Here is a 56,443-nt window from a genome sequence, read left to right as displayed (position 1 = left end):
CAGTACTGCAACAACGCCGGCGAGGAGCACGACTACCTGCATGACATCCAACCCATCCGCGCGTATGCCTTAACCACGCTGACGGCGCTGCTTGAGGCGCGCTTTCCCGGCAAGGGGCTCAACCCCGATGACATCCTGATCCCCACCCATGCGGTGCTCGATGTGAATGTCGACAACCTGACCGACTTTGCCTTGCGGCACTGGCCAAACCTGACGGCGCAACACATCCGCCCGCGCTCACGCACCGCCAAGCCATTACCAAAAGCCCTGGACGCCAGTGCGGTGATACAAATGGTGCGACAGCTGGACCTCAAAAGTGCTTATCAACAACGGGTGCGAAGCCAGCTTGAAACAAAAACCGACGATGCGCGCCAACGCAGACGCCTGTTTTGCCGCCAATTGCCTTGGCAAGCGTTGCAGTGCGCCCACGAACACAGCTTGCAGGAACGCCTTTCCACCCAGGCGTTAAGCCTGGTGCAACAGATTTTCGATATGCCGGACGCCATGGCCCGCGCCTCACTCAGTGGCGCCACGGCGATGATTCGACCGCTGGAACTGATCGCCACCGAAGGCGCCAGTACCGCCAAAGTGCTGGGCGTGTACCTGATCGGCCCGCAGAGTCCCGGCGATGGACCATGGGTGCTTTACGCGCCGTACAGCGAACAACATGTGTTCAAGGAATATACGGATGAAACGGCCCTGCTCGATGAGATACAAAGGCCGGGCGCACTGCAGGACTGGGTGCTTATGCACCTGGAAGATCCGCACCAGGCCACTTACCGCCACTTGCTCAAAGACAGTCGCCATCGCCCCTCCGATATCAGCCTGGCCGCATCGCCAGTGGCGGGCAATGTGCTGCATTACCTGTTCAGTGAAAATACATTGATGTTGCTCAAGTTGCTGGGAAGCCAATTCGAAGAAGGCGCCAAGACCTTGTGGGACCATGCGACCCGCTTGTTCGGCAAGGAAATCCCCACGGCGGTACAGTTCATGGCGGGCAAACTCGCCTACCCGCTGGTGGTATGGCGCAGCTACACCTTATTCAAGCGCTCGGCCGACGCCTTGCAACTGCACCAGTGGAAGGCTGCGCTCAAGGATTTCGTCAGGGGCGTGGCGCAGATGGCCGCCCTGCGCAGTGCGCTGGACGGCACCGCCCTTGCACCGCCCACCGAAAAGGAGCGCTCGCTGGCCGAGCTGACAGACACGTCACTGCCCGCCGCCACCACCCTCGACACCTGGCATATCACCAGCCCTTCGCGCACCCGGCTGCAGCCGTTCGAGGCACAGGATGTGGCATTGCAAGACCTGAAAAAAAGCAGGCTCAGCCAGGTGTATGAAGACCGCAAAGCCTCGAAATACTACGTGCCGCTGGCCGGCAAGGTGTATAGCGTCAAGAAAGCCGCACAACGCTGGCGCCTCGCCAACGATGAGCAGGTTGGGCCGTACATCGGTCGCAATACGCAGGGCATATGGGTACTGGAGCTGGGCGACCAAGAGCCGCGCTTCGGCAGGGCTCAGTCATACCTCAAGACATGGCGAAACGAAGCACGGGATATCAATATTGAAGCGGTGGGCATCCGCGATATCGGTGCGTTGACCTACTGGAAAGCCCAAGCCATCACCGAAGCGCTGAACTTTGCGACTTATTACGCGCTGAACTGCCGCCGCAACGTCGCGCAATTCGCCACACAACGCGACCCGAACAGCCGGGTTGGGCGCTTTTTGGGAGAAATGTTCGGTGTCGTCACCCTGACGCCGGACCAGGTTTCGAAAGTCACCAAAATAATCGACGAGATAATCAATGAGCTCACCGACCCCAGCTTGACCGGTCCAAATTCCATGCGTTTTGTGGTGGGCACCAGCCGACAGGATCCCGCATCGGATTATGCGTTCATGATTCCCGCCGACAGAGAGCGAAAACTGTATCTGCTGAGCCGCTTCTTCGACCCCAATCTGGACGTTTATCAGAACCGCTTGCTGGAAAATGTGGCCTTCAACATATCGACGCACGCCAGGGCCAGTACGCTGATTCACGAATTGACGCACTTGAAGCTGGACACCGTAGACATCGCCTACCTGGACAGCATGCGGCCCTTCCCGGACTTGATCAATATCCAAAGGCCCGGCGCCGCAGTGCTTAAAACCACCCTGGAAGATCTGCGCAGCACGGCGTTATCGACGATGACGCCTGCAACCATGCTGTTCAAGACTCAAGACAGTCTCACCGAGCTGTGGGAGGATTTCCAGCCAGGCTCGGCAATTGAAAAGAAAATTTTCAAGGCGACGGGCGCCAAGACCTTGCAGGACGCCAGGGTCATCTTCATGTCGGTACCTGACAAACGCATTGATACCATCCTGGCCAACGCAGACTCAGTGACATACCTGATCACCCACCTTGGGCGCTACCTGGAGCCGGGAGCCTGAGCGGCCCCCGGCAGGAACATCAGTCTTTCTGGTCACGCAGCACATTGCCAGAAGCGCCATCGATGCGGGCTTCATATACGGTGCCATCGGATTTGCGGCCTTTGACTTCCCAATAGCCATTGTCATCGGCTTCAGCGGCGTAGACTTCAACGTAGCCGGCCTTGGTTTTCGCCACCTCGATGGCTTTTTCAATGGTGATCCAGCCTGCACCCGGCTTGTCGGCCATGGCGGCGCCAGCGCTCAACAGCGCGGAAGTAGCACACAGGGCGATCAAGGTTTTCTTCAACATTTTCGTACTCCATAGTGGACGACAGGTTAATTCCTGATTTTTTAGGCGCACGCAAACAAGAATAAGTTCCAATTGATGTGCAATCGCCATGATGCGGTTCTCGCCGTCTACCTTGGGAGGTTAGAATGTGGGAAATCAGGATGAGTTAATGAGCGAAAAGCCCCTTTCAGAAACCGAATATGACGCCATCACCGACGCCGCCGCGCATTGGTGCATGCGCCTGCATGCTGTAGATTGCACAGCGGGCGAACGTCAGGCTTTTACCCAGTGGCACGATGCTCATCCGCTGCACGCCTTCGAATATGCGGCCATGCTCGAGATCTGGGACGTGGCCGATCTTCTGCCTCGCGAAAAGCCTGACGCGGTGGTGGTGCCCCTCAAGAAGCCGCGCAGCCGCCTGCGTACCTACGCGGTAGCCGCAGCGGTGTGCCTGGCGGCATTGCCGCTTGCCGCCTTCACCGGCTGGGAAGCGGGCTGGTTGCCCAGTTCCTATGAACGCTTCGAAGCCGCCAATGGCTTGAAAAAAGTCACCTTGGGCGATGGCAGCCAAGTGGAGTTGAACCTGGGCACCGAGTTGGTCTACAGCCACTACAAGGACCAGCGCCGGGTCACCTTGAAAAAGGGCGAAGCGTTCTTCAAGGTCGCCCACGACAGTAACCACCCGTTTATCGTACGGGCCGGCGAAGGCCAGGTGCGAGTGACCGGCACGCAGTTCAATGTCTGGGAATATGAAGACCAGGTGCGGGTGCTGTTACTGGAGGGCTCAGTGCAGATTTCCAGCGACGGCGAGCATGCCAGTGTGCCGCTGAGCCCTGGCATGCAAGCCAGTTTCCGCCAGGGTGACGCCACCCCGCAGGTCGCCGCTATTAATCCCGATGACACTGCGCTGGCATGGCGCCAGGGCAAACTGGTGCTCGACAACCTGACCCTGACGGACGCCCTGCCCCTGATCAACCGCTACCTGAAAAAGCCGGTGATGCTCGCCGACGCCAGTACTGGCGCGATTCGCATCGGCGGTATCTACAACATCAACGAGGTCAACAACCTCGTGCCCTCCCTGCCCAAGGTGTTGCCGGTCTACCTGACCCAAAACCAGGACGGCAACCCGGTGCTCAATTCCATTCCGCGTAAAACTCCCAAGGGCTGAGCCCGCTCGCACGAACGGGTACGTTTGGGCCGCGGGTGTCCATTTTTGAAACACCTGCCTCGCCTGCATCGCACGCCGTGTGCGGATTCATGGTTCTGTCACAGGCAGTGTTACATCGCTGAGACAGCGTGAGGTGAGTACAGGCATATCTCAAGCGCTCAGGGCTGTTTCAAAGCTGAAACAGAGTTGCCATCACTTTGCCTCGACTTAAGCCCAACCCCTTGAATAACAACATCTAATAAAAAGCGGCACGCCTCCTGCTCCTTCCCTGATAACGCTGTTTAGGGTCAGCGTGAAGAATAAGGACTGCCGCCGTGAACACACTCACACACGCCTCGTCGATAAACGTACTGCTGATCAGCTGTGTGCTCAGTGCCGGTGTCAGCCTGACGAGCCAGGCAGGTGACGGCGTGATCGTGACCGGGCGCACCGTGCAAGGCCATATGTATGGGCGTACCTCGCTGCCCGACCCCTACCCCAACACTGCCAATGCCAACCCCAGCAAAGAGATCAACAGCGCCCTGACCGGCGAACTCAGCGACAGGGACATTGGCGGCATCAGCAGTGGTTCCAGCCTTGCCCGCACCCTTCAGCCCAATGGCAGCTTGTCGGGCCTGGGCGCCACCCAAAACAGCATGTCGACAATTGGCGCTGGCGCAGCGGCCGGCCACGGTGCGGGCAGCGGCAGCAGCATGGGCGGGCAGATCAGCGACTCGATCCAGCGTGGCATGGCGCCGCTCAACAATCTCGGCAGCATGATGGGGGGCAAGTGATGAAGCGCGCCCTGTTGATAGTCGCCCTGCTGGGCAGCGCCACGGCCATGGCCGACAACACTGCCGTGATCAACAACAGCGGCCAGCAGTACGACGGTGTGCTGTCGGTCAACCAGGCCGCCGGCAACCAGCAACAAATGTCCAACAGTCGCGCCATCGCGCTCGGTGGTCAGGCCACCAACGTCGACATTCAGCGCGTCGACGGCAAGGTCGACCCGTCCCTGAACGCCAAGGCAGCGATCCAGGGCAACTCATTCAGCAGTGGCAACGGTGTGCTGGGCATCAACCAGGCGGCCGGGGCCAATAACCAATCCATCAACGCTGTGCGGATCAGCCTCAACCCTGGCCCGCAGAGCATCGATGACAGCGTCCTGTTGCAACAGAACACGACGACGCTGGCAACCGACTCAGGGCTCACCCCCACCACTGGCAGCCGCCAGGTCGTGACCAGCGACCAGGCCTTCACCGGCAGCCGAGGAGTGACACAGGTGAACCAGAGTGCCGGGGTGGGGAACCGAGTGGCTAACACCCTGGGCATCACTATCAAGTAACCGCTTGGTAGACGTTCGTTAGACCGTACCAACACTTAACCAACTAATTAGAAGCAAGGAGAAACACCATGAAACCTCAAATGGCTCTGAAACCAATGGTTTTCGCTCTCGCCGCACTCATGGCTGCTGCTGCTCAAGCGGGTGGCTGGCATCCAACCCCACAACCCACCGGTACCGTGGCCGCTGTCGTCACCGATGTGCAAAAAAGCGAACACAACAAATTCGACGACACCAACACCGAGAACAACGCATCAGCCGACAACTCGGTAAATAGCAACAGCGGTAATGTCGGGGTCAACGCACAATCAGGTTCCGGCAACCAGGCTGACAACGCCGGCGCCATCTCCAGTGCCAAAGGCGACTTCGCCACCGTGTTTGCCGTGATTGATGTCGACCAAGGCAGCTCGCATAACAACTTCGTCAATAAAGGCACGCAAAACAACGCCTCCCTGGACGGCTCCATCACCGGCAACTCCGGCAACGTGGGTTACAACGGCCAGGCCGGCCAGGGCAACCAGGGTAAAAACAACCTGGCCATCACCACCGCTGACGGCAAGAACATCGCAGCGGCCTCCAACACCGAGCAGAACTCTCTCAACAACAGCTACCTGAACACGGCCGCCAGCAGCCATGGTTATGGCAAGCCTCAATACGTGTCCAACAACGCAAGCCTCGACAACTCGGTTAACCGCAACTCCGGCAACGTAGGTGTCAACCTGCAATCGGGTGCGGGCAACCAAGGCAGCAACAGCCTGTCGATCGGCCAAGGTTGCAGCGTCTGCGCCAGCGGCGTGCGCTTCTGATCCAACGGGGCCTTGGCGACAAGGCCCTTTTTTTTCCAGTGTCCAACAGGTCATTCGATCATGCGTATCGCGACCCTCACCCTCTTGATGTTGCTCACCGGCACGACCTGGGCAGGCACCATGGCGGTTTCCGCCATGCCCGGTGGTGCGGTGATTTTCAAGAAGGTCGAGAGCATCCGTGAACGCAGGTTCGCCAACCTGGTGGAACAGAAAACCGATTTCAGCTGCGGTGCCGCGGCACTCGCCACCATCCTGCGCCAGGCCTATTGGCTGGACGTCGACGAAGCACACATCATCAAAGGCATGCTGGTCACCGCCGACCAGGACCTGGTACGAACCCAGGGTTTTTCCATGCTGGACATGAAGCGCTACCTCGAAAGCATCGGCATGCGTGCCCGGGGCTACAAGATCGCGCCCGAGACCCTGCTGACCGTGAAAATCCCCGTGGTGGTGCTGCTGGAAATCCGCGGCTACAAGCACTTCGTGGTGTTGCAACGGGCCGACAAGGACTGGGTGTACATCGGCGACCCCGTATTGGGCCACAAGCGCTATTCCCATGACGATTTCGTCAAAGGCTGGAATGGCATTGTCTTCGCCGTACTGGGCGAGGGTTACGACAAGGCCAACGTGTTGCTCGACCCGCCCCTGCCGCTGACCGCCAAGAGCCAGATGAATGAGTTCCGGCCCGTGGGCGATGCCGAGCTGATGGATTTCGGTTTTATCCAGAGCGACTTCTTCTAGAAGCGCAATAAGGGGCAGGACGCCCCAGGAGCAGCAGATGAACACTTCCCGTTGGCTGACGGTCTTGTGTCTGGCCGCCTCAATGCCTGCTTATGCGTCCTCGGGGTTCAAGCCCATCGAACTCAAGGACGCCGAAATGGCCGAGCTGCGTGGCCGTTACGTGATGCCGGGGCGCATCATCAGCTTTGGCATTGTCATGAGCAGCACCTGGACCAATGCCGAAGGTAGCAACATCACCGGCACGGCCAACATGCAGATCGACAAGACCACCATTACGCCACAGTTCTACGTGCAAACTACCGGCTCGACCGGTACCGGCACGCGCCCCAACACAGGCACCGGAAATGTGGTCGGTGGTGCCGGCCTCGGCAGCGGCCAGGGCGTGACCCAAAGTGTACGCACCGCCGGCGATGGCAACGCCGCCTACAACAATGTGGGCATCAACGTCGAGAATGGGGTTACCCCCGCCAATAACCTGCAGTCCGGCCAGGTGCTGGTGGCTGGCGGCACAGTGACCGGCGCCAGCGCCGCGGGCCGTGTCAGCGTTTCGGCAAACAATGCCGGCGTGCAGATGGCCATCCAGGCCAATCACAACCAGGGCAACAGCCTGCAACAGATCGGCGCGGGGAACGTGCTGCAGGGCACGGTTTTGACCGGCGATAGCAACCTTGTCAGAAACATCACCCAGATCAATGTTGTGATGAACAATAACGGGCTGAACAACGCCGCGTTGAACTGCAACCTGGATCAACTTAAAGGCCTACGCACGCTCGGTTATTGAACTACGCTGACCCTCGACACTTACGCATTAGAAAAGGACGGCTTATTTCATGCATCGATCGTTATCGCTACGTGCGGTGGTTTGTTTGAGTACGCTCTTGCCCGCATCCGTACTGTATGCCGCGCCAGACGCTGACATCGAAACCCTGAAGAAGGAACTGCTGGAACTCAAGCAACGTTACGACGTGCAGCAAAAAGCTCTGGCGGTGCTGGAGCAACGTGTGCGCCAGGTCGAGGACCAACCGGCAACGCCTGCCCCCAGGCGCCTGGCTAAATCACCTGCCGACTTCAAGAACGGCGCTAACGCTGTCGCGGCCAGCGGTACGGGCGCAGCCGCGGCGTCCGGAGGCGCTGGCGGAGGTGGCAGCTCCTACGGCCAGGCCCTCAAGGACGACTCGGCCCCTGCGCAAAGTGTGAGCAACCTGTACAACGAAGCCAGCGGCTTTTTCGGCAACGGCAAGTTCAGCGTGGAAACCGGCATCACGTATGCCCGTTATGACGCGCGCCAGTTGACGCTCAATGGTTTCCTGGCGCTGGACTCGATCTTCCTGGGCAACATCAACCTGGACCGGATCAAGTCCGACAGCTGGACCCTGGACCTCACCGGGCGCTACAACGTCGACAACCGCTGGCAGTTCGACCTGAACGTGCCGGTGGTGTACCGCGAGTCCACCTACCAGTCGGGCGGCGCCGGCAACGACGCCACGGCCACCTCCGAAGGCTCCGTGACCCGCGACCCGACCATCGGCGATGTCAACTTTGGCGTGGCCTACAAGTTCCTCGACGAAACCCCGACCTTGCCGGATGCGGTGGTGTCCGTGCGCGTCAAGGCACCGACGGGCAAGGAGCCTTTCGGCATCAAACTGGTCAAGCAACCGAACAACGACAACCTCTACGTGCCCGAAAGCCTGCCGACGGGCAACGGGGTCTGGTCTGTTACGCCGGGCATTTCCCTGGTCAAGACCTTCGACCCGGCCGTGTTGTTCGGTTCGTTGTCGTACACCCACAACTTTGAAGACTCTTTCGATGACATCAGCAGTGAAGTCAATCAGAAGGTGGGAGGCAAGGTGCGCCTGGGCGACAGCTTCCAGTTCGGGGTCGGCGTAGCGTTTGCCTTGAACGAGAAGATGAGCATGTCGTTCTCGGTGTCCGACCTGGTGCAACGCAAGAGCAAGCTCAAGCCGGATGGCGGCGACTGGCAATCGGTGGTGTCCAGCGATGCCAACGCCGGCTATTTCAACGTGGGCATGACCATTGCCGCCTCGGATAACCTGACCATCGTGCCGAACCTGGCGATCGGCATGACCGATGATGCGCCGGACTTTACGTTCAGCCTGAAATTCCCGTATTACTTCTGATTGGCTTGCCCGCAGGCGTTGTGTCAGTTGCTGCATCTGTGACTGCACTACCGCTTTCGCAGGCAAGCCAGCTCCCACATTGGCCATGCATTGCCCACAGAATCAGCGCCTGGCACAGATCCCCTGTGGGAGCGGGCTTGCTCGCGAAGGCGGTATGTCAGCCACTGAAGCTTTAACTGAACCACCGCTTTCGCAGGCAAGCCAGCTCCCACATTGGCCATGCATTGCCCACAGAATCGGCGCCTGGCGAAGATCCCCCTGTGGGAGCGGGCTTGCTCGCGAGAGCGGCGTGTCAGTCACTGAAGCTTTAACTGAACCACCGCTTTCGCAGGCCTGCTCCCACGTTGGGTCTACCCGCCCTAGCGGATCTGGTGTTTGTGCAGCAACCGGTAGAATGTCGGCCGGGAAATCCCCAGCACGCGGGCTGCGACACTGAGGTTGTCGCTGTGCCGGTTGAGCACATCGCACAGCGCTTGGCGTTCGGCGCGGTGTTTGTAGTCTTCCAGTGTTGCCATCGGTGCCGAAATAACCTGCTGGCCTTGCAGCCCCAGGTCAACCGCTTCGATCTGCCGCCCTTCGGCCAACACCAGGCCGCGGCGCACGCGGTTGGCCAGTTCACGCACATTGCCCGGCCACGGGTGTTGCCCCATCGCCACCAAGGCCTCTTCGCTGAAACTGCGCGGGCGCCGCCCGGTTTCCTGGCTATAGAAACGTGAAAAATGGTTGGCCAGCATCGCCACATCGCCATGGCGTTCACGCAACGGCGCGGTGACCACTTGCAGGACATTCAGGCGGTAATACAGGTCTTCGCGAAACGCGCCCTTCTCCACCGCGGCCTCAAGGTTGACGTGAGTGGCGGCCAACACGCGTACATCCACCGGTATCGGCTGGCTTCCGCCGACGCGTTCGATGTGCTTTTCCTGAAGAAAGCGCAACAAGTTGGCTTGCAGCTCCATCGGCAGATCGCCAATTTCATCGAGGAACAGCGTGCCGCCGTTGGCCGCTTCAATACGCCCGATTTTGCGCTGATGAGCGCCGGTAAACGCGCCTTTTTCGTGGCCGAACAGCTCGGACTGGATCAGGTGTTCAGGGATGGCGCCGCAGTTGATCGCGACAAACGGCTTGGCGTGCCGTTGGGATTGGCGGTGCAAAGTCTTGGCCACCAACTCTTTACCCGTGCCACTGTCACCGCGGATCAACACCGGGGATTCCGTCGGCGCCAGCTTGGACAACAACTTGCGCAACTCACGAATGGGGCGGCTCTCGCCCAGCAATTCGTGGGGCTCATCCACCGGCGCGTAGCCCTTGCCACGCAGGCGCGCCATGCCGAACGCACGGCCCAGGGTCACCTGCACCCGGGACACATCGAAGGGCAAGGTGTGGAAGTCGAAGAACCATTCGCAGACAAAATCGCCGACGTTCTGCAAACGCAGTACATCCTGGCTGAGCACGGCGATCCACTCGGTGCCGCTGCGACCAATCAACTCCTTGACCGCTTCGGGGCGTTCCAGGTGGTCACGTTGCAAACGCAGCAGGCCCACATCGCAGGAGCGCTCACCCACCGCCTCCAGGGCACAGCTGTCCACTTCCCAGCCGGCGGTGCGTAAACCGGGCAAGAGCCCGTGGCAGTCGTCACAGGGGTCGACCACCAGTAAGCGGCGTTGGGGGGGCGTCGCAATCATGACTATTCCTTGGCGCCAAGATTGTTAAAGTTATTTAGAAACAACAGTTTGTGGCGACTGCTGGTAACCCTAGCAAGATCTTGACGCTGACCTTGTACCATTTCGCTATAAGTGTGGGCAAAAAGCCATGCCTGTTTCGTAGCGCGCCCGAAGTTGCCCGCCAGTGAAAGGCTTATTGCGCTTTCAAAACAGCCGCTTACATGACGTCAATCAGGGAAAGTTAAAATTTCTTGCCCTAGCATGTGACCCGCACCCCACCATCGTGCATCAGTACAAGTAACCCACCGCACGGTCAGCCCAACCGCCGGTACTCACTTGAATGGGCATACAGAGAGAAGACCCAAATGAACGCTCCGCTGCGCATCAACGAAGCTCTTTTGATTGCAGACCGTGCTTTCCAGCCCTTTCAGTGCGTGGCCTGGCACGATGGCGTTGGCGCCCTCAGCCTGAGCGTCATCGACCGTACCAACACCCGCATCGGCAGCAAACAGCTGTCCTCCACTGCGTATACCGACCCGGCTCAACTTGAAAACCTATTGTTGCAGGCCCGTGCCGAGCTCGATAAAGAGGGCCACCAGTTGCAACAGTGGGCAATGCCGAAGTAATTGCATGCAGCAACTTCCAGCCCAAGTAAAACTTGAGCTGGAAGTTGTGCAGTCATACGTCAGTCATTAACGTGCGGTGAGAATAAAACGCTCGAACGCCTCGGCAGCGCCGTCCTCGACATTACTGCCGGTGACCACATTGGCTTGGCGCTTGACGGTTTCTTCGGCCTGGCCCATGGCAATCGACAACCCCGCCACATGAAACATCGCCGGGTCATTGCCACCGTCGCCAATCGCGGCCGTTTGCGCAAGCGGTACGCCCAGGTGCTCGGCCAGGGTTTTCAAGGCTTCGCCTTTGTTGGCCAGCATCGCGGTCACGTCCAGGTACACCGGTTGCGAACGCGACACCTGGGCCAACCCCTGCACTTTGGGCTGCAATTGCGCTTCAAGCTCCACCAACAACTGGGTGTTGTTGCTGGCGGCGACGATCTTGTCGACCCGGTCCAGGTACGGCTCAAAACTCTCTACCACCACCGGCCCATAGCCCAAGCCATCAGCTTCGCGCTGCACCATGGGCCCGGGCGGATCACGGCGCAGCCAGTCACCATCGGCAAACACCCAGACTTCCACGTCCGACTCGGCCGAAAACAGCGCCAGGGTGATCAGTGCCGCTTCCGCCGGCAGATGGTGGGCAACCAGGATGCTGCCATCCGGGTTGACCAACGTGCCGCCATTGAAGCCCGCCACCGGCACATCAATACCGAAGGTTTCGATCAAATGCCGCATGGCCTTGGGCGGACGCCCGCTGGCCAGACTGAAAAGCACCCCGGCCTCGCGCATCGCGCGAATGGCATCGGCGGTGCGTTGGCTGAGGCTGTGGTCGGGATGCAATAGCGTCCCGTCCACATCACTGAGGACAAACCGGATGGGTTGAATCGTGGCGTCACTCATCCGAGGCTATGCCAGGCACGGCCATCGCGGGCCAGCAAGGCATCGGCCGCCGCCGGGCCATCTTCACCCGCCTTGTAGGCCTGGATACCGTCATCTTGCTTCCACGCATCCAGGAACGGCTGCACCGCACGCCAACCGTTCTCGATGTTGTCGGCACGCTGGAACAAGGTCTGGTCGCCGGTCATGCAGTCATAGATCAGGGTTTCGTAACCCGTCGACGGCTGCATTTCGAAGAAGTCCTTGTAGTCAAAGCCCAATTCGATATTGGCCATCTCCAGGGTCGGCCCGGGCTGCTTGGCCAACAGGTCGAACCACATGCCTTCGTTCGGCTGGATCTGAATCTTCAGGTAAGTGGGCTTGAGCTCATCGACTTCGGTATCGCGAAATTGCGCATACGGCGCCTGCTTGAAGCAGATCACAATCTCGGTGTCGCGGATGCTCATGCGCTTGCCGGTCCGCAGGTAAAACGGCACACCGACCCAACGCCAGTTATCAATCATCACTTTCAGCGCGACGAAGGTCTCGGTGCTGCTGTCGGGCGCGACGTTGGCTTCTTCGCGATAACCGGGCAATGGCTTGCCGGCAATTTCTCCGGCGGTGTATTGGCCGCGCACCGAGTTGGCCCGCGCATCTTCCAGCGACCAGGGGCGGATCGCACCGACCACTTTGGCCTTCTCACCCCGCACCGCGTCGGCACCAAAGGCTGCCGGCGGTTCCATGGCAACCATCGCCAGCAACTGGAACAGGTGGTTGGGCACCATGTCCCGCAGCGTGCCGGTCTTCTCGAAGAAGTTGCCCCGGGTTTCAACGCCGACGGTTTCAGCGGCAGTAATTTGCACGTGATCGATGTAGTGGTTGTTCCAGAACGCTTCGAACAGCACGTTGGAGAAACGGCTGACCAGGATGTTCTGCACCGTCTCCTTGCCCAGGTAATGGTCGATGCGGTAGATCTGCTTCTCGCTCATCACCTTGAGCAGGCAGGCGTTGAGCGCCTCGGCGGTGGCCAGGTCGGAGCCGAACGGCTTCTCGATGACCACGCGGCGAAAGCCATCGTCGGTTTCATTCAACAAGCCGGCACTGCCCAGGCGCTGCACCACTTCACTGAAGAAGCGCGGTGCAGTGGCGAGATAGAACACCGCATTACCGGTGCCGCTGTCAGCGATCTTGCTGGCGATATCGGCATAGGTGCTGTCGTCGAGGAAATCGCCCTCGACGTAGCTGATGCCCTTGGCCAATTGCGCCCACAACGCAGGGTCGAGGGCGTTTTCGGCATTGCCCCGGACCTTGCTGGAGGCTTCGGTACGAATGAAGTCTTCGAGTTTCTTGGCAAAGTCCGCATCGCTGATGGCGTTGTGATCAACGCCGACAATACGCAGGCCATCGCCCAGCAACCCGTCGCGGCTCAGGTTGTACAGCGCCGGCATGAGCAGGCGCTTGACCAGGTCGCCATGGGCGCCAAACAGAAACAACGTGGTGGGTGGAGCAGGTTCGGCCTTAGGTTTTTTGCCGTTGGCGGTCATTTTTTGGAAGTCTCCACATGGCCGCCAAAGCCGAAGCGCATGGCAGACAGCATTTTGTCACCGTAGGTGCTCTGCTGGCGGGAACGGAAACGCGCGAACAGCGAGGTCGACAACACCGGAACCGGCACCGCCTGCTCCATGGCTGCTTCGATGGTCCAACGGCCTTCACCGCTGTCGGCCACGGAGCCTGAGTAGCCGTCCAGTTTCGGGTCGGTGGCCAGGGCGTCGGCGGTCAGGTCCAGCAGCCAGGACGACACCACGCTGCCACGACGCCAGACTTCGGCGATGTCGCCAACGTTGAGGTCAAAGCGTTGGTCTTCCGGCAGGTTTTCCGAGTTCTTGGTCTTGAGGATGTCAAAACCTTCGGCAAACGCCTGCATCATCCCGTACTCGATGCCGTTGTGGATCATCTTGACGAAGTGGCCCGAACCCGCTGGGCCGGCGTGGATGTAACCCTGCTCGGCACGTGGGTCGGCAGAGGCCGAACGGTCCTTGGTGCGCGGGATGTTACCCAGGCCCGGCGCCAGGCTTTTGAAGATCGGGTCGAGGCGATTCACGGTCTCGGTGTCGCCACCGATCATCATGCAATAGCCACGCTCCAGGCCCCAGACGCCGCCCGAGGTGCCCACGTCCACATAGTGCAGGCCCTTTTCAGCCAGGGCCTTGCCGCGACGCACGTCGTCCTTGTAGTTGGTGTTGCCGCCGTCGATGATCACATCGCCGTCTTCCAGCAGTTCGCTCAGCACGTTGATGGTGTCTTCGGTGGGCGCGCCCGCCGGCAACATCACCCAGACAGCGCGAGGCTTTTGCAGGCCGGCCACCAGCGCTTTCAAGTCGGCGACGCCGGTGGCGCCCTCCTCGCTCAGAGCTTTGACGAAGGCTTCGTTACGGTCGTATACAACGGTGGTATGCCCATTGAGCATCAGGCGCCGCGCAATGTTACCGCCCATGCGGCCTAGTCCGATAATCCCCAGTTGCATGTGCTGATGCTCCTAACTTCTAAAAAATGTGTGACATAGTTTATAGCGCAATGAGGCTAATGAGGGTTAGTCCAGAGCGGATCCGTGTAGTTTCATGACAAAAAAGTTGCCATCGTTTCACCATCACCCCGGCAAAAGTCACACGACCACCAAAAATAAAAAAGTTCCCTTGCAGCGAAAAAGAATTCAAACTTGCTTCCGACTGTTGCCAAAAACCTGTTTTGGCACCGCGATCTACCGGCTATTTGCGAGGTAAGCAATGAGCACAGCACAGATGACCCGTCCGCCACAGACCCTCTACGTCACTATCCGTCGCGATGAACTGCGCCAGTTGAAAGACGAGCGTGATCAGTTGCAACAGGAAGTCCTGCGCCTGCGTTCACACCTTCAAGCCCATCTCGATCAGCCGTCGGATGCCAAGCCTGCGCTGTGCTGAAGCCCGCGCCAGTAGCCTTGTAAGGCAATACCTACAGAAAACTCACAAAGTTTTCACACTCCCCTCTTGATACTCCCGTTCCGCGATGCCGCTCACTTCCTGGGCGGCCCGATGTTGCGCGCCTGTGCGCGACAATCTTTTTCTGATGGGGCGCTGGATGGCGATGTTCAAACGCAGCACGACGACTGCGAAAGGCTTTGATTGGGCCGGCCTTGGCTGGTTATTCCTGTTTTTCTGGTATTTCTCGGGTATTACCCAACTTCTTATCCAACTGACCGGCACCTCCGGCTTCAGTGGCTTCCGCCAGGCCTTCTTCATGAGTGCGCTGTGGCTGGCGCCGATGTTGCTATTCCCGCGTCGTACGCGCCTGCTCGCCGCCTTGATCGGCGTGGTGCTGTGGGCTTGCTCTATGGCGAGCCTGGGTTATTTCTTCATTTACCAGCAGGAGTTCTCCCAGAGCGTCATCTTCATCATGTTCGAGTCGAACATCTCTGAAGCCGGCGAATACGCCACCCAATACTTTGCCTGGTGGATCGTGCTGGCGTTCATTGCCCACACCGCCTTCGCCATCTTTCTGTGGACGCGCTTGCGCCCGGTGTACCTGCCGCGCGGCCAGTCGATCGTGGCAGCCATTGCCATCGTCCTGGCAGTGGTGGGCTACCCACTGGTCAAGCAGATCGCCACCAGCGAAACCATGGAATTGGCCATCGACCGTTTCGAAACCCGCATCGAGCCTGCCGTGCCTTGGCAGATGATCGTCGCCTACCGTCGCTACACCGAGCAGTTGGACAACATGCAAGGCATGCTCACCAGTGCGAGCAAGATCCCACCCTTGAACAACCTCAAGGACAGCATGGCCGGCCAGCCGTCCACACTCGTATTGGTGATCGGCGAGTCCACCAACCGCCAGCGCATGAGCCTCTACGGCTACCCGCGCAACACCACGCCGGAACTGGACAAGCTGCGCGACCAGTTGGCCGTGTTCGATAACGTCATCACCCCGCGCCCGTACACCATTGAAGCACTGCAACAGGTGCTGACCTTCGCCGACGAAGAAAACCCGGACCTGTACCTCAAGACGCCGTCGATTGTCAGCGTGATGAAACAGGCTGGCTACAAGACCTTCTGGATCACCAACCAGCAGACCATGACCAAACGCAACACCATGCTCACGACCTTTTCCGAACAGGCCGACGAGCAGGTGTACCTCAACAACAACCGCAACCAGAACGCCCGTCAGTACGACGGCGATGTACTGGCGCCGTTTTCCAAGGCCCTGGCCGATACCGCCGAGCGCAAGTTCATCGTGGTGCACCTGCTGGGCACCCACATGAGCTACCAGTACCGCTACCCGCCAACCTTCGACAAGTTCACCGACCGCCAGGGCGTGCCGGCGGGTGTCAGCGATGCGCAGTTGCCGACCTACAACAGCTATGACAACGCCGTGCTGTACAACGACTTCGTGGTCTCCAGCCTGATCAAGGACTACGCCAAGACCGACCCCAACGGCTTTTTGCTGTACCTGTCGGATCACGGCGAAGACGTGTTCGACTCCGCCGGCCATGACACCTTGGGCCGTAACGAAGGCAAGCCGACTGCGCCGATGTACACCATCCCGTTCATGGCCTACGCCTCGCCAAAATGGCGCGCAAGCCACGACTGGAGCTTTGCCGGCGACTTGCAGCGGCCTTACAGCAGTTCGCAGTTGATCCACACCTGGGCCGACATGGCAGGCTTGAGTTTCGACGAACTGGACCACAGCAAGAGCCTGGTGAGCGACAGCTTCAAGCCACGCCCGCTGTTGATCGGCAACCCTTACGAGACCAAGCAGAAGGCGCTTATCGACTTCAGCCTGATCAAGCCCAAGAAGGCCGACGGCGCCGAAGTGGTGGTCAAGTAAGCCAGGGCCTTGTAACAGAAAGATAACAATCATTCTCGTTTGAGCCTAAAGTTCCGCAGCTCCTTTCGTCTTTGAACCATGCCCTCCCTGCCTGGGGAGGTATCAAAGACGACAAGGAGTCTGCAGTGATGTTCGCGCCCTTCACCCGTTCCATGACCTTCACCCTCGGCCTGTTCAGCCTGGCGCTGAGCCCGGATTCGCTGGCCGACACCACCCCCGAAACAGCCCCTACCCAAGCCTTGGAACTGGGCGCGACCACTATCAGCGCCGACGGCCTGGGCTCCACCACCGAGCATACCGGCGCCTACACCACCGGTTCGATGAGCACCGCCACGCGGCTGAACCTCTCCGTCAAGGAAACCCCGCAATCGATCTCGGTGGTCACACGCCAGCAGATGGACGACTTCAATCTTAATACCCTGACGGAGGTGTTGCGCCAGACCACGGGCGTCAACGTTCAGCATTACGACTCCGATCGTGTCTACTACTCCGCCCGAGGCTATGGCATCAACAACTTCCAGGTTGACGGCATGCTCAACACCTTCGGCTACATGAAGACCGACGCCGACACCATCATCTACGACCGCATCGAAGTAGTGCGCGGCGCGACGGGCCTGACCACGGGCGCAGGCGACCCTTCGGCCACCGTCAACATGGTGCGCAAGCGCCCTACCGCGCAGTGGCAGGCCAAGACCGGCATCAGTGGCGCCAGCCATGACAACTACTACAGCTACGTTGATGTGGGCGGCCCGCTGGCGTTCGACGGCAAGCTGCGCGGGCGCAGCGTGCTGGCCTACCGCGACAGTCGGTCCTTTCGTGACAACTATGGGCTGCAGCGGGCAGTGGGCTACGGCATCCTCGAGGCTGATCTTTCCGACGATACCGTGCTGGCCGTCGGCTTTGATTACCAGGACAAACAGGTACAGGGCACCTCCTGGGGCACCGTGCCCTACTGGAACAGCCAGGGCGGCAAGGCCAGGCTACCCCGCTCCACCAACATGGCGGCGCACTGGAGCTCCTGGCCACTGACCGACAAGACCACCTTCGCCACCCTCGACCATCGGCTCGGCGGCGACTGGCACTTGAAGGCCGCCTACACCCATCGCCAAAGCGACACCGATGGCAAGGTGTATTACGGCGGCGCCGGCTTCCCCAACCCCGACCGCAGCGGCATGACGGCCTGGGCCAGCCATATGCGCGGTACCTCGCGCATGGAGGCCATCGACCTCAACCTGGCCGGTAGCTACACGCTGCTGGGCCGCGAACACGCGCTGATGATGGGCTATGGCGAAGCTGCGCAACGGGATGTCTCGCCCTTTATGCGCAGCGACCTGCCAGACAGCTACTACCCCATCCAGGACTGGAAGCACATGGGCGGCATCGGCAAGTTCACCGACCAGGTGACCGACCTGAAGGGTGAGCACAGCAAGAAGCAACAGAAAGCCGGTTACCTGGCCACGCGGCTGAGCCTCACAGACCGCTTGCACGCCGTGCTGGGCAGCCGTTACGGCAGTTGGGAGCTGGAAAGCGCAGAGCCCAAATACAATGCCAACGACCAACTCACCGCGTCGGGCAAAACCAGCCAGACCCACAATGATATGTGGACGCCCTACGCCGGCCTGCTCTACGACATCACGCCGCAATACACCGTTTACGCCAGCTATACCGACATCTTCAAACCCCAGAACAACCGCGATGCCAACAAGAAGTACCTGGAGCCCGTGGTCGGCAGTAACTACGAAGTGGGCCTCAAGGGCAGTGTGCTGAACGAGCGCTTGAACCTGGCCGCTGCGTACTTCTGGAGCACCCAGGACAACGTCGCCGAGCGAGATGACTCAGTACCGCCCAATCCGGTCACCGGCGAGGAATACTACAAATCCGGCGGCAAAGGTAACAAGGTCAACGGCTTCGAGCTGGAAGCCGCCGGGGAAATCACGCCAAACTGGAATCTGACCGCCGGCTATACCTACACCCATTCGGTCAATGGCTCAGACAAACGCACTAACACCAGCCAACCCTTGAACCTGCTGAAGATCTCCAGCGCCTATCGCCTGCCGGGCGCCTGGCGCAATCTGACGGTCGGCGGCGCCGTGAACTGGCAGAGCGAAACCTACGACTTCAGCAACCGCCCGACCGGGCAGCGCAACAGCGACGGCCGGCCGATCACCACCCGGGCGAAAATCACGCAACAGGGCTATACCGTGGTCAACATGATGTCACGCTACCAGTTCGACGAACAGGTTTCGGCGTCGGTCAACGTGAACAATCTCTTTGATAAGAAATACTACGAGCGCGTTGGTTTTTATAACGGTGTGTATTGGGGCGAGCCGCGTTCCGTCACGTTGGCGCTGGATTGGAAGCTGTAGCCGCGCACATTGAAGTTAACGAAACTGTTAACTTCAACTGCACTTTCAGTTAATTCCCACTTAATAAGATAACGCCATAGTCGCTCCATGATCTGATCACGGAGCGACCGGACACCTATCACTTTTAATTGGGAATACCGCGATGAAAATGTCGACCTTGATGCTGGCCAGCCTGATCACCCTGACCTCCGCCGCAGCCTTTGCAGAGGGCGGTGCAGAACGCTCCAAGGAGTTCTACAACAACTTCAGCTTTATTCAGGAAAAAACCCACGGCAAGGCTGAACAGCAAGTTGCCAGCGCCGATGGCAAGTCGGTTAAATCGGAGACTGTTGATCAGGCACAACCGAACAGTTGATTTAATGCTTACTTAATCCGTAGCACCCTGCGCCATTCTGCTCCTTTGGCAAAGGTTTATTGGGCGCCATTGAATGGCGCCCTTTTTTTGCCGGTTATTTATTACAACGGTTTATGCCAGAACAGCATCCGCCCATGGGCGGGATCAAACACTGAGTCGTCAAACCCGAACTTGCGGTATGCCGACTGCGCCAATTCATTGCCTTCCAGTACCTCGAGGGTGATCTTGCAGCAACCACGCTGCCGGGCGATTTCCTCGACCTTTTGCAGCATCTTCTGACTCAAGCCCAAGCCGCGGAATTGCTCCTTCACCACCACATCGTGGACGTTGATCAAGGGCCGGCAGGCGAAGGTCGAGAAGCCTTCAAAGCAATTGACCAACCCCGCTGGCTCACCTGCGGCAAACGCCAACACGCTGAACGCGTGTGGGCGCTTGGCCAGCTCGGCGGGCAGTTGCTGCAAGAGATCGGCTGGCAGGCTGTGGCCGCCGCCCATCGGATCTTCAGCGTAATGGTTGAGCAGCAGGCCAATGGCGTCGGCATGCACGGCGTTGGTATAGCTGGCTTGCAGCACCAGGATGTCTGGGGTGTCCATGTCCTTCCTCGATAGCGACAACCAGGGAATCGTTTCCCTTTGAGAGGGGCGATTGTAAGCGTGGAGTCGGCAGTAGATGAAGGAGATAAGCTACAAATAGCTGACAGAAAGTGCGAAGGTTGCGCGCATCAAAGCGCGCAATGAGCCCGCAAGCGGCGATTTTTCCTAGGTGGCGAAGCGTTGCAGTTGCATCTCCTGCAGCCGGCTCAGGGTGCGACGGAAAGGAAATTCCAGGTAACCATCGGTGTACAGGTGCTGCAACGGCACACGGGCTTCGATAAAGAGCGGCACCTTACGGTCGTAGCATTCGTCTACCAAGGCAATAAAGCGCCGTACGCTGTCATCGTGCACCGACAACTGCGGCAACTCTCGATCCCCAGCCACCACGCGCTCGGCGCCGTCTTCAGTGCCACGGGCAATTCGGCCCGGGCGTTTCTGTGCACTGAGGTTGGGGACGTCTCCCAGCAGGATGGCGCGGAAGCGATCACACAACAGCATGAAATCCATGGCGGCCAGGGGCTGCTCGCACAAGTCGGCATAACGGCACCAAAGCACGGTGTCACTGGCCTGCACCGTCATGATGGAGCGGTGCCCTACGCTTAATGCCCCGCGGATCACGGTTTGCCCTTGGCTCAATTGTTGAAACACCGCCGCCAGTGCCTCGGGTTGATTCACCCAATAGCGCTGCATGCCAGCGCCGGGATGCAAGCGATGATCCTCGCCACCGTCCACCGCCACCACCTGCATATGCTGCTTGAGCGCATCGATGCCCGGCAGGAAACGCTCACGGTTAAAGCCATCGGCATACAACTGGTCGGGCGGCTGGTTGGACGTACACACCATCACCACGCCTTCCTCGAACATCACCTGGAACAGGCGGCCGAGAATGATCGCATCCCCGATATCATTCACAAACAGCTCATCGAAGCACAGCACGCGCACGGCCTGGCTCAGCTCCCGGGCCAGCGCCTGCAAGGGGTCTTGGGTGCCCGTGAGCTGGAATAAGCGCTGGTGCACCCACGCCATGAAGTGGTGAAAATGCTGGCGCCGCGCCGGCACGCGCAGGCTTTGGTAGAACTGGTCCATCAGCCAGGTCTTGCCGCGCCCCACGGGGCCCCACAGGTACACGCCGGCAATCGGTGAACGCCCTTGGTGCAAGGCCTCGTGACAGGCTTGCAGGGCTTGGACCGCCCGGCGCTGGGCGTCATCGGCGACGAAACCTGGCTGGGTGATGGCGTGTTGATAAGCGGCGAGAGGCGAGTCGAAAGTCATGCTTGCCAGTATGACTGATACACCGGATATGTACTCAGCTTGATCCCGCGACGGCCTGCCAACCGACGCCTATCTACCTGGCCCCCCACGATCCAACTGTGGGAGCTGGCTTGCCTGCGATAGTGGCCTGACAGCCTATACCTATCTAACTGACACCCCCGCGATCCAACTGTGGGAGCTGGCTTGCCTGCGATGACGGCCTCACAGTCGACACTGTTATACCGAGTACATATCCATTGCTGCGCTAACGGCTACTTAGGGTTCCGCCCTGACGGCGGCTCACTTTGCAAAAGCCGGGATGCCGGCCCAGGCCAAAGTAAGCAAAACGCTCTGGCCCCACCACTCGGCACCTCGCTTAGGCTCGGTGTGCCCGTAATCCGCCAGCGTGGTTTAACGGGGCGCCTAAGATCAAAAGCAGATCAAGATCAAGAGCGGCTCGCTTCGCATCGTGGTTACCGTTTGCTGCTACAGCCCAAACAGTTGTATCGGGAGCAAGCAGCGTCGCATTAAAGCTACAGATCAGTGATTTCCTTGTGGCGCGGCACCAGCGTCTTCATCACGCTCCAGGCCACCAGGTAAGCCAGGGCGCAGATGGCGAACATGATCATGTAGCCGGTATGGATGTCGTTGATGGACTTGTAATAGTCGAACACCCAACCGCCGATCTTGGTCATGAGCACGCCGCCCAAGCCACCGGCCATGCCGCCAATGCCGACCACCGAGGCCACTGTTTTCTGCGGGAACATGTCGGACACGGTGGTGAATATATTGCATGACCACGCCTGGTGTGCCGAAGCGCCCACGCCGATCAGCAGCACCGGCACCCAGAAGCTGAGGTAACCCAGCGGCTGCGCCAGCAACACCACCAGCGGGAACAGCGCAATCACCAGCATGGCTTTCATGCGCCCGTCATAGGGGGCATCGCCGCGTGCCATGAAGTAGCTGGGGAACCAGCCGCCGCCAATGCTGCCGACCATGGTCATGCTGTACAGCACCGCCAACGGCATCACGATATCGGCGCCTTTCATGCCGTATTGGGCAGACAGGTAGGTGGGCAGCCAGAACAGGAAAAACCACCACACGCCGTCAGTCATGAACTTGCCGAAGGCAAACGCCCAGGTCTGGCGGTAGGTCAACAGTTTGAACCAGGAGACTTTCTTCCCTGAGGTGCCCGTCGGCGCCGGGGTGAACGGCTGTACGGTCTGGTCGCTGCGGATGTAGGCCAGCTCTTCAGGCGACAGACGTTTTTGCTGTTCCGGTTTTTCGTACACGGCGGCCCACACGCCTACCCACACAAAACCCAGCATGCCGATGACCATAAAGGCCGCCTCCCAGCCCCACAGGCCGGCAATCAAGGGGACACAGATGGGCGCCAGGATCGCGCCGACATTGGCGCCGGAGTTGAAGATGCCGGTAGCCAGGGAGCGTTCTTTCTTGGGGAAATATTCGGCAGTGGCCTTGATCGCGATCGGGAAGTTACCCGCTTCGCCAATCGCCAACACCGCCCGTGAAAGCATGAAGCCGGCGATCGACACCGGGATCACCGCCAGGCCAATGGCGCCGCTGACGGCTGCGATACCCTCGCCCATCGGCACCGAAAACGCATGCATGATCGCGCCGGTGGACCAGATACCAATCGCTACTACATAAGCGGCCTTGGTGCCGATCTTGTCGACGAAGCGCCCGGCAAACAGCATGGAAATGGCGTAGACAAACTGGAACACCGCCGCGATGTTGGCGTAATCGGTGTTGCTCCAGCCAAACTGCGTCGAGAGTTGCGGCGCCAACAGGCTGAGCACCTGGCGGTCGAGGTAATTGACCGTGGTGGCGAAAAACAACATCGCGCAGATCGTCCAGCGATAGCTGCCGACCGCCTGGCCGACACGAAGGGCACTGATGGGCTCGTTCAGATTCATGGCATCACTTTTTATTTTTGTTAGGTAGGACATATGTAACGTCATATGTCGTCGTACAACTGCGAGTTTTATAGCGAGACGCCCACGCAGTGTCAATCGCAAAGATTGCCGCTTATCGAGGATTTACGTGGAATAGGAAAATGTCAGGCTTGTGCAGTTGTAGGATGACAAACCCGGAGCACCAGGCTGGGCGCTTGACCGGGGACATCCTCCAGCAGGCCAAAACGTTGCATGCCGAGTTTCTCCAGTACGCGGATCGACGCAGCATGATCGGGCCGCACCAGGCCGAAGACTTCTGGTAAAGACAGGGTGTCGAACGCCAGCGCCAGTGCATCCCGCCCCAGCTCAGTGGCATACCCCTGCCCCCAGGCCTCGACGGCCAGGCGATAACCAAGGTTGATGCGCCGCTGCGTCAGGTAGTTAAGTGGCGCAATGCCGCCAAATCCGATGATGTGTTCGGGGCTCTCTTTCCGGGCAATTGCCCACCAGCCGTAACCCTGGGATGCCCATTGCTCCAGCCAGTGATCCAATAGCCGTTGTGCCGCATCCAGGTTGGGCAGCGGGCCGGCAGGATTGAACAAATTGGTCTGTGCATCACCGAAGATCGCGAACAATCGCTGAACGTCTGCGTGCCGTGGTTGGCGGTAGGTGAGCCGCGAGTGGCTGCTGGGCATATGACTGACTTCCCTGTTCTATCTAACAATGACAACCCCCTGTGGGAGCGCTCGAGCTTTAGCGAGGCCGCGATGGCGATAGTTCAGGCAACATAAATGCCAACAGTACCGCCGCCTTCGTAGCCTCGCCGGGGCTCGACAACTCCCACATTTGATCTGTTTTGCCGCTAGTTATGCATAGGCCTCGAAAACCGAAGGTTTCATCCCATGCGAGAAAAAATACACAAAGCGGTGAATTATTTCGTGTCCACTTGTATCTGAACTGACAGAGCGGTGCCATCGTAGCGATGGCACCTCCCCTGTTCAGCTTTTGAGTGGCCCGCATGAAACTACGTAAAAAACGCGTCAAACCCATCGGATTGAAAGACATCACCATTGTCGACGACAACAAGATGCGCAAGGCGATCACCGCCGCCGCACTTGGCAATGCCATGGAATGGTTCGACTTTGGCGTCTATGGCTTTGTCGCCTATGTGCTGGGCAAGGTGTTCTTCCCTGACGCTTCCCCCAGCGTGCAGATGATCGCAGCGCTGGCCACCTTCTCCGTCCCCTTCCTGATTCGCCCGCTGGGCGGCCTGTTCTTCGGCGCACTGGGCGATAAGTACGGGCGGCAAAAAGTCCTGGCCGCCACCATCGTGATCATGTCCCTGAGCACGTTCGCCATCGGCTTGATCCCCGGCTATGCCTCCATTGGCATCTGGGCGCCAATCCTGTTGCTGCTGTGCAAAATGGCCCAGGGTTTCTCGGTGGGCGGCGAGTACACCGGCGCGTCGATTTTCGTGGCTGAATACGCCCCGGACCGCAAGCGTGGCTTCCTTGGCAGTTGGCTGGACTTCGGCTCCATCGCCGGTTTCGTCCTCGGCGCGGGTGTGGTGGTGTTGATCTCCACCGTGCTCGGTGAAGCAGAATTCGAGGCCTGGGGCTGGCGCCTGCCGTTCTTCCTCGCCCTGCCTCTGGGCATCATCGGCCTGTACCTGCGCCACGCACTGGAAGAAACCCCAGCGTTCCAACAGCATGTCGACAAACTTGAACAGGGTGACCGCGAAGGCTTGAGCCACGGCCCTAAAGTCTCGTTCAAGGAAATCGCCACCAAGCACTGGCGCAGCCTGCTGACCTGCATCGGTATCGTCGCGGCTACCAACGTGACCTACTACATGCTGCTCACCTACATGCCGAGCTACCTGTCCCACAACCTGCACTATGCCGAAAACAGCGGCGTGCTGATCATCATCGCGATCATGGTCGGCATGTTGTTCGTGCAGCCGTTCATTGGCTTTGTCAGCGACAAGATCGGCCGCAAGCCGTTCATCATCGCCGGCAGCATTGGCCTGCTGTTCCTGTCGATCCCGGCTTTCATGCTGATCACCAGCGGCAAGACCGGCCTGATTTTCGGCGGTCTGTTGATTCTGGCGGTGGTGCTGAACTTCTTTATCGGTGTGATGGCTTCGACCTTGCCGGCGATGTTCCCCACCCACCTGCGCTACAGCGCCCTGGCCAGTGCCTTCAACGTCTCGGTACTGATCGCCGGTGTCACGCCCACTGCGGTGGCCTGGCTGGTGGAGAGCACCAACAACCTGTACATGCCCGCTTATTACTTGATGGTGTTCGCGGTGGTTGGCCTGATCACGGGCCTGACCATGAAGGAAACCGCCAACAAGCCCCTGCGCGGTGCGGCCCCGGCGGCTTCCGACATGGAAGAAGCCAAGGAGTTGCTGCAGGAGCATCACGACAATATCGAGCAGAAAATCGAAGACATCGACGCCGAGATTGCCGCGCTGCAAACCAAGCGGGAAAACCTGGTACAGCAACACCCGCGTATCAATTAATAACCTGACTGTGCGTGGTCGCGACCTGCGACCACGCCATTGGAGCGTTCAGCATGGTTTCAAGCGTCACCGCCGCACACAGGTTACTCAGCGCAGACGAGCGCGCCGCCATTGCCGAAATTGAAGCAACCACCAACATCCTCAAGCTGGTCACTCGTCTGACCGGGATGAGATTCGCCGGCATCGCCAAGTTCACTGACCAGGAATGGGTGGTGTGTTCGGCCTACGACCCGCTGCAAATGGGCATCAACGTCGACGACGTACTCGACCTTGAAACTACCCTGTGCAGTGAGTTCTGCATCAACCCACACACCCTGTTCATTCCCCAGATCAGCCAGAACGGCCGTTTCGCGTCACGCCCGGTGGTCAAGCAATACGCCATCGAAAGCTACGCCGGCGCGCCGATCTTCCTGCCCGATGGCCGCCTGTTCGGGGCGCTGTGTGCGCTGGACTCACGGGCCATGCTGTTCGACGACCCGAACCTGCCGGAAACCCTGAGCCTGTTCGCCCGGCTGATTGGCTGCATCTTCTACGCTAATTTGACCCCGGCGGATCACTGACACCCGCCCTGCCCCGCAGTGTTGCCATGTCGCGCTTGGGCGGCACCCCGAACAGCCGGCTGTACTCACGGCTGAATTGCGACGGGCTCTCATACCCGACTTTGAACGCGGCACTGGACACATCCTGGTGCTCGTTCAACATCAATCGTCGTGCTTCATTCAGACGCAGCCATTTCTGGTATTGCAGCGGGCTCATCGCGGTCAGTTGCCGGAAGTGATGGTGAAAGGTCGCCGCGCTCATTTGCACCCGCGCTGCCAGCTCTTCCACACGCAGGGTGACGTCGAAATTCAACTTCAGCCAATCGATGGCCTTGGCAATCCGGTAGCCCTGCCCGTCCACCGAGCAGATCTGGCGCAGTCGGCCGGCCTGGTCGCTTTTCAATAGCCGGTAATGAATCTCGCGCTGGATCAATGGCGCGAGTACCGGGATAGCCTCGGGTTCGTCCAGCAACGCCACCAGGCGCGCGAATGCGGCCAGCATGCCGTCGGTGACCGTGCCGATCCCCACACCCTTCATGACCGCACGCTCACGCACCGGCGGCAAGCCACCCTGGGCGATCAGCTCGGCGAGCATGCGCAGGTCCAGCTTGAACGTCAGCCCCAGGCACGGCTGCTCGGGGCTGGCCGCCAGCACCTCGGAATTGGCGGGGATGTCCAACGATGTCACCAGGAACCGGGACGTGTCGTAGGGATAGCCCTCGCCGCCCACCCACAACTGCTTCTCGCCCTGGGCCACCAGCACGATGCACGGCTCAACCATGCACACCACCGGCGCAGCGGGTTGCTCACGCCGATAAAAGCCCAGGCCGGGGATCGGCATGGCGTAGTCGCCGGGCGACGGCGTGCGCGAACCAATCGACTGGATCAGCGCGTTCAATGGGGTGGGAGTGGACGTCATGACAGACCCTTTCAATGCTTCATTGCACTTTACCCGCGCAAGCCACGGGCGTCGTCACCTGGCACTGAATCTCAGAGGATCAGGCAAGTAATCCACTCAAATGCACTACAGAAGCCCTGCCGTCACCCGGAAAATGTGCGGACACTTCACAAGGAACATCCCTATGAAACGCCTCTTGCTCGCCCTGGGTTTGCTGGTGACTTCTCTTTCTTCATTTGGAGCCGATATGTCCAACGGTGCGGATAACTTCTACAGCAGCAACACAGTGACGGCCGAACCTGTCACCTTCAACAATCAATACGGCATGCAGGTCGCAGGCACGCTGTTCGTGCCCAAGCACCTGGCCCCGGGCTCAAAGCACGCAGCCCTTGTCGTCGGCCACCCGATGGGGGCCGTCAAAGAGCAAAGCGCCAACCTCTACGCCACCAAAATGGCTGAACAGGGTTTCGTGACCCTGTCCCTGGACCTGTCGTTCTGGGGCCAAAGCGCCGGCACACCACGCAACGCGGTGTTGCCCGACCTCTACGTGGAAGACTTCAGCGCCGCCGTGGACTTTCTCGGCACTCACCCACAGGTCGACCGGGAACGCATCGGCGCCATCGGCATTTGTGGCAGCGGCAGTTTCGTGATCAGTGCGGCGAAGATCGATCCGCGTCTCAAGGCAATCGCCACGGTCAGCATGTACGACATGGGCGCGGCCAACCGCAATGGCCTCAAGCACGGCATGACCTTGCAACAGCGCCAGCAGATCCTGCGCCAGGCTGCCAACCAGCGCTATGTAGAATTCCAGGGCGGCGAGACCCTCTACACCGGTGGCACGCCGCAGAGCCTCACGGGCGATCCGATCGGCGACGAGTTCTACGACTTCTACCGTACCCCGCGCGGCGAAGTCACCCCAGCAGGCGCCTCATCGCAAACCACCACCCGGCCGACGCTGACCAGCAACGTCAAGTTCATGAACTTCTACCCCTTCAACGATATCGAGACGATCTCGCCACGCCCGCTGCTGCTGATTACCGGGGCCGACGCGCACTCCCGAGAATTCAGTGAAGACGCCTACCAACGCGCCGCCGAGCCCAAGCAATTGCTGATCATCCCCAACGCCGGCCATGTAGACCTTTACGACCGCGTCGAACTGATCCCGTTTGACACGCTCTCCACCTTCTTCCAGAGCCACTTGCAGTGAGTTCCGTTACCCCTCAACCGCAACGCTGGGGCGCGGTGCTGGCGATGTCGCTGGCGGCGTTTGCCTTGGTCGCCTCCGAGTTCATGCCGGTCAGCCTGCTGACACCGCTGGCGGCTGACTTGCAGATCACTGAAGGCCAGGCCGGCCAGGGCATTTCCGTGTCCGGGGTGTTTGCCCTGCTCACCAGCCTGGTGATCGCGGCGGTTGCCGCGCGGATGGATCGCAAGCGCCTGCTGATGGCCTTGACCTTACTGATGATCGTCTCGGGCAGCGTGGTGGCGTTCGCACCGAATTACGCGGTATTCATGCTCGGGCGCGCGTTGATTGGCCTGGCAATTGGCGGCTTCTGGTCACTGTCGGCGGCCACGGCAATGCGCCTGGTCGAGCCCGCCCAAGTGCCACGGGCCTTGGCCATCGTCAACGGTGGCAACGCCCTGGCGACGGTGATCGCGGCGCCGCTGGGCAGCTTTCTTGGCGGCCTGATTGGCTGGCGCGGCGCATTCTTTTGCGTGGTGCCAGTGGCCGTGATTGCGCTGGCCTGGCTGTGGCTGAGCTTGCCGGCGCTCAAGCACAGCGGCACGGCGGCCACCGGCAATGCGCTGCGCCTGCTGAAAAACCCCAAGGTGACCTTGGGCATGTGCGCTGTCAGCCTGTTCTTCATGGGCCAGTTCATGCTGTTCACTTACCTGCGGCCGTTCCTGGAAGGCGTGACCCGGGTCGAGGTGTCCACCCTGTCGCTGATGCTGCTGGTGCTCGGCCTGGCCGGCCTGGCGGGTACGGTGTTGATTGAGCACTTGCTCAAGCGCCACCTCTACCCGACGCTGATTGCCATCCCGCTGATCATGGCCGGCATTGCCCTTGCGCTGGTGGCGTTCGGTGGTTCAGCGATTGTCACCACCGTGCTGTTGGGCTGCTGGGGCCTGGTGGCCACTGCTGCGCCCGTTGGCTGGTGGACATGGCTGGCCCGCGCCTTGCCCGACGACGCCGAGGCCGGCGGGGGATTGATGGTCGCCATCATCCAGCTGGCGATTGCCGCCGGCGCCACCGTCGGTGGTGTGGCATTCGACGTGAGCGGCTATCAGGCCACCTTCGAGCTGAGCGCCGCCTTGCTGGTGATCGCCACGCTGCTCGCTTACCTGGCATCGCGCCGCCCTGCTCATGCGCGCATGGCGAGCGGCACTACTTGAAAAAATGACTCGGCGTTTTGCCAAACTGTTTCTTGAACATGCTGGTAAAAGCGCTGGGGCTTTCATAGCCCAATTCAAACGCCACATCGATGATCTTCTGCCCCACCGCAATGCGTTCCAGCGCCAGCAATAGCCGCGCTTGCTGGCGCCACTGGCCGAAGGTCATGCCGGTTTCCTTGCGGAACAGGCGCTGGATGGTGGTTTGGTCCAACCCCAACCGCGCACTCCAGTCGGCGACGGTGGAGGCATCACTCGGCTCGTCCTGCAACGCCAGGCAGATCGGGCTCAGGCGTGGGTCGGCAGGCTGGGGCAAAGACAGCGGCAAGGCCGGCAGGATAGCCAGTTCATCAAGAATCAGGTGCATGATCCGCGCGTCGCGTGAATCCTCGGCATACGGCGGTTTCAGGCTCACCGAGGCCTTGATCAGTTCACTCAGCAGCGGCGAGACCGTCACCGTCTTGGGCTCGGCCGGCAGGTTGGGGAAGCGGTCCGGGCGCACGAACACGCTGCGCATCTGCAGCGTACCCACGCAGCGCAGCGAGTGAACTTGACCGCAAGGCATCCAAAAGCCACGATTGGGCGGCACCGTCCATTGCCTCAGGGCCGAGTACACCACCATCACACCGCCAATGGCGTACAGCAGTTGGTGCTTGTTGTGGCTGTGTTCGGGGATCACCCAGTTTTCGGGGTAATCAGTGGCCGAGCTGATGACGGCCCAATCGCCCTCATCGATTTCTCGCAGAAATTTATCCAGTGATTTGATCATTTCGCCCTTTTTGCGATGGTTTCTGCCCGAATTGCGCGAGACAGGCATTGGCGCCGAATCTAGCATAAACGCCGAGTCCAGATGGAGTGGCGGTTCACATCACCGCCGCCCGCCTCCACGCCTGTCAGCTGCCTTGTACGGAATGCCCGCATGTCCACAGTCACAGCGTCACCCGCAGCACCTTCGACCAGCCCGCAAGTAAGCCCCTTAGTCATGCGCGTCCTGGGCGCCTGTGCCCTGGCGCACCTGATCAATGACTTGATCCAGGCGGTGCTGCCATCGATCTACCCGATGCTCAAGGCCAACTACGGCCTGAGCTTCACCCAGGTCGGCCTGATCACCCTGACCTTCCAGTTGACCGCCTCGCTGCTGCAACCGTGGATCGGCTACCACACCGACCGCCACCCCAAACCCTGGCTATTGCCGGCGGGCATGGTGTGCACCTTGGTCGGCATCTTGATGCTGGCCTTTGTCGGCAACTTCCCGGCGATATTGCTCGCGGCGGCGCTGGTGGGTGTGGGCTCATCGACCTTCCACCCGGAAACCTCCCGCGTCGCACGCCTGGCTTCCGGTGGGCGCTACGGCCTGGCGCAATCGACCTTCCAGGTCGGCGGCAACACCGGCAGCGCTTTCGGCCCGTTGCTGGCGGCGGCGATCATCATTCCCTACGGCCAAAGCCACATTGCCTGGTTCGGCCTGTTTGCGGTGTTCGCCATCCTGGTGCTGTACGGCTTGAGCCGCTGGTACCGCCACCACCTCAACCTGTTCAAGCTCAAGCAAGGCAGCCAGGCCACCCACGGTTTGTCCAAAGGCCGCGTGACCTTCGCCCTGGTGGTATTGGCTGTGCTGGTGTTTTCCAAATACTGGTACATGACCAGCCTGACCAGTTACTTCACGTTCTACCTGATCGAAAAATTCCAGCTGTCGGTGGCCAGCTCGCAGATGTACCTGTTCCTGTTTCTCGGGGCAGTGGCCGTGGGCACCTTTGCCGGTGGCCCGATCGGCGACAAGATCGGCCGCAAGAAAGTCATCTGGTTCTCGATCCTCGGCGCCGCACCGTTCACCCTGGCCCTGCCCTACGTCGACCTGTTCTGGACCGCCGTACTCAGCGTGGTCATCGGCTTTATCATCGCCTCGGCGTTCTCGGCCATCGTGGTGTTTGCCCAGGAACTGGTGCCGGGCAATGTGGGCATGATCGCCGGGATATTCTTCGGCCTGATGTTCGGCTTCAGCGGGATTGGCGCGGCGCTGCTCGGGATGCTCGCTGACCATCACGGCATCGAGTACGTGTACAAGCTGTGCTCGTTCCTGCCGTTGGTGGGTATCCTCACGGTACTGTTGCCGTCGACCAAAGGCGTTTGACGGTTGCTGTAGGAGCGAGCTTGCTCGCGAAAAACTGACAGACGCCGCGTATATCAGGACACACGCGTTATCGTTGACGTTTTTCGCGCGCAAGAACAAGAACTAGGCGTGCCCCTCGCTCCTACAGGTTATGACTGACCCTCACACTGCGCCCGGTCTTCACCGACTCCAGCGCACAATCAGCCAGATGCAACGCATACAAACCATCACGCATACTGGTGGGCAACTCGCGCCCCTCATTCAGCGCATCGATGAACTGCGTCAGCTCATTGCGATACGCATCCGCGTAACGCTCAAGGAAAAAATGCTGCAACGGTTCCAACGCTTCGGTGTGCTCAGCGCTCCAATGGCGCACGGTGCTGGGCCGGTGATTGTCGGTCAGCAGCACGCCGCTGGCGCCGGAAACTTCTACGCGCTGGTCGTAGCCATACACCGCCTGGCGGCAGCAGTTGATATGGCATTGTTTGCCCGAAGCGGTGCGTAGCAAGACCATGACGCTGTCGTAGTCGTCGATCTGCTCCAGGGTCGGGTCCACCAGGCGGCTGGCGAAGGCGCTGACTTCCACGGGTTCCTCGCCGAGCAAGTGGCGAGCAGTGTCAAAGTCATGGATGGTCATGTCGCGCAGGATCCCCCCGGAGTGTTCCAGGTAGTCACGCGGTGCCAGGCCAGGGTCGCGACTGGTGATGATCACCTGGCGCACGGCGCCGATCTGGCCGGCGTCCAGCGCCTGGCGCAGGCGCAGCATGTCGGGGTCGAAGCGCCGGTTAAAGCCAAGCATTACCTTGCCGCCCTGGCGCTCTACGGTTTGCGCAGCGCTGCGCGCCTTGGCGATGTCCAGGTCGATGGGTTTTTCGCAGAGCACCGCCTTGCCCTGGGCCACCGCAGCCAGTAACAGGTCGATGTGGGTGTCGGTGGGCGTGCCGATCACCACCGCATCGATGTCCTCGCGGCTCAGCACGGTGGCGCAGTCATACGCGGCCTCGCAGCCCAACTGGGTGCTCAAGGCATCGACACCTGCGCGCCAGGGATCGGCCACCAACACCAGCGTGGCATTGGGATGGGCGGCAACGTTGGCGGCGTGGATCTTGGCGATGCGCCCGGCACCTAGAACGGCGATACGTAGCATGGTCGAACTCCTGGATTATTATTGGATAGGGTGTTTCAGCGCTTCAGTCCGGCAGGTTGAACGGCGTGACGATCTGCACCTGTGACGGCGCAATCGGCCCGGCCTTCCATAGCCGGTGGTATTGCAGGATGTGCAGGAATACGTGGCGGGCATCGATCTGCAGGTTGTGATCAATGATCGCCGCGACTTTTTCTTCGCGCAGCAGTTGGCGGTTTTCTTCGTCAAGGTCGTGGCCGATGAATACCTCCAATGAACGGTCCTGCGCGGCAAACGCGTCGACAATTGCGCGGTTGCCACCGCCGACGCTGTACACTGCCTTCAGCCCGGGGTGCTGGTGCAAGGCTTGGGTCACTCGTTCAAAGGTGCGCTCATACACGCCGTAGCCGCCGCTGATATCCAGTACCCGCAGGTGCTCGGCGCGGCCACGCAGCCAGGCACGAAAACCCATCTCGCGCTCTTCTTCGCCGCGGAACAACTCGCTGCCGATCACCACCGCCACGTCCTGAGGATCGCTCGGCAGCCAGCGCGACATCAGGTAGGCAGCGGTCTGGCCAGCCGTGCGATTGTCCATGCCCACATAGCCGATGCGCTCGCTTTGGGGCAGGTCGGTGACCAAGGTCACCACCGGAATGCCGGCCGCAATCAGCTGCTTGACGGCCAGGTTCACCGCCGGTTCATCCGCAGCCTTGAGCACCACACCCTGGCTGCCCGTGTCGAGGCAGCGCAGCAGTTGGTCGTGCATGGCCTGGGGCTCGATCTCCTCGAACAGGTGAAAACGTGGCGCGATGCGAAACGGTGCCAGGCTGGCCAATTGGCCAACGATCGCCGCCTGCACCGCGGCGCTGAAACGCTGGGGCGTGTGCATGATTACGTCCACATGGAAGGTGCGCCCCACGGCCAAGCCATTTTTTTCCTGGGATTCCAACTCCTCCAATGCCTGCTCAATACGCCGCCGGGTCTGGGCATGCACGCTGCCGCGCTGGTGCAGGACGCGGTCCACCGTGGCCTTGCTGACGCCAGCCTGGGTGGCGAGTTGCTTGATGGAAAAGTGTTTTGCGCGTTCGAGCATGGGTTTCGCCTGAGGTGTTTTTGAGGTCTTTTTTGGGCGTTACTGAGGTTTCGCAATGCTAGTCTCAGTTTTGCCTGGCGTCGAGCCAGGTCAGCAAAACAATAAAAATCCAGGAGAACCCTCATGCCCCACTCCGATCTTGCGACCTCGTTCAGCGGCCAATACTTTGTCGTAACCGGCAGCACCCAGGGCCTCGGCGCGGCGGTGGCCCATACCCTGGCTCGCCGTGGTGCGGCCGGATTGATTATTTGCGGACGTCGCCGTACCGAGGGCGAAGAGCAGGTGCGCCAACTGGCACAGCTGGATTGCCAGGCATTTTTTGTCGAGGCCGACCTGGAAAAGGTCGAGGACTGCCGCGCAATCATCGAAGCGGCGCGCGTCCATTTCGGCACTTTGCACGGCTTGGTGAACTGCGCCGGCATGTCTGACCGTGGCACCATTCTCGACACCTCGCCGGAACTGTTCGAGCGCTTGTTTGCGGTGAATGTGCGGGCGCCGTTTTTCTTAATGCAAGAAGCGCTGAAGCTGATGATCAGCAGCGGTGTTGAGGGCGCGGTGGTCAATATCCAGAGCGTTACCGGCCATGGTGGGCAGTCGTTCTTGAGTGCTTATGCGGCGTCCAAGGGCGCGCTGGCGATCCTGACCAAGAACGTCGCATTCAGTGCCTTGCGCAACCGCATCCGCGTGAATGGCCTGAACATCGGCTGGATGGACACGCCCCACGAGGATCAGATCCAGCGCCAGTACCACGGCGCCCAGGACGGCTGGCTGGCCGATGCCGAACGCACCCAACCGTTTGGGCGCCTGCTCAAGCCCGAAGAGGTAGCGCGCAGCGTGGCATTTCTGCTGTCCACTGAGTCGGGAATGATGACTGGCGCAGTGATCGACCTTGAACAAGGTGTGGTCGGCTGCACCGACAGCAGCACCCCACAACCTCACCAGGCCCTGAGCCTTCCAGGAGGTATGTGATGTCGGCTTTCGTAACCGGCGACGCGGTGCGCCTGGCCGACTTCAGCCGGATCTGTGCGCAGCGCACCAACGCCAGCGACTACCCGCTGTGCCTTGAGGTACAAGGCAATGTGCCGATCTATCAGGCCCACACCTTGCGCAACAGCGACCGCCTGGTCGTCATGAACGAACTGCATCACCTGTTCCGTGACGGGCCCGGCGTAATGGTGGTGCGCCAAGCCTATGAAGACCTGGAAGTGGTGGACCGCCACAGCCAGGTCTTCGACGCGATCTTTGCCCATGAAGCCGCCCAGGGCGTGGCCGCCGATCACTTTGCCAAGGCCGGCAGCAATGGCAGGATCTGGAACGCGCTACAGAAGGCGGCCTTACAGTCCCCCGAATCCTTTGCCGAGTACTACGCCAACCCTCTGCTGGGGTTAATTGCCGAAGCCTGGTTGGGGCCGGGTTTTCAAGTCACGGCGCAAGTCAATGTGGTGCATCCAGGTGGCCAGGCGCAGCAGCCGCACCGAGACTATCACCTGGGTTTCCAGACCAACGATGTGGTCGAACGTTTTCCGCTGCCGCTGCATGCGCTGTCCCAACATCTCACGTTGCAAGGTGCTATCGCACATTCGGATATGCCGCTGGAAACCGGCCCCACCCAGCTGCTGCCCTTTTCCCAGCAGTATGCCTTGGGGTACCTGGCGTGGCGTCGCACGGAGTTTATCGACTACTTCCAGCACCACGCGGTGCAATTGCCGCTGAACAAGGGCGACTTGCTGTTCTTCAACCCGGCACTGTTCCATGCCGCCGGCACCAACCGCACGGCCGATCGCCAGCGCATGGCCAACCTGCTGCAAATCTCCTCGGCATTCGGCAAGCCGATGGAAGCCATCGACCGCGACCGCATGATGCTGGCGGTGTATCCGGTGCTGCTCGCCAACCCCAACCTGGATTCCCGCGCCGTGGTCGCCTGTACCGCAGACGGGTACTCCTTCCCCACTAACCTCGACACCGACCCACCCTTGAGTGGCCTGGCCCCGCAAACCGGGCAACAACTGATGCTGAAAGCCCTCGACGAACGCTGGCCGTGCTCGGACTTCGCCGCCGCCGTGGCGCAGCTGCGGGCCAAACGCCAAGCGTGAACCGCCCTGCTTTGACAACAACAAAAACAACGGAGCACAACCATGAAGAAGCAACTCCTTGCGGCACTGTTAGTCCTTGCGTTCAGCCCTTGGGCGCTGGCGGACATTCGCATCGGCGTGAGCATCGCCCAGGTAGACGACGTATTCCTCGCACAAATGCGCGACTACATGGCCGCCCACGCCAGGGAACTGCCCGATGTCACCCTGCAATTCGAAGACGCCCAGGGCGACGTGGTGCGTCAACTCAACCAGGTGCAAAACTTCACCGCCCAAGGCATGGACGCGATTATCGTCAACGCAGTGGACACGGCCGCCACCCAGAAGATGACGCTCAATGCCCAGCAGGCCAAGATCCCGCTGGTGTACGTCAACCGCCGTCCGGAGTTCAAGGAGGTGCCAGCGGGCGTGGGCTATGTCGGTTCGGACGAGATCAAGGCCGGCGAAATCCAGATGCGCTACCTGGCCGAGAAAATGGGCGGCAAGGGCAACCTGGCGATCATGCTCGGGCTGCTGTCCAACAACGCCACCCATAACCGCACGCTGGGGGTGAAGACCGTGCTAAAGGACTACCCCGACATCAAAATCGTCGAGGAACAAAGCGCCGAATGGCAGCGCGGCAAGGCGATTGACCTGATGAACAACTGGATCGTATCCGGGCGCAAAATCGATGCCGTGGCCGCGAATGCCGATGAAATGGCGATTGGCGCGGCCATGGCTATCAGCCAGGCAGGCATGCAGCCAGGCAAGGACATCCTGGTGGCCGGCAGCGACGGCGGCGCAGCTGGATTGGACGCGGTGAAAAAAGGCCAGCTGTTGGTCACGGTGTACCAAGACAACAAGGGCCAGGCAGTGGGTTCCATCGACCTGGCAGTGAAGATGGTCAAGCAGCAGCCGTACACGGCGGAGCTGACGATTCCTTATCAGCAGATCACCAAGGACAACTACCAAGCGTTCCTTAATCCCTGAAGACCGCGCACTACTCATGGCAAGGGAGCTTGCGCCCTTGCCATACAGGCTTAGTTGAGTGTTCGCCGAGAAAACCCATTAACCACGATATAGAGCAACGGCCCCACCGACACAAACACCGCCGTCAGCACAAAGTACGGCAACACCGAGCCTATCGACCGCCCTCGCCCACGCGCATCCCGGTACATCCACACACACGCCAGCACCGCCATCAGGTACAGGTCAATCACCACCTGAGCCGTATCGGGCCTGGACATCAGTTCCCATCCAAATGCCAGCAGTGATTGCTCGGCCGTGAGCATGGTCGCCACGGTATAGACGGTAAATCCCAGCAAGGCCGCCAGGGCGATATAAGGTCTGTGCATGGTCTCTTCCTTGAAGTGCAACGTTAATCAACGCGGCCACCTTAGCGATAAGAGGCTGCCGCTCGCAATCCTGCTGACGTCTTTCCCGAGATGTCCTGCGCGCCGCCTACACGAAGTATGCCGCGCTGGTTTTGTGAAATATCTGTACGTAGACTGCCGCCATACCCCCACTTGAAGGCGGCGAAAAAAACGTGATGCAAGTTACTGAAGTCTCCATTGCCCAATTGCGCGCTGCGCTTGAAGCCGGCCAGACCACGGCGCTTGAACTGGTGCAGGCGTACCTGGCGCGGATCGACGCCTACGATGGCCCGCAAACGGCCACTGCGCTGAACGCCGTGGTGGTACGTAATCCCGAGGCGCTGAAAGAAGCCCAGGCGTCCGATGCGCGCCGTGCCAAGGGGCAAACCCTGGGGCCGCTGGATGGTATCCCCTACACGGCCAAGGACAGTTACCTGGTCAAGGGGTTGACGGCTGCATCCGGCAGCCCGGCGTTTGCCAAGCTGGTGGCCCAGCGCGATGCCTTCACCATTGAGCGTCTGCGTGCCGGTGGCGCCATCTGCCTGGGCAAGACCAATATGCCGCCGATGGCCAATGGCGGTATGCAGCGTGGCGTGTATGGTCGCGCCGAGAGCCCCTACAACGCCGACTACCTCACCGCGCCGTTTGCGTCGGGCTCTTCCAACGGTGCCGGCACCGCCACCGCCGCCAGTTTTGCCGCCTTCGGGCTGGCTGAAGAAACCTGGTCCAGCGGTCGCGGCCCGGCTTCCAACAATGGCCTGTGTGCCTACACGCCTTCGCGTGGGGTGATTTCGGTGCGCGGCAACTGGCCGCTGACCCCAACCATGGACGTGGTGGTGCCCTACGCTCGCACCATGGCCGACCTGCTGGAAGTGCTCGACGTCGTGGTGGCCGAAGACCCGGACACCCGTGGCGACCTGTGGCGTCTGCAACCCTGGGTGCCGATCCCCAGCGTCGCCTCGGTGCGCCCAGCGTCCTACCCGGCCCTCGCCGTCAGCAGCGAAAGCCTGGCCGGCAAGCGCTTTGGCGTGCCGCGCATGTACATCAACGCCGACCCGGAGGCTGGCACCAGCGAAAAACCCGGTATCGGCGGCCCGACCGGGCAAAAGATCCACACCCGAGCCACGGTGATCGAACTGTGGCAAGCCGCACGCCAGGCACTGGAAGCCGCCGGTGCCGAAGTGATCGAAGTGGATTTCCCGCTGGTGTCCAACTGCGAAGGCGACCGCCCCGGCGCACCGACGGTGTTTACCCGTGGCCTGGTTTCCAAGGAATTTCTCCACGACGAGTTGTGGGAATTGTCGGCCTGGGCCTTCAATGACTTCCTGCGCGCCAACGGCGACCCGCACCTGAACCGCCTGGCCGATGTGGACGGGCCGAAGATCTTCCCCCACGACCCCGGCACCCTGCCCAACCGTGAAGACGACCTGGCCGCCGGCATGGACGAATACGTGCGCATGGCCCAACGCGGCATCACCCCATGGGACCAGATCAGCACCGTACCCGATGGCCTGCGCGGCCTGGAGCAAACCCGGCGCCTGGACCTGGAAGACTGGATGGATACCCTGGGGCTTGACGCCGTGCTGTTCCCCACCGTGGCCGACGTAGGCCCGGCGGATGCCGATGTGAACGAAGCGTCTGCCGACATTGCCTGGAGCAACGGCGTGTGGGTGGCCAACGGCAACCTCGCCATCCGCCACCTGGGCGTGCCTACCGTCACCGTGCCAATGGGCGTGATGGCAGACATCGGCATGCCAGTGGGGCTCACCTTCGCCGGGCGCGCCTATGACGATTCGGCGCTGTTGCGCTTTGCCTCGGCGTTCGAAGCCACCGGCAGCAAACGGATGATCCCGCCGCGTACGCCACCGCTGGCGGCTATCTAGCTGGGCTCCTCACTCAAAGTGTGGGAGCGGGCTTGCTCGCGAATGAAGTGTGTCAGTCAACAAATCAGGTGACTGACACGGCGCATTCGCGAGCAAGCCCGCTCCCACACTTTTTGTTCATATTTCAGTTCAAACACCGTGGTGCGAGGACCGAAGCACCTCGTTGCGCCGCTGCCACTCCTCCACCACATCCCCCAAAGTCTTGGGTGCGCCGTTACGAATCCACGCCATGAATGGACGGTTGAACTTGAACGCCGGGCCACACTGCTCAAGCATAAAGCGGCGTACGTTCTGGGTGTTTTTATAGCTAGGGGTGACGGGTGTAGCGCGGGTGATGACGTCGCTGTGCCAGTCAAAATCCATGATGTACCTCAGCTGCGCGGATGGTGATGGACACTCTAGCGCCTCCTCACCTCAAGCTCCTGCAAAATTTTACTTTCCTTCCGCCTTGAGAATATTGCATGGTTGTACGACGACATACCTCGTCGTATTTCTTAACAACAATAAGGAAAACCCCCCATGCCCAACTTCAAAGTGCTGATCGGATTTCTGTGCCTGTTCTGCGGCTACGTCGCCGCCGCGCCCGGCGCTGCCGAGAAGGATGTAGCCCAGGCAGTCGATCAATTGACCCAAGCCATGCTGCATCTGGACCTCAAGCAGCTTCATGCACTGACGTCCGACAAGCTCACCTACGGCCACTCCAGCGGCAAGGTGCAAAACAAAGCGCAATTCATTGCCGATCTGGAAACCCATACCAGCGCGTTCAAAACCCTGGAGATGCAAAACCAGACCATCACTCTCAACGGCGATACCGCTCTGGTGCGCAACCACTTCCACGCCTTGGCAGTGAACAGCGGTGTGGACACACCAACCGATATCGACAACTTTCAGGTTTGGCAAAAACAGCACGGCCAATGGCTGCTGATTGGGCGCCAGGCTTACAAGTACTGAGCAAACCTCACCACGCCACCACCTTACGCACCGTCACCAGCGCCTCACGCAACGCCGCCATCGGCACCGAACCCAGGGCCAGGCGCAGCGCGTGGGGCACCTGGGCCGAAACCGCGAACGGTTCAGCGGTTGAAACAGAGATGCCCGCACGCTGCAAGGTCATGGCGACCTGATCGGCGCGGGCATCTTCGGCCAACGGCAGCCACAGAAAGTAGGATGACGGGTGGCTGATGGTCTTCACACCGGTCAGCACCTGCGCCGCCAATGCCTGGCGGGCCTGGGCATCCGCGCGCTTTTGCGCCTCCAGTTGCGTCACCGTACCGTCTTCGAGCCAGCCCACCGCTATCGCACTCATCACCCCCGGCACGTTCCAGGTGGTGGCCATGATCGTGCGCTCCAGGCCGTTTACCCAAGCCATAGGCGCAGCGATAAAGCCCACACGCAACCCGGTGGCGACACTCTTGGACAGCCCGCCGATATACACCGTGCGCTCCGGTGCAAGAGTCGCCAAAGGTGGCGGTGCTTCTTCGGCGAGAAACGCATAGGCGCCATCCTCGATGATCATCAGGTTGTGCTGCCGGGCGATTGCCACCAAGCGCTCGCGCTGCGCCAGGCTCATCACCCAGCCCAGCGGGTTATGCAGGGTCGGCATGCTGTACACCGCTCGCACCGGACGCTGGCGACACAGGCTGTGCAGGTGGTCCAGGTCCGGGCCGCAGGGAGTGACCGGGATGGCGACGAGTTCCAGGTGCAGGGTTTCGGCCAGCACCTTGAAACCCGAATAGGTCAGCGCATCCACCGCCACCACATCCCCGGGCTTGAGCAAGGTCATCATGCTCACCACCAGGCCATGCTGGGCACCGCTGACCACCAGCACCTGCTCGGCTGGCACCGTCAGCCCGCGGTTCAACAAGTGCCGTGCCACGGCGGCGCGCTCGTGCACGCGACCGCCATGGGGCTGGTAGCGCAGCAGCGCCTCCAGATCGCCAGACAGGGCGAGCTGGCGCAACGCCGTGCGCAACAGCTCGGCCTGGCCCGGCAAAGACGGGTAGTTGAAATTCAGATCGAGCACACCCGCCGTAACCGTCATCTGCCCGCTGCCCTGCCCCGGCGGTAAGGCGATTTCACGCACGAAGGTGCCGCGCCCGGTCTCGCCACTGACCAGGCCCATGGCTTCCAGCTCGCTGTACACCCGGCTGGCGGTGACCAGCGCCAGGCCATGCTCGGCGGCCAATTGCCGGTGGGTGGGCAGCCGTGTACCGGGCAGCCACTGGCCGCTGCGGATGGCCTCGGCGAAGGTATCGACCAGCGACTTGTAGCGAGCACGGGGCATAAGGATGTATCCATGACAATTTTTTGATTGTCTTAATCTTCAATCCTAGGATGCCCAGCACGCAACTGCCTTTTCAGGACGCCCCCATGGAACGCACTTCTCCCCTCGGCACTCTGGACAACAGCACCCAGGGTTGGATCAACGGCTTTATCGGCGTGGTGATTTTCAGCGGCTCGCTGCCGGCCACGCGCCTGGCGGTGATGGAATTCGATCCGGTGTTCCTGACCATGATCCGCGCCACCCTCGCGGCGCTACTGGGGTTGTGCCTATTGGGGGTATTCAAGGAAAAACGCCCCACACGCCAGCAATGGGCCCCGCTGGTTATCGTCGCGCTTGGCGTGGTGATCGGCTTTCCACTGCTGACGGCCCTGGCCCTGCAGTACGTGACCTCGGCCCATTCCATCGTCTTTATCGGCCTGCTGCCACTGGCCACGGCAGTGTTCGGCGTGCTGCGCGGCGGTGAGCGGCCGAGACTGGTGTTCTGGTTGTTTTCGATCCTGGGCAGCCTGTTGGTGATGGGTTATGCCGTTGCCCAAGGCTTGAGCGCCGCACCCGCGGGCGATGTGCTGATGCTGTTGGCGGTGCTGGTGTGCGGCCTGGGGTATGCCGAAGGCGCCAAGCTGTCGCGCAGCCTGGGCGGCTGGCAGGTGATCTGCTGGGCGCTGGTGGTGTCGCTGCCGGTGGTCGCGCCCTTGAGCCTGGTGCTGGCGCCTGCCACCCTCAGCGGTATCAGCCTGCCGGCGTGGTTGAGCCTGGGCTACGTGGCGTTGTTCAGCATGTTGATCGGTTTTGTGTTTTGGTACCGCGGCCTGGCCCAGGGCGGGATTGCCGCGGTCGGCCAGTTGCAGTTATTGCAACCATTCTTCGGCCTGGCGCTGGCAGCCGGCTTGCTGCATGAACAAGTCAGCCTGGGCATGGTGCTGGTGACGGTGGCGGTGATCGGCTGCGTGGCCGGGGCGAAGAAGTTTGCTCGCTAACCCCTGGCCTGCTAAATAGAAGCGTCGCCAAACAACAAGGACTCTGCATGCACAGCGCTTCTCTCCAGGACACCACGGCGCCGGAAGGCATCTGCTACGGCTGCGGCAGCAACAACCCTCATGGCCTGCACATCAAGAGCCGCTGGGATGATGATGGCGTACACGTCATTGCCGAGCACCAACCCGAGGCCAAATACAGCGGCTGGCCGGACCTGGTCTACGGTGGCCTGATCGCCATGCTGGTGGACTGCCACTCCAACTGGACCGCCATGGCCTACCACTACCGCGCCGAACAGCGTGAACCCGGCAGCCTGCCGCGCATCGACTGCGTCACCGGCAACCTGGGGATCAAATTCATCAAGCCCACGCCCATGGGCGTGCCCCTGGTCCTGCGGGCTCGGGTCGAAGGCGAAGTCGGCCGCAAAAGCCGGGTAGTCTGCGAAGTGTATGCAGGCGGCGTGCTCACCGCCGTCGGCGACTCGGTGTTCGTGCGCGTCGACACCGGGCAACTGGCCGCTGCCGCCCATGGCCGCGAGGTTTGATTCTGGTCTACAGTGACGGCAACCGCTAATCGAGGACTGCACCGATGACTCGTCTGACCGCGAAAGACTTTGCTCCCGAACTGCTGGAACTCTACGACGGCTACGCCCATGGCAAGATCAACCGCCGCGAATTTCTCGACCGCGCTGCACTGTTCACCCTCGGTGGCCTCACCGCTTCGGCCTTGCTCACGGCCCTGAGCCCCAACTACGCCTTGGCCGAACAGGTGAAGTTCACCGACCCGGACATCGTCGCCGACTACATCACCTACCCCTCGCCCAAAGGCAACGGCACCGTGCGCGGCTACCTGGTGCGCCCAGCCAAGGCCGCAGGCAAGCTGCCCGCCGTGGTGGTGGTGCATGAAAACCGGGGCCTGAACCCCTATATCGAAGACGTTGCCCGACGCCTGGCCAAGGCCGGCTTTATCGCCCTGGCCCCGGACGGCCTGACCTCGGTGGGCGGCTACCCTGGCAATGATGAAAAAGGCGTGGCACTGCAACAGACGGTCGACCCGACCAAACTGATGAACGACTTCTTCGCCGCCATCGAATGGCTGATGCACCACGACAGCAGCACGGGCAAGGTCGGCATCACCGGGTTCTGTTATGGCGGCGGCGTGACCAATGCAGCGGCGGTGGCCTACCCGGAACTGGGCGCGGCAGTGTCGTTCTACGGGCGCCAACCCGACGCCAAAGACGTGCCGCGCATCAAGGCGCCGATCATGTTGCATTTCGGTGAGCTGGATACCCGCATCAATGAAGGCTGGCCGGCGTATGAACAGGCATTGCAGGCGGCGGGTACCACGTATGAGGCATTTATCTACAAGGGCGCCAACCACGGTTTTCATAATGATTCGACGCCGCGTTATGACGAGGCAGCGGCGAACCTTGCCTGGGAACGCACTTTAGGGTGGTTCGGCAAATACCTCGCCTAGCCAAGCGCTAACTGTGGGAGCAGGCTTGCCCGCGAAGGCGGTGTATCAGTCGCTGCACCTGTTACTGCACGACCGCTTTCGCAGGCAAGCCAGCTCCCACATTGGGTCTTCGTTGCTTTGGGCATGGCGTTCGCTTAACTGATTGGAAAATCCCTCGCACATCAGGCAACACTCGTCTGCAGCCACCCTTTGAACGCCAACATCGCGGGTGTTTCAGCCCGCGACTGCAAGCGCGTCAGCCAATAGCTGCCGGTGGTGATCCCCACCTCGAACGGCTGGCGGATCACATCGCTCTCCAATTGCCGCGAGAACATCAGGGCTGGCGCCAGTGCTACCCCAGCCCCTTGCAGCGCGGCCTCCATCATCGCCAGCGAGGAGTCGAACACCACGCTGCGCGGCACCCGGGTATCGCCGGGCAAACCGGCGGCCTGGAACCACAGGTTCCACTCATCGGCACGGTAGGAACGCAGCAAGGTGTGCTTCAACACGTCAGCCGGGCTGCGCAGTTGTTCGGCAAGCTGCGGCACACACAACACCGTCAACGGTACCTCAAGCAAAGGGCAGGCATCGGTGCCGTGCCAGGCGCCGGCGCCAAAGCGGATGGCATAATCCAGGCCCTCGGCGGCGACATCCACGCGGTTGTTGTGGGTGGACAAGCGCAAGTCGATCAACGGGTAGCGGCTATGAAAATCCGCCAGGCGCGGCAACAACCAGCCCACCGCAAAGGTACCGACCGCCCCCACGGTCAATACTTCACGGTAATGCCCGCCTTCAAACTGATCCAAGGTCAGGGCAATACGGTCGAAGGCGTCACGCAGCACGGGCAGCAGGGATTCGCCTTCGCTGGTGAGCATCAAGCCCCGTGGCAGGCGCTTGAACAGCGTGACGTTGAGTTGCGCTTCGAGGCTTTTGACCTGATGACTGACCGCCGCTTGGGTCACGCATAACTCGATGGCCGCACGGGTAAAGCTCAAATGCCGCGCCGACGCTTCGAAGGCGCGCAAGGCATTGAGCGGCAGATGGGAACGCAACATGACTTGGCCCAAATTTTTCTAATGGCTGGTGCGAGATATCATCGTTTGCCCGCTCCCGGAAATCCACCTACATTTGCCACGCCTGCGCAGGCTCCGATCGTCACTGCCTTACTTACATGGAAGCGAAGCATGAAACACACCCTGAAAAAATATGCGATCTCAGCCTTGTTGCTTGGGGCCGGCAGCTGCATGGCCGCCACCGATATGCGCCAGGTCGTGGACAGCCACGTCACCCCTCTGATGAAACAGCAAGGCATCGCCGGCCTGACGGTCGCGGTCGTCCAACACGGCAGGGTGCAATACTTTAATTACGGCGTCGCCGCCAAGGACACTCAAGCACCTGTCACCGAAAACACCCTGTTCGAAATCGGCTCAGTGAGCAAAACCTTCAACGCCACCCTTGGTGGGTATGCCCAGGCTATCGGCAAGCTCAAGCTGTCGGACATGACCAGCCAACACCTGCCCGTGCTGGCTGGCAGCGCGTTCGATCGCATCAGCCTGCTGCAACTGGCGACCTATACCCCCGGCGGCCTGACGCTGCAGTTTCCGGACGCCGCCGACAGCGCCACCACCATGATGGAATATTTCCAGCATTGGAAACCCACTTATGCGCCGGGGGAACAGCGCCTGTATTCCAACCCCAGTATTGGCCTGTTCGGTTACGCGACAGCAAAAAGCCTGGGCCTGCCGTTCACCGTCGCCATGGAAAAAACCCTGCTGCCCAAGCTGGGCTTGACCAACACCTATACCCGCGTGCCCGCCGACAAGGCCGGCCTCTACGCCCAGGGCTATGACAGCCAGCAGAAACCAGTACGCGTCAACCCCGGCGCCCTGGACTTCGAAGCCTACGGTATCAAGAGCAGCAGCCAGGACCTGGCCCGCTACGTGATCGCCAACATGCACCCGCAAACCCTGGAACAACCGGTGCAGCAGGCCATTGCCACCACTCACGCCGGCTACTACACCGTCAACGGCATGACCCAGGGCCTGGGCTGGGAACGCTACCCCTACCCCATCGCGCTGCAAGCGTTGCTTGAGGGCAACTCCACACCGATGGCGATGGAGCCGCACAAGGTTAACTGGCTCAAACCTGCCCAGGCGCAGCCTGCCAACGTGCTCTACAACAAAACCGGCTCCACCGGCGGCTTTGGCGCCTATGTGGCGTTTGTGCCAAGCAAGGACATGGGTGTGGTGATCCTCGCCAACAAGAACTACCCGAATGCCGAGCGGGTGAAAGTGGCGTATGCGATCTTGAGTGCGATGGATAACTGAAGCCGGCAATACCCCCGATGGGCGGGGGCTGACCTTAGCGTTGGCGGTGCACGTTTGAAGATCGCCGGCCTCTAGGTACAATCACCGCCCTCTCCCACTCCCCCAAGGATCCGCCATGTCCGGGCTTGAACTGTTCGCCGCCGCCCTGGGGGTGATCGCCGTCTGGCTGACGGTCAAACAAAACCCTTGGTGCTGGCCCATTGGCTTGGTGATGGTGCTGCTCTACACCTGGGTGTTCTTTGAGGTCAAGCTCTACTCCGACATGCTCCTGCAAGTGGTCTATGCGGCCTTGCAGGTGTATGGCTGGTGGCAGTGGACCCGCGCCGGCGAGGTCAAGCAGGGCCGCCAAGTCACGAGCCTGGGCGTGCCGGCGATCATGGCCAGCCTGGCTGTGGGTGCCGTCGGCAGTCTGCTGCTGGGCGCCGCCATGGCCCACTGGACCGACGCCGCCCAGCCTTGGCTCGACGCCGCGCTCACCGGTTTCAGCCTGGTGGCGCAAATGTGGATGGCGCAAAAACGTGTGCAGTGCTGGGCCTTGTGGATCGTGGTGGATGTGATCTTCGTCGGCCTGTTCCTTTACAAAGGCCTCTACCTCACCGCCGCGCTCTACGCACTGTTTACCGTGATTGCCGTGCAAGGCTGGCGCGAGTGGCGCGCCGACCCGGCGTTGCGCGCATGAAGGTGGTGGTATTGGCAGGCCCCGAATCCAGCGGCAAGAGCTGGCTGGCGGCGCAGTTGCACGCGCACTTCGGCGGGTTGATGGTAGGGGAATATGTGCGCTACTTCATCGATCAGCATCAGCGCGACACCACCCTGGCGGATATCCCGGCCATTGCCCAAGGCCAGTTGGCCTGGGAGGATGCCGCCCGCGCCAAACGCCCCGCGTTGCTGATCCTCGACACCCACCTGCTCACCAACAGGCTCTGGAGCCACACCCTGTTCGGCGACTACCCCGGCTGGCTGGATGACGAACTTCTGGCGCGGCATTACGACCTGCACCTGCTGCTCTCCCCCGAAGACGTGGAATGGAGTGCCGACGGCCAGCGCTGCCAGCCGGAACTGGCGGATAGGCAGGCGTTTTTCCAGGCCAGTCTGGAATGGATGCAGCAGCACCAACAGCCACTGGTGGTGATTCGCGGGGGCTGGGAACAACGGCGCCAGGCGGCGTTTGCCGCGGTAACGCAGTTGCTGTAGGAGCGAGCTTGCTCGCGAAAAACGTCAACGATAACGCGTGTTTTCTGGATAAACGCGGCGCCTGTGAGTTTTCGCGAGCAAGCTCGCTCCTACAGGATGACATTGGGGCAAGCCCCTTTACTCGGCATACGCCCACGTCATCCGAAACGACGCCCCGCCCCATTCCGAATCCAGCACCTCAACTTGCCCGCCATGCCACTGGCTGACACGCTTGACCAGCGCCAGGCCCAGGCCAAACCCGCCTGTGCGGCGGTCGCGGCTGGCGTCGAGGCGCAGGAAGGGTTCGAATATCTTGGTGCGCCCCTCCAGCGGCACCCCCGGCCCATCGTCGTTGACCCGCACTTCGTAACCGCTGCCAAACTTGACCAGCGACACTTCCACACGGTGGTCGGCATAACGAATGGCGTTGCGCAGCAGGTTGATCACGGCCCGCGCCATAAAGCGTGGCTCGATCTGGATAACGTCCACCTCGCAGGTGCGCAACGACAGCTGCACCCCTTGCGCCTCGGCCTCCAGGGCCACGGCGCCTATAACACTGTCGAGCCAACTGTGGGCCTCGATATGCTCACGGGTGACCTGGGTGGCGCCCGGCTCAAGGCTGGCATAGGTCAACAGCTCGGAGACCATTTCTTCCAGCTCACCGAGGTCGGCGTACATGTCGTTGATCAGCGCTCGGCTTTGCCGTGGGTCGCTTTGTTGCCTGAGTTGATCAAGCTCGAATGACAACCTTGCAATCGGCGTGCGCAATTCGTGGGAGACCGCATTGGTGAGTTCGCGCTGGTTGGCGATCAGGCCCTCTATGCGCTCGGCCATCTGGTTGAAGTGCCCGGCCAGGGAACGCACGGTGGAACGGCTCGGCAGCAGGATGCGCGAGCCCAGGTCGTTGTCACCGAAACGTTGCGCCGCCAGGCGAATGTGCTCCAGGTCACGCCAGTGTGGACGCACCCAGAAATACAGAACAATGGCCAGGCTCACGCCCAGGAAGCCGTAGGCCCACAGGTACAACCACTTGGGCTCTTCCGGCAATTTGATTTCGAGCAATTGGGGGCCGTCGTCGATAGGCGCGAGAAACTTCATGAAGTCTTCGCGCACCACCACCTGGCCAGCCGCGAGGAGTTTGTGTTCGCGCTCGCTCAAATCCTGGTTATCACGCTGCACCAGTTTGAGCCGCAAGCCGTAATGCGGTTGCAGTTCGTCCAGGCGTGCCTGGCGGGCCTCTGCCGGCACGGGGCGCAGCTGTTCCACCAAGGCCCACGCCGGTCCGCGCAGGGCTTCACGGTTATAGGTTTCGTTGGACTCGGGCATGTAGGTGTCCAGGCCGAAGTTCACCAGCCAGATCGACCCGGCCAGGCCGAGCGCAAGTATCACGTAAAGGCGCAGATACAAGCGCAGCATCTACACCTCCCACGCGAACGGATTGAACAGGTAGCCCTTGCCCCAGATGGTCTTGATGCACACCGGCTCGCGGGGGTTGTCATTGAGCTTGCCGCGCAGTTTGCTGATGTACACGTCTACGCTGCGGTTCAGCCCATCAAAGGCAATGCCGCGCATGCGGTTGAGGATATCGTCACGGGACAGAACCTTGCCCGAGCTGCTGGCCAGCAACCACAGCAACTCGAACTCCATGGTGGTGAGGTCAATGGTTTCGTCGCCCAGGCGCACCACCCGGCAACTGCGATCAATCGACAAGCGGCCGAACTCCAGAGCGCCGCGCACCGTGGGCTCGGGCACCTGGCGGCGCTGCAACGCACGTAGGCGCGCCAACAATACCGGCGGTTTGATCGGCTTGATCACGTAATCGTCAGCACCGGACTCAAGACCAAGGATATGGTCCAGGTCATCTTCCTTGGCGGTGAGGATCACGATGGGCGTGTCCGACACGTTGCGAATCTCGCGGCAGACATGCAGCCCGCTCTGACCCGGCAGCATCAGATCGAGCACGACGATCTTCGGCTTGAAATCCACGAACGCCGCCAGGGCTTCATCACCCCGGTACACCACCCGTACCTCGAAACCATGCTGCGACAGAAAATGCGAGACCAGCCCTGCCAGCTTTTCATCGTCCTCAACGAGCAGGACCTTGCCCAGACCCAGGTTTTCCATAAGTTCTCAGTGTGGATGCGCGGATTGAAATAGGGCCATTATAGGTGGCAAGCTGACCGACAGAAGCAGCTGGCCAGTACCCAGCGAAGAAGCTTCATGCTTTTAAGAGTTTTTAACAAATAGCCTGCACTTTTTAACGCCATTGACAGGGAGTTCCATGCGCAAGGATTACCTGGCGTTCTTCATTTCGCTGTTCCTTTCACGGCTGGCCGACCAGGTTTTGCTGTTTATCGTGCCCCTGATCGTGTTCCAGACCACTCAAAGCGTGTCGTGGGCGGGGCTGGCGTTTTTTGTCGAGTCACTGCCGCGCTACCTGGCGTTTCCGGTATGCGGCGCGCTGTGCGACAGGTTTTCACCGGTGCGTATCCTGCATATCAGCCAGGTGTATCGGGCCTTGGCGTGTGTGGTGGCGATGGCGTGCTATGGGCTGTTCGACGGCATCCATTGGCTGGTGATGCTGTCCGCGCTTTGCGGCGTGTTGACCACCCAGGGCATCATGGCGCGGGAAGTGGTGATGCCGCATATCTTCGGGCAGTACACCTATGCCAAGACCTTGTCCTATTCGCAGATCGCCGACCAGGGCGGACTGGTGCTCGGGCCGTTGGTGGCGGCGCTGATGCTGGAAGTCTGGGCGTGGCCATGGGTAGTGCTGGGCGTCGCCGCGCTGTTTGTGCTGGCAGACCTGGCGATGCTGATCTGGCAGCGCAACACCACGGTGGACCTGCACATCCATGAACAACAGCCGGGTAACTGGCTGCAACCCCTGCGCACCGCTTTTGGCCACATCCTCAACCGGGTGGAGTTGAAACGCATCATCGTCCTGGCGGTCGGTGTGAACCTGATGGTCGGCGTGACGCTGGCTACCTCGGCTGCCATGGTCACTGGCCACTACGCAGCGGGCAAAGACGCCTATGCCCTGCTGCAAGCCGCCGGGGCGCTGGTGACAATCGCGATTCTGTTCTACCTGGCGCATTCATCACTGAAGCTGAAGGTACTGGGCGGGTTGTCGTACTCGATGATCACCGTCGGCGCGCTGATCACAGCGCTCAGCCCCGGCGTGTGGGCCTACACGGTGGGGTTCCTGCTGCTGACCGGCTTCGACAAGATGTTCAACGTGTACCTGCGCAGCACCCGCCAACGGGTGATTCCGGTGCAGGACTTCGGCAAGACCGTTGGCGTGATGACCTTGCTCAACAACCTGGCCCAGCCCTTGGCGGGCTTGATGATTGCCGTGTTGGCAGCGCCTTTGGGCACGCCAACGGTGATCCTGCTGCTGGCGGGGATCACCGCCTTGATCGGTGTGGCCGTGGCCTCAGGCTGGCACGCCACTGTGAAAGCGGAACTCGACGTCGGGTGATTCGATCAGGTCCTGCTCGGTGGCCCGCACCCGCTCGATCACCTGGGCGATGTCCTTGGCGTCGCCGTACTGGTAAGCCAGCTTCAAGTAACCCTGGAAGTGCCGCGCCTCGCTTTTGAGCAAGCCGAAATAGAACTTGCCGAGTTCTTCGTCCAAATGCGGCACCAGCGCTTCGAAACGCTCGCAACTGCGCGCTTCGATAAAGGCGCCCACCACCAGGGTGTCTACCAGCTTGACCGGCTCATGGCTGCGCACCACCTTGCGCAAACCCGAGGCATAACGCCCGGCGTGCAGTTGACGCAGCTCGACCTTGCGCTTTTTCATCAGGCGCATGACCTGCTCGTGGTGCACCAACTCTTCGCGGGCCAGGCGCGACATCATGTTGATCAGGTCAACGTGGCCGTAGTACTTGGCCATCAGGCTCAAGGCAGTGCTGGCGGCTTTGAATTCGCAGTTCTTGTGGTCGATCAGCAGGGTTTCCTGATCGGCCAACGCGGCCTGGACCCAGGCATCGGGGGTGCGGCAGCCGAGGAATTCATGGATTTCGGGCAGGTTCATCGGGCTCACGGGCAAAGGATCACAAAAGGGCGCCGATTATACCGACCCCGCCGCAGACCACCAGCCACCGGCCTTGATGTGTATCAACATGACGGTTGCCGACCAGCAACTATAGTTATTCAACGCCCGCCCTTTTCAGGAGAACCCGACCATGCAAGCCATCCGCAGCATCCTGGTGGTCATCGAGCCCGAGCACTCCGAAAGCCTGGCACTCAAGCGTGCCAAGCTGATTGCCGGGGTGACCGACGCGCACCTGCACTTGCTGGTCTGTGACAAGAAACACGAGCATTCGGCGCTGTTGAGCCTGCTCAAGCAAGGCTTGACGGAAGACGGCTACAGCGTCACCACCGAGCAAGCATGGAACGACAGCCTGCATGAAACCATCATCGATGTGCAGCAAGCCGAAGGCTGCGGCCTGGTGATCAAGCAGCACTTCCCCGACAGCCCGCTGAAAAAAGCCCTGCTGACCCCGGCGGACTGGAAGTTGCTGCGCTATTGCCCAACGCCCGTGTTGCTGGTCAAGACCGCTACTCCCTGGGCGGGCGGCGTGATCCTGGCGGCCATCGATGTGGGCAACGCCGACGGCGAACACCGCTCGCTGCATAATTCGATCATCGACCATGGCTTTGATATCGCCAGCCTGGCCAAAGCCAAATTGCATGTCATCAGTGCCCACCCGTCGCCCATGCTGTCGGCGGCCGACCCGACCTTTCAGCTCAAGGAAACCATCGAGGCGCGCTATCGCGAGCAGTGCAAGGCATTCCAGGCCGAGTTCGACGTGGACGACAGTCACCTGCATATCAAGGAAGGCCCGGCCGATGTGCTGATTCCACACATGGCCCATCAGTTACGGGCGGCGGTGACCATCATCGGCACGGTGGCCCGCACGGGGATTTCCGGCGCGTTGATCGGCAATACCGCAGAAGTGGTGCTGGATGCGGTACAAAGCGATGTGCTGGTGCTCAAACCGCAGACGCTCATGGACCATCTGGAAGAGCTGGCGGCCAAGCCCTGACACCGACCTTCAGGCAATGTAGATCAAATGTGGGAGCTGGCTTGCCTGCGATGGCGGTGGGTCAGCTGGCGCATTTGCTCCTGATACACCGCCATCGCAGGCAAGCCAGCTCCCACATTGACCTCGCCAGTCAGTTAACCCAGCGCATCTTTCAAGAACCCCGGCGCGATATAGCGCTGGTAATGCGCCTCGGACAAGATAAAGAACTCGCGATCAATGGCATCGCGCAGTTCAGGCAGCGCCCAGTCGCGAAACTCCGGCAACAGCACCATGCCATAAGCCTCCAGGTTATTGATCACCCGGGCCCCACGGGCGATCAACTGGTAGGCCCAGCAATACTCGGACTGGTGTGGCACAAAGCGAATCTTGCGTTGCTCCAACTGCCCGCGCAGGGTCTTGGGGTCGAAAACCTCCACTTTGCCGGCCATGACCTGCACCAACAGCTGCTCAAGCCTGAGCCAGACCGCGCGCTTTTCTTCTTCGTTATAGCCGTTCCACTGGATCACTTCATGGTGGAAGCGCTTGCATCCACGGCACACGAGATCGCCGTAGACCGTGGAACACAGGCCGACGCAGGGAGTCTTGATGGTTTGGTTGGGCATGGGCAATGACACGCAAATCCGCGAAACAGTGCGCCATGTTAGCCCTTTGTCTAAGGTTGATCACCCAGCAAACTTGAGCAGGCAACTTACCTTTAGATTTTTTTTGCCGTAGAATCACCCGGCCTTGTAAGGCGCCAATAATCCGCTGGAAGCTGTTTTCAAAGCGTCACGAGCACAGTCGTTCCTTCAGAACGGTGTTGGCGCAGGTTCGACCCGGTAGGTCAGAGCCCGCGCCAACCCTCATCAGCTCCGTTCTGCAGGCGTAAAACTTTGAAAGCAGCTTCTGTAAAGAAATGGCGGCAGCGCTGGCTTTGCGGCCCAAAAAGCCCCCGAGCGCATGCGTGCCGTTCATTTCTGGATGAGCGTCCCGTGGGACCACTGATGAGGGTAATAACTGTGCTTGAAGCCTACCGCAAACATATCGAAGAGCGTGCAGCACTGGGTATCGTTCCCCAGCCGCTTAACGCCGAACAAACCGCAGGCCTGGTCGAGCTGCTGAAAAATCCTCCGGCTGGCGAAGAAGAATTCCTCGTTGACCTGATCACCAACCGCATTCCACCAGGCGTTGACGAAGCCGCTTACGTCAAGGCCGGTTTCCTGTCTGCCCTGGCCAAGGGCGAAGCCACTTCCCCCCTGATCGACAAAAAACGCGCTGTTGAACTGCTCGGCACCATGCAGGGCGGCTACAACATCGTGACGTTGGTCGAGCTGCTGGACGACGCCGAACTGGCACCCGTCGCGGCCGCCCAACTCAAGCACACCCTGCTGATGTTCGATGCGTTCCACGACGTCGCCGAAAAAGCCCGCAACGGCAACGAGCACGCCAAAGGCGTGATCCAGTCCTGGGCTGACGGCGAGTGGTTCCGCAACCGCCCTACCCTGGCCGACAAGATCAGCCTGCGCGTCTTCAAGGTCACCGGCGAAACCAACACCGACGACCTTTCGCCTGCGCCTGATGCCTGGTCCCGCCCTGACATCCCGCTGCACGCCCTGGCCATGCTGAAAATGGCTCGCGAAGGCATCGTGCCGGACGAGCAAGGCAAGACCGGCCCGATGAAGCAGATCGAAGAGATGCGCGGCCAAGGCTTCCCGATTGCCTACGTGGGCGACGTGGTCGGTACCGGTTCGTCGCGTAAATCGGCGACCAACTCGGTGCTGTGGTTCTTCGGCGACGACGTGCCGTATGTGCCGAACAAGCGTGCCGGCGGCTTCTGCTTCGGCAGCAAGATCGCTCCGATCTTCTACAACACCATGGAAGATGCTGGCGCACTGCCAATCGAATTCGACGTCACCAACATGAACATGGGCGACGTGATCGACCTGTACCCGCATGCTGGCAAAGTCTGCAAACACGGCACCGACGAAGTCCTGACCACGTTCGAAATGAAGACTCCGGTGCTGTTGGACGAAGTCCGCGCCGGCGGCCGTATCCCGCTGATCATCGGCCGTGGCCTGACCGACAAGGCCCGCGCTGAGCTGGGCCTGGGCCCTACCGACCTGTTCAAGCTGCCTGAAGCGCCTGTCGACACCGGCAAGGGCTTCACCCTGGCGCAGAAAATGGTCGGCAAGGCCTGTGGCCTGCCAGAAGGCAAAGGCGTTCGTCCAGGCACTTACTGCGAGCCGAAGATGACCACCGTGGGGTCCCAGGACACCACCGGCCCAATGACCCGTGACGAACTCAAGGACCTGGCGTGCCTGGGCTTCTCGACCGATCTGGTGATGCAGTCCTTCTGCCACACCGCGGCTTACCCGAAGCCGATCGACGTGACCACCCACCACACCCTGCCTGACTTCATCATGACCCGTGGCGGTGTATCGCTGCGTCCGGGCGACGGCATCATCCACAGCTGGCTGAACCGTATGCTGCTGCCGGACACCGTCGGTACCGGTGGCGACTCCCACACCCGTTTCCCGATGGGCATCTCGTTCCCGGCCGGTTCTGGCCTGGTCGCGTTTGCCGCCGCCACCGGCGTCATGCCGCTGGACATGCCGGAATCGATTCTGGTGCGCTTCAAGGGCAAGATGAAACCTGGCATCACCCTGCGTGACCTGGTGCATGCCATTCCTTACTACGCGATCCAGGCTGGCCTGCTGACCGTAGAGAAGAAAGGCAAGAAGAACGCCTTCTCTGGCCGCATCCTGGAAATCGAAGGCCTGAACGACCTGACGCTGGAACAGGCTTTCGAGCTGTCCGACGCCTCGGCTGAACGTTCGGCTGCCGGTTGCACCATCAAGCTGTCCAAAGAGTCCGTCACCGAGTACCTGAACTCCAACATCACCCTGCTACGCTGGATGATCGGCGAAGGCTACGGCGATGCACGCACCCTGGAACGTCGCGCTCAAGCGATGGAAGCCTGGGTCGCCAACCCGGAGCTGATGGAAGCCGATGCCGACGCCGAATACGCCGAAATCATCGAAATCGACCTGTCGGAAATCAACGAGCCGATCCTCTGCGCGCCAAACGACCCGGACGACGCCCGTCTGCTGTCCAGCGTCGCTGGCGAGAAGATCGACGAAGTGTTCATCGGTTCGTGCATGACCAACATCGGTCACTTCCGCGCTGCCGGTAAACTGCTGGAGCAGGTCAAGGGCCAGCTGCCAACCCGTCTGTGGCTGTCGCCGCCGACCAAAATGGACGCGCACCAACTGACCGAAGAAGGCTACTACGGCATCTACGGCAAGGCTGGCGCACGCATGGAAATGCCAGGCTGCTCGCTGTGCATGGGTAACCAGGCACGCGTTGAGCCAAACTCCACCGTGGTGTCGACCTCGACCCGTAACTTCCCGAACCGCCTGGGTGATGGTGCCAACGTCTACCTGGCGTCGGCAGAGCTGGCGGCCGTGGCCTCTACCCTGGGTCGCCTGCCGACCGTCGAAGAGTACATGGGCTACGCGGCGAAACTGGACACCATGGCCAGTGACGTCTACCGTTACCTGAACTTCGACCAGATCGCTGAGTTCCGTAAGATCGCAGCGAGCGCCAACATCCCGGTGATTCAAGCTTAACGGTGTGTTGACGTAAAAAACGCCGCGTATCGCAAGGTACGCGGCGTTTTTTTATGCCTGGAACTAACCATTACTGCCAACACAAAACAAATGTGGGAGCTGCGGCCCCTGTGGCGAGGGAGCTTGCTCCCGTGACGGCCTGACAGACGATGCTGATCTAACTGACGCACCGCGATCCAAATGTGGGAGCTGGCTTGCCTGCGAAG

53 protein-coding genes (1 of these 53 cut by a window edge) are annotated in these 56,443 nt (G+C 60.6%); 32 read left to right on the top strand and 21 right to left on the bottom strand.

The window, feature by feature from the left end:
* Positions 1-2,424, top strand: the final stretch of a protein-coding gene (locus QK296_RS21855) for a DUF6543 domain-containing protein (protein WP_169855327.1). 2,718 nt of this gene lie to the left of the window's left edge; 2,424 of the gene's 5,142 nt are visible here — the last part of the coding sequence; the start codon falls outside the window, past its left edge; the stop codon is at positions 2,422-2,424.
* A 19-nt stretch (positions 2,425-2,443) separates the two neighbouring features.
* Here QK296_RS21855 and QK296_RS21850 read toward each other — a convergent pair whose 3' ends face one another.
* A complete protein-coding gene (locus QK296_RS21850; protein WP_003190899.1) occupies positions 2,444-2,713 on the bottom strand; it encodes a PepSY domain-containing protein in 270 nt (89 codons plus the stop codon).
* A 148-nt stretch (positions 2,714-2,861) separates the two neighbouring features.
* Between QK296_RS21850 and QK296_RS21845 the strand changes: the two genes are divergently transcribed.
* The 7 genes from QK296_RS21845 to QK296_RS21815 all read left to right on the top strand — a co-directional run bounded on the left by QK296_RS21845 (position 2,862) and on the right by QK296_RS21815 (position 8,866).
* Positions 2,862-3,860, top strand: coding sequence for a FecR family protein (locus QK296_RS21845; protein WP_169855326.1), 999 nt, complete (start codon positions 2,862-2,864; stop codon positions 3,858-3,860).
* Positions 3,861-4,174: 314 nt separating this feature from the next.
* On the top strand, positions 4,175-4,633 hold the full coding sequence (locus tag QK296_RS21840) for a hypothetical protein (protein ID WP_003190896.1): 459 nt from the start codon (positions 4,175-4,177) through the stop codon (positions 4,631-4,633).
* Positions 4,633-5,184: a hypothetical protein gene (locus tag QK296_RS21835; RefSeq protein WP_003190894.1), complete on the top strand. Its 552-nt coding sequence runs from the start codon at positions 4,633-4,635 to the stop codon at positions 5,182-5,184. Before QK296_RS21840 ends, QK296_RS21835 begins: the two co-directional genes overlap by 1 nt.
* Before the next feature lie 68 nt (positions 5,185-5,252).
* Entirely contained in the window at positions 5,253-5,987 is a 735-nt protein-coding gene (locus QK296_RS21830; RefSeq protein WP_003190893.1) for a hypothetical protein, read from the top strand.
* A 60-nt stretch (positions 5,988-6,047) separates the two neighbouring features.
* The gene (locus tag QK296_RS21825; RefSeq protein ID WP_057709899.1) at positions 6,048-6,728 is read left to right on the top strand and encodes a C39 family peptidase; all 681 of its coding nucleotides are present in this window, start codon (positions 6,048-6,050) and stop codon (positions 6,726-6,728) included.
* A 37-nt stretch (positions 6,729-6,765) separates the two neighbouring features.
* Complete coding sequence (locus QK296_RS21820) at positions 6,766-7,509, top strand: hypothetical protein (RefSeq protein WP_169855325.1); 744 nt, start codon at positions 6,766-6,768, stop codon at positions 7,507-7,509.
* Positions 7,510-7,558: 49 nt separating this feature from the next.
* Positions 7,559-8,866: a hypothetical protein gene (locus QK296_RS21815; RefSeq protein ID WP_003190888.1), complete on the top strand. Its 1,308-nt coding sequence runs from the start codon at positions 7,559-7,561 to the stop codon at positions 8,864-8,866.
* A 359-nt stretch (positions 8,867-9,225) separates the two neighbouring features.
* Here the strand turns inward: QK296_RS21815 and QK296_RS21810 are convergent, their stop codons facing one another.
* Complete coding sequence (locus QK296_RS21810; RefSeq protein WP_003190886.1) at positions 9,226-10,548, bottom strand: sigma-54 dependent transcriptional regulator; 1,323 nt, start codon at positions 10,546-10,548, stop codon at positions 9,226-9,228.
* Positions 10,549-10,892: 344 nt separating this feature from the next.
* Here QK296_RS21810 and QK296_RS21805 point away from each other — a divergent pair, with 344 nt between their 5' ends.
* Positions 10,893-11,153, top strand: a complete 261-nt coding sequence (locus tag QK296_RS21805) for a hypothetical protein (RefSeq protein ID WP_003190885.1) — start codon at positions 10,893-10,895, stop codon at positions 11,151-11,153.
* A gap of 66 nt (positions 11,154-11,219) precedes the next feature.
* On the opposite strand, the gene QK296_RS21800 is transcribed toward QK296_RS21805, so the two are convergent.
* Genes QK296_RS21800 through gnd form a run of 3 tightly spaced genes read right to left on the bottom strand, consistent with a single transcriptional unit; the run spans position 11,220 to position 14,544 of the window.
* Positions 11,220-12,044 carry an HAD family hydrolase gene (locus QK296_RS21800; protein ID WP_094775403.1) on the bottom strand — a complete coding sequence of 275 codons (825 nt, stop codon included), beginning with the start codon at positions 12,042-12,044 and terminating at the stop codon, positions 11,220-11,222.
* Entirely contained in the window at positions 12,041-13,564 is a 1,524-nt protein-coding gene (gene zwf, locus QK296_RS21795) for a glucose-6-phosphate dehydrogenase (protein WP_003190883.1), read from the bottom strand. Before zwf ends, QK296_RS21800 begins: the two co-directional genes overlap by 4 nt.
* Positions 13,561-14,544, bottom strand: coding sequence for a phosphogluconate dehydrogenase (NAD(+)-dependent, decarboxylating) (gnd, locus tag QK296_RS21790; RefSeq protein WP_003190882.1), 984 nt, complete (start codon positions 14,542-14,544; stop codon positions 13,561-13,563). Before gnd ends, zwf begins: the two co-directional genes overlap by 4 nt.
* 259 nt (positions 14,545-14,803) lie before the next feature.
* Between gnd and QK296_RS21785 the strand changes: the two genes are divergently transcribed.
* From QK296_RS21785 to QK296_RS21770, 4 genes are all read left to right on the top strand, one after another.
* On the top strand, positions 14,804-14,980 hold the full coding sequence (locus QK296_RS21785) for a DUF6026 family protein (RefSeq protein ID WP_153475996.1): 177 nt from the start codon (positions 14,804-14,806) through the stop codon (positions 14,978-14,980).
* Positions 14,981-15,137: 157 nt separating this feature from the next.
* On the top strand, positions 15,138-16,880 hold the full coding sequence (locus QK296_RS21780; protein ID WP_169855324.1) for a phosphoethanolamine transferase CptA: 1,743 nt from the start codon (positions 15,138-15,140) through the stop codon (positions 16,878-16,880).
* Between the two features lie 128 nt (positions 16,881-17,008).
* Positions 17,009-19,246, top strand: coding sequence for a TonB-dependent siderophore receptor (locus QK296_RS21775; RefSeq protein WP_169855323.1), 2,238 nt, complete (start codon positions 17,009-17,011; stop codon positions 19,244-19,246).
* 142 nt (positions 19,247-19,388) lie between these two features.
* Positions 19,389-19,601, top strand: a complete 213-nt coding sequence (locus QK296_RS21770) for a hypothetical protein (RefSeq protein WP_034135463.1) — start codon at positions 19,389-19,391, stop codon at positions 19,599-19,601.
* Positions 19,602-19,702: 101 nt separating this feature from the next.
* Here the strand turns inward: QK296_RS21770 and QK296_RS21765 are convergent, their stop codons facing one another.
* The 4 genes from QK296_RS21765 to QK296_RS21750 all read right to left on the bottom strand — a co-directional run bounded on the left by QK296_RS21765 (position 19,703) and on the right by QK296_RS21750 (position 24,056).
* Positions 19,703-20,194: a GNAT family N-acetyltransferase gene (locus QK296_RS21765; RefSeq protein ID WP_137204722.1), complete on the bottom strand. Its 492-nt coding sequence runs from the start codon at positions 20,192-20,194 to the stop codon at positions 19,703-19,705.
* Between the two features lie 165 nt (positions 20,195-20,359).
* Positions 20,360-21,466 carry a cell division protein ZapE gene (gene zapE, locus QK296_RS21760; protein WP_282391298.1) on the bottom strand — a complete coding sequence of 369 codons (1,107 nt, stop codon included), beginning with the start codon at positions 21,464-21,466 and terminating at the stop codon, positions 20,360-20,362.
* 512 nt (positions 21,467-21,978) lie between these two features.
* Positions 21,979-23,382, bottom strand: coding sequence for an MFS transporter (locus tag QK296_RS21755; protein ID WP_003190873.1), 1,404 nt, complete (start codon positions 23,380-23,382; stop codon positions 21,979-21,981).
* Positions 23,383-23,525: 143 nt separating this feature from the next.
* Positions 23,526-24,056 (bottom strand): GNAT family N-acetyltransferase, encoded by a 531-nt coding sequence (locus QK296_RS21750; RefSeq protein ID WP_169855321.1) that lies wholly within the window; start codon positions 24,054-24,056, stop codon positions 23,526-23,528.
* Between the two features lie 323 nt (positions 24,057-24,379).
* Here QK296_RS21750 and proP point away from each other — a divergent pair, with 323 nt between their 5' ends.
* A complete protein-coding gene (gene proP / locus QK296_RS21745) occupies positions 24,380-25,882 on the top strand; it encodes a glycine betaine/L-proline transporter ProP (RefSeq protein WP_032892100.1) in 1,503 nt (500 codons plus the stop codon).
* 53 nt (positions 25,883-25,935) lie between these two features.
* Positions 25,936-26,442 carry a GAF domain-containing protein gene (locus tag QK296_RS21740; protein WP_020302594.1) on the top strand — a complete coding sequence of 169 codons (507 nt, stop codon included), beginning with the start codon at positions 25,936-25,938 and terminating at the stop codon, positions 26,440-26,442.
* On the opposite strand, the gene QK296_RS21735 is transcribed toward QK296_RS21740, so the two are convergent.
* Entirely contained in the window at positions 26,417-27,340 is a 924-nt protein-coding gene (locus QK296_RS21735; RefSeq protein ID WP_094775525.1) for an AraC family transcriptional regulator, read from the bottom strand. The two genes, QK296_RS21740 and QK296_RS21735, sit on opposite strands and share 26 nt — an antisense overlap.
* A 163-nt stretch (positions 27,341-27,503) precedes the next feature.
* Between QK296_RS21735 and QK296_RS21730 the strand changes: the two genes are divergently transcribed.
* Both QK296_RS21730 and QK296_RS21725 read left to right on the top strand, forming a co-directional pair.
* A complete protein-coding gene (locus tag QK296_RS21730; protein WP_282391297.1) occupies positions 27,504-28,526 on the top strand; it encodes an alpha/beta hydrolase in 1,023 nt (340 codons plus the stop codon).
* Positions 28,523-29,713: an MFS transporter gene (locus QK296_RS21725; protein WP_057709890.1), complete on the top strand. Its 1,191-nt coding sequence runs from the start codon at positions 28,523-28,525 to the stop codon at positions 29,711-29,713. Before QK296_RS21730 ends, QK296_RS21725 begins: the two co-directional genes overlap by 4 nt.
* Here QK296_RS21725 and QK296_RS21720 read toward each other — a convergent pair.
* A complete protein-coding gene (locus QK296_RS21720; protein WP_169855374.1) occupies positions 29,706-30,527 on the bottom strand; it encodes a helix-turn-helix transcriptional regulator in 822 nt (273 codons plus the stop codon). The two genes, QK296_RS21725 and QK296_RS21720, sit on opposite strands and share 8 nt — an antisense overlap.
* 102 nt (positions 30,528-30,629) lie before the next feature.
* Here QK296_RS21720 and QK296_RS21715 point away from each other — a divergent pair, with 102 nt between their 5' ends.
* Positions 30,630-31,841 (top strand): MFS transporter, encoded by a 1,212-nt coding sequence (locus QK296_RS21715; RefSeq protein ID WP_034135455.1) that lies wholly within the window; start codon positions 30,630-30,632, stop codon positions 31,839-31,841.
* 121 nt (positions 31,842-31,962) lie between these two features.
* On the opposite strand, the gene iolG is transcribed toward QK296_RS21715, so the two are convergent.
* Positions 31,963-32,967 (bottom strand): inositol 2-dehydrogenase, encoded by a 1,005-nt coding sequence (iolG, locus tag QK296_RS21710; protein WP_003190860.1) that lies wholly within the window; start codon positions 32,965-32,967, stop codon positions 31,963-31,965.
* A 43-nt stretch (positions 32,968-33,010) separates the two neighbouring features.
* Positions 33,011-34,036 (bottom strand): LacI family DNA-binding transcriptional regulator, encoded by a 1,026-nt coding sequence (locus QK296_RS21705; protein ID WP_057709889.1) that lies wholly within the window; start codon positions 34,034-34,036, stop codon positions 33,011-33,013.
* Between the two features lie 123 nt (positions 34,037-34,159).
* On the opposite strand from QK296_RS21705, the gene QK296_RS21700 reads away from it, so the two are divergent.
* From QK296_RS21700 to QK296_RS21690, 3 genes are read left to right on the top strand one after another with little or no spacing between them, the layout of a single operon-like run.
* Complete coding sequence (locus QK296_RS21700; RefSeq protein WP_003190858.1) at positions 34,160-35,005, top strand: SDR family oxidoreductase; 846 nt, start codon at positions 34,160-34,162, stop codon at positions 35,003-35,005.
* Entirely contained in the window at positions 35,005-36,129 is a 1,125-nt protein-coding gene (locus QK296_RS21695) for a phytanoyl-CoA dioxygenase family protein (RefSeq protein ID WP_098951720.1), read from the top strand. The genes QK296_RS21700 and QK296_RS21695 overlap by 1 nt, the downstream gene beginning before the upstream one ends.
* A gap of 42 nt (positions 36,130-36,171) precedes the next feature.
* Positions 36,172-37,095: a sugar ABC transporter substrate-binding protein gene (locus QK296_RS21690; RefSeq protein ID WP_003190856.1), complete on the top strand. Its 924-nt coding sequence runs from the start codon at positions 36,172-36,174 to the stop codon at positions 37,093-37,095.
* 50 nt (positions 37,096-37,145) lie between these two features.
* Here the strand turns inward: QK296_RS21690 and QK296_RS21685 are convergent, their stop codons facing one another.
* Positions 37,146-37,460 (bottom strand): DUF2834 domain-containing protein, encoded by a 315-nt coding sequence (locus tag QK296_RS21685; protein WP_057709886.1) that lies wholly within the window; start codon positions 37,458-37,460, stop codon positions 37,146-37,148.
* A gap of 191 nt (positions 37,461-37,651) precedes the next feature.
* Between QK296_RS21685 and QK296_RS21680 the strand changes: the two genes are divergently transcribed.
* Positions 37,652-39,361 (top strand): amidase, encoded by a 1,710-nt coding sequence (locus tag QK296_RS21680; protein ID WP_169855317.1) that lies wholly within the window; start codon positions 37,652-37,654, stop codon positions 39,359-39,361.
* Positions 39,362-39,490: 129 nt separating this feature from the next.
* Here QK296_RS21680 and QK296_RS21675 read toward each other — a convergent pair whose 3' ends face one another.
* The gene (locus QK296_RS21675; RefSeq protein ID WP_003190852.1) at positions 39,491-39,724 is read right to left on the bottom strand and encodes a DUF6434 domain-containing protein; all 234 of its coding nucleotides are present in this window, start codon (positions 39,722-39,724) and stop codon (positions 39,491-39,493) included.
* 156 nt (positions 39,725-39,880) lie between these two features.
* Between QK296_RS21675 and QK296_RS21670 the strand changes: the two genes are divergently transcribed.
* Positions 39,881-40,312, top strand: a complete 432-nt coding sequence (locus QK296_RS21670) for a nuclear transport factor 2 family protein (RefSeq protein ID WP_169855316.1) — start codon at positions 39,881-39,883, stop codon at positions 40,310-40,312.
* Positions 40,313-40,319: 7 nt separating this feature from the next.
* Here QK296_RS21670 and QK296_RS21665 read toward each other — a convergent pair whose 3' ends face one another.
* The gene (locus tag QK296_RS21665) at positions 40,320-41,645 is read right to left on the bottom strand and encodes a PLP-dependent aminotransferase family protein (protein ID WP_169855315.1); all 1,326 of its coding nucleotides are present in this window, start codon (positions 41,643-41,645) and stop codon (positions 40,320-40,322) included.
* A gap of 86 nt (positions 41,646-41,731) precedes the next feature.
* On the opposite strand from QK296_RS21665, the gene QK296_RS21660 reads away from it, so the two are divergent.
* From QK296_RS21660 to yghX, 3 genes are read left to right on the top strand one after another with little or no spacing between them, the layout of a single operon-like run.
* The gene (locus tag QK296_RS21660) at positions 41,732-42,622 is read left to right on the top strand and encodes a DMT family transporter (protein WP_094775540.1); all 891 of its coding nucleotides are present in this window, start codon (positions 41,732-41,734) and stop codon (positions 42,620-42,622) included.
* 47 nt (positions 42,623-42,669) lie between these two features.
* On the top strand, positions 42,670-43,164 hold the full coding sequence (locus tag QK296_RS21655) for a thioesterase (protein ID WP_034135447.1): 495 nt from the start codon (positions 42,670-42,672) through the stop codon (positions 43,162-43,164).
* 44 nt (positions 43,165-43,208) lie between these two features.
* On the top strand, positions 43,209-44,096 hold the full coding sequence (gene yghX, locus QK296_RS21650; RefSeq protein WP_003190845.1) for a YghX family hydrolase: 888 nt from the start codon (positions 43,209-43,211) through the stop codon (positions 44,094-44,096).
* A gap of 161 nt (positions 44,097-44,257) precedes the next feature.
* Here the strand turns inward: yghX and QK296_RS21645 are convergent, their stop codons facing one another.
* Entirely contained in the window at positions 44,258-45,130 is an 873-nt protein-coding gene (locus tag QK296_RS21645; protein WP_003190844.1) for a LysR family transcriptional regulator, read from the bottom strand.
* A 129-nt stretch (positions 45,131-45,259) separates the two neighbouring features.
* On the opposite strand from QK296_RS21645, the gene ampC reads away from it, so the two are divergent.
* The 3 genes from ampC (at position 45,260) to QK296_RS21630 (ending at position 47,596) form a co-directional block, all read left to right on the top strand.
* Complete coding sequence (ampC, locus tag QK296_RS21640) at positions 45,260-46,402, top strand: class C beta-lactamase (protein ID WP_137204744.1); 1,143 nt, start codon at positions 45,260-45,262, stop codon at positions 46,400-46,402.
* Between the two features lie 115 nt (positions 46,403-46,517).
* Complete coding sequence (gene pnuC, locus QK296_RS21635; protein ID WP_003190841.1) at positions 46,518-47,081, top strand: nicotinamide riboside transporter PnuC; 564 nt, start codon at positions 46,518-46,520, stop codon at positions 47,079-47,081.
* Positions 47,078-47,596, top strand: coding sequence for an AAA family ATPase (locus tag QK296_RS21630; RefSeq protein WP_169855373.1), 519 nt, complete (start codon positions 47,078-47,080; stop codon positions 47,594-47,596). The genes pnuC and QK296_RS21630 overlap by 4 nt, the downstream gene beginning before the upstream one ends.
* A 117-nt stretch (positions 47,597-47,713) precedes the next feature.
* Here the strand turns inward: QK296_RS21630 and QK296_RS21625 are convergent, their stop codons facing one another.
* Both QK296_RS21625 and QK296_RS21620 read right to left on the bottom strand, forming a co-directional pair.
* Positions 47,714-48,991, bottom strand: coding sequence for an ATP-binding protein (locus tag QK296_RS21625; RefSeq protein WP_003190839.1), 1,278 nt, complete (start codon positions 48,989-48,991; stop codon positions 47,714-47,716).
* Entirely contained in the window at positions 48,992-49,699 is a 708-nt protein-coding gene (locus QK296_RS21620) for a response regulator (protein ID WP_003190837.1), read from the bottom strand.
* 157 nt (positions 49,700-49,856) lie between these two features.
* On the opposite strand from QK296_RS21620, the gene QK296_RS21615 reads away from it, so the two are divergent.
* The gene (locus tag QK296_RS21615; RefSeq protein ID WP_169855314.1) at positions 49,857-51,056 is read left to right on the top strand and encodes an MFS transporter; all 1,200 of its coding nucleotides are present in this window, start codon (positions 49,857-49,859) and stop codon (positions 51,054-51,056) included.
* Here QK296_RS21615 and miaE read toward each other — a convergent pair.
* Positions 51,012-51,614 (bottom strand): tRNA isopentenyl-2-thiomethyl-A-37 hydroxylase MiaE, encoded by a 603-nt coding sequence (gene miaE / locus QK296_RS21610; RefSeq protein ID WP_032892116.1) that lies wholly within the window; start codon positions 51,612-51,614, stop codon positions 51,012-51,014. The genes QK296_RS21615 and miaE overlap by 45 nt on opposite strands.
* Before the next feature lie 151 nt (positions 51,615-51,765).
* Between miaE and QK296_RS21605 the strand changes: the two genes are divergently transcribed.
* A complete protein-coding gene (locus QK296_RS21605; RefSeq protein ID WP_169855313.1) occupies positions 51,766-52,629 on the top strand; it encodes a universal stress protein in 864 nt (287 codons plus the stop codon).
* A 134-nt stretch (positions 52,630-52,763) separates the two neighbouring features.
* On the opposite strand, the gene QK296_RS21600 is transcribed toward QK296_RS21605, so the two are convergent.
* On the bottom strand, positions 52,764-53,231 hold the full coding sequence (locus QK296_RS21600) for a DUF1289 domain-containing protein (RefSeq protein WP_003190830.1): 468 nt from the start codon (positions 53,229-53,231) through the stop codon (positions 52,764-52,766).
* Positions 53,232-53,627: 396 nt separating this feature from the next.
* Between QK296_RS21600 and acnB the strand changes: the two genes are divergently transcribed.
* Positions 53,628-56,237, top strand: coding sequence for a bifunctional aconitate hydratase 2/2-methylisocitrate dehydratase (gene acnB, locus QK296_RS21595; protein ID WP_003190828.1), 2,610 nt, complete (start codon positions 53,628-53,630; stop codon positions 56,235-56,237).
* Positions 56,238-56,443: the final 206 nt, after the last annotated feature.

This window comes from Pseudomonas sp. AL10 (genome assembly GCF_029960685.1).
In the GTDB taxonomy this organism is placed as follows: domain Bacteria; phylum Pseudomonadota; class Gammaproteobacteria; order Pseudomonadales; family Pseudomonadaceae; genus Aquipseudomonas; species Aquipseudomonas lactis.
The sequence above is the reverse complement of the archived record's forward strand: the minus strand, read 5'-3'. Positions and strand labels throughout refer to the sequence as shown.

What these genes read in the sequence shown, in the direction of transcription:
- QK296_RS21850 (WP_003190899.1), bottom strand. Translation starts at nt 2,713, where the DNA reads ATGTTGAAGAAAACCTTGATCGCCCTGTGTGCTACTTCCGCGCTGTTG.
- QK296_RS21845 (WP_169855326.1), top strand. Translation starts at nt 2,862, where the DNA reads ATGAGCGAAAAGCCCCTTTCAGAAACCGAATATGACGCCATCACCGAC.
- QK296_RS21835 (WP_003190894.1), top strand. Translation starts at nt 4,633, where the DNA reads ATGAAGCGCGCCCTGTTGATAGTCGCCCTGCTGGGCAGCGCCACGGCC.
- QK296_RS21830 (WP_003190893.1), top strand. Translation starts at nt 5,253, where the DNA reads ATGAAACCTCAAATGGCTCTGAAACCAATGGTTTTCGCTCTCGCCGCA.
- QK296_RS21825 (WP_057709899.1), top strand. Translation starts at nt 6,048, where the DNA reads ATGCGTATCGCGACCCTCACCCTCTTGATGTTGCTCACCGGCACGACC.
- QK296_RS21820 (WP_169855325.1), top strand. Translation starts at nt 6,766, where the DNA reads ATGAACACTTCCCGTTGGCTGACGGTCTTGTGTCTGGCCGCCTCAATG.
- QK296_RS21815 (WP_003190888.1), top strand. Translation starts at nt 7,559, where the DNA reads ATGCATCGATCGTTATCGCTACGTGCGGTGGTTTGTTTGAGTACGCTC.
- QK296_RS21810 (WP_003190886.1), bottom strand. Translation starts at nt 10,548, where the DNA reads ATGATTGCGACGCCCCCCCAACGCCGCTTACTGGTGGTCGACCCCTGT.
- QK296_RS21805 (WP_003190885.1), top strand. Translation starts at nt 10,893, where the DNA reads ATGAACGCTCCGCTGCGCATCAACGAAGCTCTTTTGATTGCAGACCGT.
- QK296_RS21800 (WP_094775403.1), bottom strand. Translation starts at nt 12,044, where the DNA reads ATGAGTGACGCCACGATTCAACCCATCCGGTTTGTCCTCAGTGATGTG.
- zwf (WP_003190883.1), bottom strand. Translation starts at nt 13,564, where the DNA reads ATGACCGCCAACGGCAAAAAACCTAAGGCCGAACCTGCTCCACCCACC.
- gnd (WP_003190882.1), bottom strand. Translation starts at nt 14,544, where the DNA reads ATGCAACTGGGGATTATCGGACTAGGCCGCATGGGCGGTAACATTGCG.
- QK296_RS21785 (WP_153475996.1), top strand. Translation starts at nt 14,804, where the DNA reads ATGAGCACAGCACAGATGACCCGTCCGCCACAGACCCTCTACGTCACT.
- QK296_RS21780 (WP_169855324.1), top strand. Translation starts at nt 15,138, where the DNA reads ATGGCGATGTTCAAACGCAGCACGACGACTGCGAAAGGCTTTGATTGG.
- QK296_RS21775 (WP_169855323.1), top strand. Translation starts at nt 17,009, where the DNA reads ATGTTCGCGCCCTTCACCCGTTCCATGACCTTCACCCTCGGCCTGTTC.
- QK296_RS21770 (WP_034135463.1), top strand. Translation starts at nt 19,389, where the DNA reads ATGAAAATGTCGACCTTGATGCTGGCCAGCCTGATCACCCTGACCTCC.
- QK296_RS21765 (WP_137204722.1), bottom strand. Translation starts at nt 20,194, where the DNA reads ATGGACACCCCAGACATCCTGGTGCTGCAAGCCAGCTATACCAACGCC.
- zapE (WP_282391298.1), bottom strand. Translation starts at nt 21,466, where the DNA reads ATGACTTTCGACTCGCCTCTCGCCGCTTATCAACACGCCATCACCCAG.
- QK296_RS21755 (WP_003190873.1), bottom strand. Translation starts at nt 23,382, where the DNA reads ATGAATCTGAACGAGCCCATCAGTGCCCTTCGTGTCGGCCAGGCGGTC.
- QK296_RS21750 (WP_169855321.1), bottom strand. Translation starts at nt 24,056, where the DNA reads ATGCCCAGCAGCCACTCGCGGCTCACCTACCGCCAACCACGGCACGCA.
- proP (WP_032892100.1), top strand. Translation starts at nt 24,380, where the DNA reads ATGAAACTACGTAAAAAACGCGTCAAACCCATCGGATTGAAAGACATC.
- QK296_RS21740 (WP_020302594.1), top strand. Translation starts at nt 25,936, where the DNA reads ATGGTTTCAAGCGTCACCGCCGCACACAGGTTACTCAGCGCAGACGAG.
- QK296_RS21735 (WP_094775525.1), bottom strand. Translation starts at nt 27,340, where the DNA reads ATGACGTCCACTCCCACCCCATTGAACGCGCTGATCCAGTCGATTGGT.
- QK296_RS21730 (WP_282391297.1), top strand. Translation starts at nt 27,504, where the DNA reads ATGAAACGCCTCTTGCTCGCCCTGGGTTTGCTGGTGACTTCTCTTTCT.
- QK296_RS21720 (WP_169855374.1), bottom strand. Translation starts at nt 30,527, where the DNA reads ATGCCTGTCTCGCGCAATTCGGGCAGAAACCATCGCAAAAAGGGCGAA.
- QK296_RS21715 (WP_034135455.1), top strand. Translation starts at nt 30,630, where the DNA reads ATGTCCACAGTCACAGCGTCACCCGCAGCACCTTCGACCAGCCCGCAA.
- iolG (WP_003190860.1), bottom strand. Translation starts at nt 32,967, where the DNA reads ATGCTACGTATCGCCGTTCTAGGTGCCGGGCGCATCGCCAAGATCCAC.
- QK296_RS21705 (WP_057709889.1), bottom strand. Translation starts at nt 34,036, where the DNA reads ATGCTCGAACGCGCAAAACACTTTTCCATCAAGCAACTCGCCACCCAG.
- QK296_RS21700 (WP_003190858.1), top strand. Translation starts at nt 34,160, where the DNA reads ATGCCCCACTCCGATCTTGCGACCTCGTTCAGCGGCCAATACTTTGTC.
- QK296_RS21695 (WP_098951720.1), top strand. Translation starts at nt 35,005, where the DNA reads ATGTCGGCTTTCGTAACCGGCGACGCGGTGCGCCTGGCCGACTTCAGC.
- QK296_RS21690 (WP_003190856.1), top strand. Translation starts at nt 36,172, where the DNA reads ATGAAGAAGCAACTCCTTGCGGCACTGTTAGTCCTTGCGTTCAGCCCT.
- QK296_RS21685 (WP_057709886.1), bottom strand. Translation starts at nt 37,460, where the DNA reads ATGCACAGACCTTATATCGCCCTGGCGGCCTTGCTGGGATTTACCGTC.
- QK296_RS21675 (WP_003190852.1), bottom strand. Translation starts at nt 39,724, where the DNA reads ATGGATTTTGACTGGCACAGCGACGTCATCACCCGCGCTACACCCGTC.
- QK296_RS21670 (WP_169855316.1), top strand. Translation starts at nt 39,881, where the DNA reads ATGCCCAACTTCAAAGTGCTGATCGGATTTCTGTGCCTGTTCTGCGGC.
- QK296_RS21665 (WP_169855315.1), bottom strand. Translation starts at nt 41,645, where the DNA reads ATGCCCCGTGCTCGCTACAAGTCGCTGGTCGATACCTTCGCCGAGGCC.
- QK296_RS21660 (WP_094775540.1), top strand. Translation starts at nt 41,732, where the DNA reads ATGGAACGCACTTCTCCCCTCGGCACTCTGGACAACAGCACCCAGGGT.
- QK296_RS21655 (WP_034135447.1), top strand. Translation starts at nt 42,670, where the DNA reads ATGCACAGCGCTTCTCTCCAGGACACCACGGCGCCGGAAGGCATCTGC.
- yghX (WP_003190845.1), top strand. Translation starts at nt 43,209, where the DNA reads ATGACTCGTCTGACCGCGAAAGACTTTGCTCCCGAACTGCTGGAACTC.
- QK296_RS21645 (WP_003190844.1), bottom strand. Translation starts at nt 45,130, where the DNA reads ATGTTGCGTTCCCATCTGCCGCTCAATGCCTTGCGCGCCTTCGAAGCG.
- ampC (WP_137204744.1), top strand. Translation starts at nt 45,260, where the DNA reads ATGAAACACACCCTGAAAAAATATGCGATCTCAGCCTTGTTGCTTGGG.
- pnuC (WP_003190841.1), top strand. Translation starts at nt 46,518, where the DNA reads ATGTCCGGGCTTGAACTGTTCGCCGCCGCCCTGGGGGTGATCGCCGTC.
- QK296_RS21630 (WP_169855373.1), top strand. Translation starts at nt 47,078, where the DNA reads ATGAAGGTGGTGGTATTGGCAGGCCCCGAATCCAGCGGCAAGAGCTGG.
- QK296_RS21625 (WP_003190839.1), bottom strand. Translation starts at nt 48,991, where the DNA reads ATGCTGCGCTTGTATCTGCGCCTTTACGTGATACTTGCGCTCGGCCTG.
- QK296_RS21620 (WP_003190837.1), bottom strand. Translation starts at nt 49,699, where the DNA reads ATGGAAAACCTGGGTCTGGGCAAGGTCCTGCTCGTTGAGGACGATGAA.
- QK296_RS21615 (WP_169855314.1), top strand. Translation starts at nt 49,857, where the DNA reads ATGCGCAAGGATTACCTGGCGTTCTTCATTTCGCTGTTCCTTTCACGG.
- miaE (WP_032892116.1), bottom strand. Translation starts at nt 51,614, where the DNA reads ATGAACCTGCCCGAAATCCATGAATTCCTCGGCTGCCGCACCCCCGAT.
- QK296_RS21605 (WP_169855313.1), top strand. Translation starts at nt 51,766, where the DNA reads ATGCAAGCCATCCGCAGCATCCTGGTGGTCATCGAGCCCGAGCACTCC.
- QK296_RS21600 (WP_003190830.1), bottom strand. Translation starts at nt 53,231, where the DNA reads ATGCCCAACCAAACCATCAAGACTCCCTGCGTCGGCCTGTGTTCCACG.